The sequence below is a fragment of the Actinomadura sp. NPDC048032 genome (assembly GCF_040653175.1).
GTDB classification, from domain to species: Bacteria; Actinomycetota; Actinomycetes; order Streptosporangiales; family Streptosporangiaceae; genus Spirillospora; species Spirillospora verrucosospora.
This window is the reverse complement of sequence record NZ_JBEZJP010000009.1, coordinates 1-50,268: the sequence shown is the minus strand read 5'-3', so window position 1 is coordinate 50,268 and position 50,268 is coordinate 1. Positions and strand designations below refer to the sequence as shown.

Below are 50,268 nucleotides of genomic sequence, written 5' to 3'. Positions count from 1 at the left end.
GTTGATGATCCACTGGTACTTGCTGTCGTAGTTGAAGTTGTGGACGCCGTAGGACTTCTCGTCGTACAGCCGGAAGACGTACCAGTAGTTTCTCGTGCTCGTCTGGTTCGAGAGCACGTACAGGCAGACGTAGAACTTGGCGCATGAGGGCAGGTAGTCCTTCGACTCCTCGCCGCGCGGCCGGTCCATCCACCTCCAAGGACCCTCGATGCCGTCGACCTTCGGCTCTCCCCCGGGGCCGATGTAGGGGTCGGCGGACGCGCTCGGCGCGACGGCGATCGTCGACAGCAACATCGCCGATGCCGCGACGGCGACCGCGGCGAACCTTCTCTTCGGCATTCGCGCCGCCCGCATGATCATGTGGCCTCCCTGATTCGGGAGGTGGCGGCTGCCCGGTGTGCGCTGTGCGGACGGTCGGCGCCGAACAGTGGACGGATGCTAAAGCCTCTTTTGGGCTTCATCGGCGCGGGCCAACACGATCGCGTCGTGCGTCACAGGGCGCCGCCGAACGCGGCGGGCGGCCTCCGGCCCCCTGCCCAGGCACCTGCTGCCAAGCCGGACGGAGTCACTGCGACGGCAAGGCCCCGGGTGCTCCGCAACGGGGGCTTGATGTGATGTTCCGCTTGGATTGAGCGCTGTTCTTGGATAGTTGCGCATTCGAACACGGGCGTGGCCATCGGGGACAAGGGATCGAGGACGAGTGCTGGTAGCGGGTCGATATCGACTGGACGAGCCGATCGGCAAGGGAGGGATGGGCGAGGTCTGGCGCGCCACCGACCAGAACCTGGATCGGACGGTCGCGGTCAAGCTGCTGCTGACGGCCGCGCCGGACCCGGAGGCACGCGAGCGGTTCCTGTTGGAGGCGCAGACCGCGGCCCGCCTTAGTGATCCGCACGTTGTGGCGGTGTACGACTTCGGTACCCATGAGGGCCGGCTGTTCCTGGTGATGGAGCACGTCCAGGGACACAGCCTCGCCCACGCAGGGCCCCTGCGTGGTGCCATGACGCCGTCGCGGGTCGCCGACATCGCGGCGCAGGCGGCGTCGGGGCTGTCCGCCGCGCATCGGCAGGGCGTCGTGCACCGCGACATCAAGCCGGGAAACCTGCTGCTGGCCGCCGACGGCACCGTGAAGATCGCCGACTTCGGCATCGCGCGGTTCACCGGCGAGGCTTCGGCGTCTCTCACCATGACCGGTCAGGTGATCGGCACCAGTACCTACCTGGCGCCCGAGCGGGGCCTGGGCCGGCCGGCCTGCGCCGCCTCCGATGTGTACTCTCTCGGCTGTGTCCTGTACGAGTTGCTGACCGGTCGGCCGCCGTTCCAAGGTGATAACGCCGCTGCCGTCGTGTTCCAGCACGTGGACGCCGCACCCGTGCCGCCCCGGAACTGGTGTCCGGGACTGCCAGGCCCGTTCGAGGACTATCTGATGCGGCTGCTGAGCAAGCGACCCGAACAGCGTCCCACGGCCGCCGAGGTAGCCGCCTGGTTCGCTGAACAGTCCTGGCGTGCAGACCGCCCCGTACCGGACGCGGCCGTCACCTCCACGGCCCGGCTGCCTGTCGTCGACCTGCCGTCCCCCGTGTCGAGAACCCGTTCGTTGAAGTTCTACGGGATCGCCGCAGGAGCCTCGGCCACTGCGGTCGTGATCGCGGGTGCGATCGGATTGGCGGTCGCCTCTGCTGGGGGCGAACCTGCCCCGGTCCCGACGGCATCCACATCGGCGCCTCCGGCAGGCGGCGCGCCTCCGGGAACGCCCACGGAGAAGAAGTCAGCCGTCGAGCGCCAAGAACCGTCCCCGAAAAGGACAGTGAAACCAGCTAAGAGGGCACCCAAACACAAGAAAGGTAGGCACAAGTGAACCATGCCGTTTGGCTGGAGGTTCACTTGACCGCATCATGACCAGCAGTAGCGCGCCTCCGGCGGCGGCGATGCGCATGCCTATGCCCAGCATCAGGGCGCTCCAGGGCCTGTCCGGATAGCGGGGCGTGAGACGGGACAGGCCCTGGGGTTCTCGGGTGTGGCCTGCTACACGGTGAGCCAGGCTGCCTGGTCCGGGGCCAGTCGGCTGGCTTCGACGGGGCCGCTGGCCAGCAGGATCGAGGTGTGTTCCGGCAGGTGGTACGGCTCGGTCGAGAAGTTGACGACGCAGATGAAGCCGGGTTTGCGGTGGAAGGCGAGAACTCCGGCGGGAGTGTCGTCCAGCCAGGTCAAGGTGGAGTCTCCGAGGGCGGGATGGTCGCGGCGCAGGCAGAGAGCGGCGCGGTAGAGCTCCAGTACGGAGTCCGGGTCGCCGCTCTGGGCTTCCACGGTGCGCGGCGCCCAGTCGGCGGGTTGTGGCAGCCAGGGCGCGGTGGTGGCCTGTGGGCTGAACCCGTACGGTGAGGTCCGTCCGGACCAGGGGATCGGAACTCGGCAGCCGTCGCGGCCGCGCTCGGTGTGGCCCGAGCGTTCCCAGACGGGGTCCTGGAGGACGTGTTCGGGCAGGTCCTCCACCTCGGGCAGGCCCAGTTCCTCGCCCTGGTAGATGTAGGCGCCGCCGGGCAGGGCGAGAGTGAGCAGGGCTGCTGCGCGGGCACGCCGGGTGCCCAGTTCGAGGTCGGCGGGGCCGGCGGGGACGTAGGACTCGTTGGCCACCCACTTCTTCGCGGCCACGCGGCCGTAGCGGCTGGCGTGGCGCATGACGTCGTGGTTGGACATGACCCAGGTGGCCGGGGCGCCGACCGCGCCGAGTGTCGTGAGGGTGTCATCGATGACGGCGCGCAGGTCCTTCGCGTTCCACTCGGTCATGAGGAAGTCGAAGTTGAAGGCGGTGTGCAGGCCGTCCTCACGGACGTAGGCGGCGAGCCGTTCCGGGGTGTCCGTCCATGCCTCGGCGACGAAGCAGCGGTCGCCGGGGTACTCGTCGGCCACCTTGCGCCAGGCTCGGTAGATGTCGTGGACCTCGTCGCGGTCCCAGAAGGGGTGCACGCCGCCTTCGCGGTCGGCCAGGTCCGGCAGCTCGGGGTCCTTGACGAGACCGTGGGCCACGTCGACGCGGAAGCCGTCCACTCCGCGGTCGAACCAGAAGCGCAAGACGGACTCGAACTCGGTGTGGACGTCGGGGTGTCGCCAGTTGAGGTCCGGCTGCTGGGGGGTGAAGAGGTGCAGGTACCACTCGCCGTCGGGCACCCGGGTCCAGGCCGGGCCGCCGAAGCGGGACTCCCAGTCGTTGGGCGGCAGGGCGCCCTCGGGGTCGAGGCCGGGGCGGAAGATGTAGCGCGCGCGTTCGGGGCTGCCGGGGCCTGCGTCCAGCGCGTCCTGGAACCAGGCGTGTCGGTCGGAGGAGTGGTTGGGGACGATGTCCGCGATGATGCGGATCCCGTGCGCGTGCGCCTCCTCGATGAGTCGCTCCGCCTCGGCGACCGTGCCGAACAGCGGGTCGATCTCGCGGTAGTCGGCCACGTCGTAACCGTGGTCGGCCATCGGCGACTTGTACCACGGGTTGATCCAGAGGGCGTCCACGCCGAGGGATTCGAGGTACGGCAGGCGGGAGCGGATGCCGGCGATGTCACCGACGCCGTCGCCGTCGCCGTCGGCGAAGCTGCGGATGTAGACCTGGTAGATGACGGCAGTGCGCCACCAGGGAGTGGTGGCGGTGGTGGCGGGCACGGTGTTGCTGCTCCTTGGTCGTTTCATGTCGGGCTCGGACCTGGTGTCTCAGGCGGGCGCCGGCAGGCTGTGGTGGCCCGCGCTGTCGCTGTGCGGGAGGAGGCCGTAGTAGATCCGGGGCGCGCCGTCGAGCGTCAGCGTCGCGCTGCCGTTGGTGACCGGGATCTGGGTGACCTGTCCGATCGCGTTCACCTGCCGTACGGCGGTCGTGGCGGCGACCGCGAGCGGGGTCTTGGTCGGCCAGGGGTCGGTCCACATCTCGGGGGCCGGGAAGTGCCAGTCGGTGCGTGGGCCGGCGGTGTTCAGCAGGTAGCCGTCGGCGCGGTTCCACAGGATGACCGCGGGGCCGTCGGGTGTGTCGAACCACAGGCCGAAGGTCTGCGGGTCGGCAAAGGTCAGCCAGTCACGGAAGGTGGCCTGGTCGAGCGTGCGGGCCGCGGTCGCGTAGGCCAGGAGTGAGGGCTTCGGGCTGAGGTCGCGGTTCATCAGGCCGTAGTGGTACTCGACGTTGTCCGGGTCGGCGATCTGGGGCATGCCGAGCACGCCGTCGTGGAACTGGTACCAGCACACGCCCCGGATCCCCTCGGCCTTGGCCAGGGCGAGGGTGAGGAGCACGTTTTCCGCGGCGTGCCGGTAGGTGTCGTGCCACCAGCTGTTGGGCTTGGTCGGCGCGTATGCCTCGGTCAGCCAGATCTCCTTCTCGCCGTGCTCGGCCATCAGCGCCTTCAACTGCCGCAGGCCGCCGTAGAAGTTCCAGTAGGTTCCGTCGCCGTCGGTGGTCCAGTCGTCGCCCGGCGGTATGTAGTCCGGGGTGAAGTTGCCGCGTCCCGGGTGGTAGGCGAAGGCGTCGATCAGGTCCCAGCCGCCGGCCGCGATGAAGTTCTCCACCCATGGCTTGTCCATGCCGGCCAATCCGTTGTTCATCAGTTTGACGGTGTCGCCGGTGGCTGCCCGCCGGTCGAAGACCGGCCGCAGTGCCTTGTCCAGGTAGGCCTGCGCGGCGTCGCCCGTGTTGAACGGTCTGTTGAGCTCGTTTCCGATCTCGAAGTACTCGGCCCCGGCGGCGACCGCCACCGCCAGTTTGTCCGCGGCCCAGGTGGCGGCTTCGGTGTCGGTCGCCTCCAGGGACGGCTGGAGTTCGATGTTGTGGCGCATGCCGCGGGCGTCGAAGTCGGCGGGCGGCAGTCCGGGGCCGCCGTCGTAGGCGATCCGGACCAGGCCGATGCCTGCCCTCTGCCACAAGTCCAGGAGGGCGGTGGCGCTCGGCCGTTGCAGCCAGGGGTAGTTGGCGACGCCGAACATGCCGGCCGTGCCCGCCTGGTAGTCGTAGGCCGGCAGTACCGCGAGGTTGGTGCGGGCGAACGCCTGGTCGTCACCGGAGCTGACGACCACTTCGGCCAGGGCGATCCCGCCCGTCGGCGCGGCCAGGGTGAAGGTGTGCTGCCAGGTGCCGGCCGCGTCGACGCTGCCGGTGACGGTCGTGGCGGCCAGCTGCGCGCCGTCGAAGTCGCGCACCCACAGCTTCAGGTCGACTGATGAGGCGGCGCTGCCGCCGTTGGCCACCAGAGCGGTGAGTTCCATCTGTTCACCGGCCGACTCGTACAGGTTGAAGTCGCGGTTCGTGGTGAGTTCGAGGCCGAGTTCACGGCCCCGGCCGATGGTGGCGGTGGCGGACGGCCGGGTCTCGGAGAAGAAGAAGTCGGCCCGGCTGGTCCAGCCGCCGCCCGCGTCGGCCACGCCCGGCGCGTGGACCCAGGTCGCGTTCGTCCAGGCCTGGCGGGACCGGTCGAGCAGGAACAGGCCGTGCAGGGAGGCCGACCAGGTGGAGGTGTGGGCGACGCAGAGGGTGTCCTCGTAGGGGATGCCGCCGCCCGCGTCACGGACCCATTCGGTGATCGGGACGTAGTCGTCGGGCGCGGCCGGTGCCTGGATCGCCCTGCTGAACAGGAAGCCGTCCGGGACCAGCGTGTCCGCTCCGGTGACGCGCCACTCCAGCACGGCGTGGGAGGTGCCGACGCTGAACCAGCCGGTGACGGCGGTAGGTCCAGCGGCGGCGTCGAAGGTGTAGTCCATGCGGATCGCCGGTGTTCCGTCCGGGAGCGCGCTCAGGGTCGGGGTGCCGCCGGTGGACACGTGGATTCCGGTGACGCTGTCCTTGACCTGGAACTTCGACCCGGCGGACCGCGTGACGCCGGCGCCGTCACGGATGGCGAGCCTGCCGCCCGCACTGGCCAGCAGGCTGATGCCGCCGCCGGTCAGGGAGACGTCGCCGGCCGCGGCGTGAGCGGCGATCGGGGTCGACTCGGCGACGAGGACGACGCCGGCGGCGAGAGCCGCGCCGAGAAAGGTGCGGCGGTCGAGCGTGGGTCGGGAGAAGGCTTCGGAGGTCATCGTCTGCTCCTGTCCGGCGTTCGGTGACGCCGACCCTGATAATGCCTATCTGCAGCTCCGTGAACGACACGTTTCCAGGCCGCTACTTTGGTGTCAACCGGTACTTGCCCCGGCGATCCTCGTGAAATACGGTCATCACCCAGAGCTGAAGTTAGGCATTATCAGGTTGGCCACTCACGATGGAGGAGCGATGTCGCCGAGACCTCGCCGTGTCACGCAACGCGAGATCGCGGAGCTGGCGGGCGTCAGCCAGACCACGGTGTCGGTGGTGTTGAACGACCGCGACGGCTCGAACGTGCGGGTCCCCGAGGCCACCCGGGCGCGGGTCAGGCAGGCCATCGAGCAGCTCTCCTACGTCGCAGACCCCGCGGCCCGCCGGCTCGCCGGCCTGGACAACCAGATCATCGGCGTCTTCACGTACGAGGCCGCGTTGTCCCCCGAGAGCATGGACTTCTACGGTCCGCTGCTGAACGGGATCGAGCGGGCGGCCGAGCAGATCGGGTGGGACCTGCTGTTCTTCACCTCCTCCCCGGTGGAGAACGGCACGCGCCGCCTCTTCCACCCCAAGACCCGGTTGCGACTGACCGACGGCTGCGTCCTGCTCGGTCAGCAGATGGTCGCGTCGGAGCTGGAGCGGCTGGTCGCCGAGCAGTTCCCGTTCGTCGCGATCGGCCGCCGGGACGAGACCGCCGCCAAGGTGCCGTACGTGGCCATCGACTACACCACTCCGACCACGGTGCTGATCGATCAGGCGGCGGCCGGCGGGCACCAGCAGGCGCTGTATGTCCACCGTGGCCGGGACACGCCGACCGCGCGGGACCGGCGCGATGCCGTCGAGGGCGCCTCCGCGGCGGGCCGGCTGGCCTTCCTGCTGGTCGGTGAGGAGAGGATCGCCGACCTGCCCCGACTGGCGCGCGCGACCGGCGCGACCTTGATCATCGCGGAGGACGCGTTCCTGGCGGAGGACGTCGCGCACGCGCTGTCCGGTGCCGGGGTCGCCGTACCGGACGAGGTCTCGCTCGCCGCGCTCGGTGAAGTGCGCGGCCATCGCGTGGAGGGCCGGGCGCTGGCCGGCTTCCACGTGCCCAGACCACAGCTGGCGGCCGAGGCCCTCGATCTCCTCCAGCTCCTGATCAACACGGCCCCCCAGAAGTGGGCCGGGCTGGACCGTGAGCGGCTGCTGGTGGCCGAGGTCGAGCCGGGGGACACGATCGTCGCGCGAACGGACACGCCGTCATGACGGGCCGGATCACGACCGAGGTGGCGATCATCGGCGGTGGCCTCGGCTCCGTCGCCGCCGCCCTGGCGCTGCTGCAACGGGGCCGCCGCGTCGTGCTGACCGAGGAGTACGCCTGGCTCGGCGGACAGCTCACCTCGCAGGCCGTGCCGCCCGACGAGCACATCTGGGTGGAGCAGTTCGGCGTCACCGCGCGCTACCGTGCGGTGCGCGAGGACATCCGCCGCTACTACCGTGACCACTATCCGCTGACGGCCGCCGCGCGCGCCGACCCCGCGCTCAATCCGGGCCGTGGCCGGGTGAGCAGGCTGTGTCACGAACCGCGGGTGGCCCATGCGGTGCTCACCGCCCTGCTCGCGCCGTTCAGGTCGGCGGGGCGGCTCACCGTCCTGCAGCCAGCGGTGCCCGTCGAGGCCGAGGTGCGCGACGCGGTGGTCCGTACCGTCACCGTCGCGGACCCGCGGACCCGGGCCGAGACAGTGATCACCGCCGAGTACGTCCTGGACGGAACCGAGACCGGCGACCTGCTGCCGCTGACCGGGACCGAGTACGTCGTCGGCGCCGAGGCACGGTCCGACACCGGTGAGCCGAGCGCCCCCGAGGCCGCCGACCCGGGCAACGTGCAGTCGATCGCGTGGTGCTTCGTCTTCGACCACGTCGCCGGTGACCACACCATCGCCCGGCCGGACGACTACGACCACTGGCGCTCCTTCGAGCTGCCCTTCTGGGGCGCGCCGATGCTGTCCTTCACCGCGCCGAACCCCCGGACCCTCGTGCCGGAGGACCGCACGATGAACGTCAACCCGGCCGCCGACGCCACCGGGGACCCCCGGTTCGACGCCGGAGACCGGGATCTGTGGCAGTTCCGGCGAATCGCCGCCCGCCAGAACTTCGCCGACGGCTTCTACGACAGCGACATCGTGCTGGCCAACTGGCCGCAACTGGACTACGTGGGCGGCTCGATCATCGACACCGACGACCGGCGGCTTCACCTGGACGCGGCGAAGGCACAGTCCCGTGCCTACGTGCACTGGCTGCAGACCGAGGCGCCCCGCCCCGACGGCGGCCGCGGCTGGCCCGGACTGCGGCTGCGCGGCGACCTGGTCGGCACCGCCGACGGGTTCGCGCAGGCCCCGTACATCCGCGAGTCCCGCCGGATCAGGGCCCTCACCACCGTGCGCGAGCAGGACATCTCGGTCAAGGCCCGCGGCGACGCCGGACCAGCCCGGTTCGACGGCTCGGTCGGCGTCGGGATGTACCGGATCGACCTGCACCCCTCCACCGGCGGCGACAACTACATCGACGTCGAATGCGCACCGTTCGAGATACCGCTCGGCGCGCTGGTCCCGGTGGCCACCCAGAACCTGGTTCCGGCCGCCAAGAACATCGGCACCACCCACATCACCAACGGCGCCTACCGGCTGCACCCGGTCGAATGGAACGTCGGTGAATCGGCCGGGGAGCTGGTCGCGTACTGCCTCGAACTCGGCCTGAGCCCACGGCAGATCGCGACCGACGATCACCTCGTCGACCGGCTCCAGGACAGGTTGACCGCGGTCGGGATCGAACTCCACTGGCCGCAGATCGCCGGCTACTAACCCCACCCCGCAGGCGCAGCACGCGCCGAGATTACGGAAGACGCACACCATGAACAGAACGAGAAGGCTCGTCGGCGCTCTCGCGCTGACCAGCGCCCTGACACTGACGGCGGCCTGCGGCTCGCCCACCGATGGGTCCGGGGGTTCCGACGCCAGGAACGTCAAGCTGAGGATGACGGTCTGGACCTCGAACCAGGACCAGCTCAAGCTGTTCGGCTCGATCGCCGACGCCTACCAGGCCGAGCACCCCGAGGTCTCCTCGATCACCTTCGAGAGCCTGCCCTTCGAGGACTACAACACCACCCTCACCACCCAGATCGCCGGCGGCAACGCTCCCGACCTGGCCTGGATGGGCGACCTGTCGAGGGACCTGATGGCATCCGACGCGCTGGTCGGCCTGACCGGCAAGCTGAAGGCGACCCCCGGCTGGCGGTACGACGACCTGGAGGCCAGCGCGACCAAGGAGTTCAGCCGGGACGGCACGCTGTACGCCTACCCGTTCTCCACCTCTCCGTACGCGCTGTACGTCAACACCGACCTGCTGGCGAAGGCCGACCAGAAGATCGACCCGAAGAACCTGACCTGGGACCGGGTCGCCGCCGCCGGCGCGGCCGTCCGCGCGGACACCGGCAAGGCGGGTTTCGTCATCCGGGACTTCGACTACAAGTCGTGGAACATGCTGGCCACCGTGTGGACCGGCTTCGGCGCGTCCGCCTGGAGCCCGGACGGCAAGACCTGCACCTTCACCAGCCCCCAGATGCAGAAGGCGTTCACCTTCCTGCACGACGCCGTGTTCAAGACCCGGGCCATGCCCGGCCCCGGGACGACGGCCGACTTCTTCGCCGGTGACTCCGCCTTCACCGTGGCCCAGGTCTCCCGCTCCTCGCTGCTCACCGGCAAGTTCAAGTACGCGCTGTTCCCGCTGCCGGCCGGCCCGGCCGGCGAGTACTCCGTCATCGGCCAGGCCGGCATGGGGGTTCTCGCCGCGGGCAAGCACAAGACCCAGGCCACCGACTTCCTCGCCTACCTGACGAACCCGACGAACTCCGAGAAGCTGGCGCAGTTCTTCCCGCCGCCGCGCAAGTCGATGCTCACCGGCGAGAAGCTCGCCGCCGGCAACAAGTTCCTGACCGCCACGCAGCTCCAGGAGGCCGTGGTCGACCAGCTGCCGAACGCCGTCACCCTGCCCAACCACACCAACCCGGCCGAGATAGCCCAGAAAGGCAAGACCTCGCTGGACGCGATGTGGAAGGCCGACGCGGACGTCCCCGCCGTACTGAAGTCGGTCTGCTCCGCGATCCAACCGCTCCTGGCCAAGTGACCATGGTCGGCCTCACGAAGACCAGAGCGAGGGCACCGGACGCCTCCCGGACGCCGGCCACGGCCCGGAACACCTCCAAGGCGCCGTTCTGGACGACCCGGCGCCGAGACGTGCTCGCGGGCTACCTCTTCATCACTCCGCAACTCGTCGGGGTCGTGCTGTTCGTGCTGATCCCGGTCGGGCTGGCGATCTGGTACAGCCTGAACGACTGGAACGTTTTCTCCGGCGAGCAGACCTTCGTCGGACTCGACAACTACAAGGCCCTGGCCGACGATCCGCAACTCCCCACGACACTGCGGGCGACCGCCGTCTTCGGCGGCGGGGTCGTGGTCCTGAACATCGGCCTGGGCCTGCTGCTCGCCGTACTGCTGAACCGGCGGTTCCGCGGCGCGACCTTCTTTCGCACCCTGTTCTTCTCCCCGGTCGTCGTCTCCGTGGTCGCCTGGACCCTGGTCTGGGGTTTCCTGCTCCAGGACAACGGCGGTATCAACGGGGTTCTCGGCGTGGCCGGCATCGACGGCCCGAATTGGCTCCAGCGCGGCGAAACCGCGATGGTGTCGGTGATCGTCACCCAGGTGATCCGCAGCGTCGGCGTCAACATGGTGCTCTTCCTGGCCGCCCTGCAGGGCGTGCCGGCGCAACTGTACGAAGCCGCCCGCCTCGACGGCGCGGGAAGCAGGGTGATCTTCACCCGGATCACCCTGCCGCTCATCTCCCCCATGGTGCTGCTGACCGCGATCATCACCATCGTCGGGGCCTTGCAGTCGTTCGCGCAGATCGCCGTACTGACCAGCGGCGGCCCGGAGTTGAGCACGACGGTGCTCGTGTACTACGTCTTCCAGCAGGCCTTCGAGTTCAACCACATCGGTTACGGCTCAACGCTGGCACTGCTGCTGCTGTCCTTCGTCATGCTGCTGACGCTGGTGCAGTGGCAGTTGCGTCGTAAGTGGGTGTTCCATGAGGAGTAAGCCGCCTTCCCCCGTCCTGAGGCGGGTGGCCCTGCTGACCGCGCTCGGTGTCCTGGCCGTCCCGTTCGTGGTGCCGACGGTCTGGATGGTGGCGGCCTCGGTGAAGCCGCTGCCCGAGATCTTCAAATCCCCGCCGTCACTGTGGACCAGCGACCCGACCCTGTCCGCGTACTCCGAGGCGTTCGGTTTCCAGCCGTTCGCCCGGCAGTACCTGAACAGCGTCTACATCGCCGTCCTGGTCACCCTGATCACCCTGCTGGTCTCCAGCCTCGCGGGATACGCGTTCGCCCGGATCCGCTTCCCCGGCGCGAACGCCCTGTTCCTGGTGGTCCTGGTCGGCCTGCTGGTGCCCAGTGAGGTGACGATCGTGCCGCTGTTCCAGATGTTCAAACGCGCCGGGATGATCAACACGCACTGGCCGCTGATCCTGGTCACCGCGCTGGCCGGACCGTGCGTCCTGGCCACCTTCATGATGCGGCAGTTCTTCATCGCCCTTCCGGCCGAACTGGAGGAGGCGGGCCGGCTGGACGGCCTCGGCCGCCTCGCGCTCTGGTGGCGGATCTTCCTGCCGCTGGCCAGACCGGCGTTGTCCGCGGTCGCGATCCTGACCTTCCTCACCTCCTGGAACCTGTACCTGGAACCCACCGTCTACCTCACCTCGCCGGACCTGTTCACACTCCCGCAGGCGCTCACCCGGTTCGCCGACTCCTACGGGGCCGAGATGTGGAACACCCAACTGGCCGCCGCCACCATGACCGTGCTGCCGGTCCTGGCCGTCTTCGTCATCGCCCAGCGCCAGTTCGTCGAGGGCCTGGCCCACTCGGGCCTCAAATAGGGCCGGAACGCCCACCGCTCGCGCAGCGGGCCCGGACACCGCGCCGGGTCCGCCCGCTACCCCCGCGCGGCCGCCACCCGAGCCCGGCGCAGAACACCCCCCTCGCCCGGGAACCTCCTGACAAGCGGGGTGGTCGGGGCGTCGCTGGCCCTCTCGTCGGCAGCGCCATCATCGAGAAATGGCAACTGTGCCACCGGACTGGCCTCGAGAGGGCTTGGTTCCTCAGGTGCTGGCGGGCTCGACGTCGATCACGATCATGCAGCGCACAGGACTGGGCGGGGCGAGGGCGTGGACCAGTCGGCTGAAATCCACGGCGAACGCGAAGCCATACAGGAGAAGGCTTCGCTGATCACCGGGGCGTCATCGACGGTGCGGCCCTCGACCGCGACGGCGTCCTCCAGATGAAACGAACTGTCGGAGCACTCCAGGCAGTGAGGTCGTGAAGAACGAGGGCCTCTGCTTGCCCGGCCGAGGATGCCCAGGTCAGCACCTTCCCGCGACGAACGATTCCCTGCGCCGCACGGTCGCGAAGGGCCGGCGCAAGGCCGCCCTCAGGCTCGATACCCGCCAAGCCGTTCAGCACCCCGAGCAAGTCGCGGCGCACGCCGCGACGCCGGGTACTGCTGCCCCGCGCACCACAAGGCCGGACGCGAGGCCGACACCGCCGAGCTTGCGCACCCGGACGCTGGGCGGCGGGGCGGCGCGGCTCGTCCAACCGCTCGTCCGTGTCCGAGGAGCGCACCGGCGCGCTCACCGAATGCTGACCGGCACCGTCGCCGCCACTGCCGAGGAGCGGCCAAGTCGTCCCAGCCTGGCTTCTTACCCGCAGCAAGGGCGCGGTGGCTGGTGTCGGGTCGGGGTGCCGAGAGCATCTGGCCGGAATGAAACGCTTAGCCGCCTGCTGCAGGTCAGGCATGTGCTGCAGCCGATCAGCTTCTCCGCGAGATGACCATGATGTATTCACAGGGGGCGTTCGTTCGGTTGGCGAAGCCGTGCTCTGCGTCGGCTTGGACGAACAGGGAGTCGCCTGTGTTCAGGGTCTCGCTGATCCCTCCGATCGCGACGGTCAGGGTGCCTTCGAGCACCACGACCTGTTTCTCCGTACCGGGCGGATACGCGGGCAGCAGCCCGGTCGAGACCTGCGCCGGAAGATAGTGGACGATCACCTCGGCTCCTCCCGCGCCCGGGGCCGCCGACACTATGTGCCGCTCGAAGCCGGTCTCCGGGTCACGGAAGACGGGACGGTCCTTCTTGCGCAAGGCGATGGCCACACCTGACACCGCAGCGGTCGGTGCACCGATCAGGTCCGACAGCGACGCGTCGAGCGCGTGGGCGATCCTGGACGCCACGCCGATCGTCGGGCTCTTCTCACCGCGCTCGACCTTGGACAGCATTGCCCGGCTGACCGACGACTGTGCGGACAACTGCTCCAGCGTCAGGCCCGCCTCCTCGCGACGGCGCCGCACGTTACCGCCGAACGCGCCGGCCAGGTCATCACCGTGCTGTGATTCGGCCGCGTCTCTGTCCTGCTCGACCACTGTGCTCCTCAATCGACGAGTACCTCGCCGCCGCAGTGTATGGTTTCTTCCAAAGAAGACATTAGTCTTCTATCGGAGACGCACGTCGTGCGCCCTACATGACAGGGGTTCCATGCGTTTGATCTCGAGTGGCCGGCACCACGCCACCTTCGCATTCGGCGACCTGCAGGTGGTCTCGTTGCGAGACGGGTACATCGACATGCCACCGACACGGCTCCGCGACGAGGAGGGGCGCCCGCTCGACGAACTGCCGGCCGCCGTCCCTCTGGCCGACGACAACCTGCGGCTGTCGGTCAACGCCTTCTTCGTCACCGACGGCACGCGATCGGTTCTCATCGACACCGGTGCGTCCGACGTCTGGCACGACCCCACCATGGGATTGATCTACGACGCGCTCGACGAGGCGGGAATCGATCGTGCGCAGATCACCGACGTGGCCATCACCCACAAGCACGAGGACCACGTGAGCGGCCTGATCGCACCGAACGGTTCGGAGGCGTTCACCGCACTCGAGCGCGTATGGATCGGCGCGGGCGACGCCTCGGTGTTCACGGGGCGGCTCGAGCCGATCCGTGACAGGGTCGTGCCGGTGGCGGAGAAGGCCGCGATCAACGAATGGGCCACTGCGGTCCCGACACCGGGCCACACCCCCGGTCACACCGTCTACGACATCAGGAGCAGCGCCGGCCACCTTCTCGTCTGGGGCGACACCGTTCACGTTCCCACGCTCCAATTCGAGCAGCCGAACGTCTCCTGGGAGCTCGACGGCGACCAGTCCCAGGCCCGCGCCGCGCGAGGGGAGCTCCTCGATCAACTGACCCGACCACACCACTTCGTGGCCGGCGCCCACCTCGACTCCCCCGGCATCGCCCGTGTAACCCGCTCCGGCGACGGTTATGCGCTGGAATACCTCGCACCACCGATCGGCTGATCGAGCCTGTCGGCTCCCGGCCCCACTCGCGATGGCGCTGCTCAGACTCCCCCCGTCTCGGCCCCGACAGTCGCTCCAGCTGCTCGGTGTGCCATTGATGGTCTTCGCGGCGGTGGTCCTGGTCGGCGGCACCTTCTACCTGCTGGTCTACGCGCTCTCCGGGCCATCGGTGCCCGGCCTGATCAACCAAGGAGACGCGGAGGGGCCCGCCCCCGTCCGGGCGCGCCTGAGCACGCCCAAGGTCGCGATCGACTCCCAGGGTGTGTGGGGCGCAATTCCGGAAGCGCGGGGCCGCCCCGCACGATGCCAGCCGCCGAATACACCACGAGGAAATCGCGGTAGCTGATCCGGTGCTGTGGGGCGTAGTCGCGGGTGTTGACGGTGCCGCCGGGCCGAACGGTGGCGGTTGCCGCCTTGCGGGTCATGGCCAGGTAGCGGACGGCTCGTTGGTCATGGGACAGGCGGGGCGGCACGCAGCAGCACGTCCCGCCATGCGCGGATGAGCGCGAAGCCGAAGTCGGTGAAAGGCCGTGCCGTATCAGCGGGCCTTTCCGGGGCGATCAGACGGTGCGACGTAGCAGCGGCAGCGCCTCCAGACGATCCAGGTGACCTGCCAACTGCGCCCAGCCGAAAGCAGGACGTGAGGCCACCCTGGGCGCCCGACCTGTTGGCGGCATGCCCCAACAGGTCGGGCGCCCGACCCGACGGGTGGACCTGAGCGACCATGCAGCGAGCACGCATCCCACCTTCAACCACACAGAGTGACCGGTAGAGCGCTCTTCTAGTGCCCTCGTTCACGGCAGGAGGAGGGTGATCTCCCACCCCCGCCACCACGACCTCGCTGACCCACGGTAGCCAGAGGCATCAGGCCCGCCCGGACTCCTGAAAGCCGCTCCATTGACCAGCTTGCTCGTCGGCCTCTCGCTCACTGGCATCCGCGCCCGCCCGGCCAGCGCCGGAGTGATGACCACCACCGTCAGCGTCCTGGCCCGGCGCCCGGGGCACCGTCTCGGAGCCGTCGATGAAGAGCGGCGGCGTCATGCTCCTGGAAATCAGGCGGGCACATCCTCTGCCGCGGGGCGCCAACAGAGGCGCTGATGTGGGCCTTGGGAGGGCGCGAGACCGGCACTTGGATTCGAGGCAGCCAGCGAGGCGCGCTGGCGCGGCCTTGGGCGACCAGGTGAGCCCCTTCGAGGTCGGCAGGGACCAGCGGACGCGCCCCTCAAACTTGTACCAATGCCCACATCTTCTTCTACAATGCATAGAAGTGCCACCGTTGCCCTTCGGTCCCCGTTAGCTCGTGCGTTGAGAGGCAATCCGGCAGGGCTGCACGATCGTGCGAAGCAACGGGGATCGCCGCCGCCCGGGACTCCAACCATCATCTTCTATCTATGCAGAAGATGGGACCGGTGGCCGACCGCACGGGACTGGCCGCCACCCCGGCACCGCGCAAGCCGGCACGGCCGACCGGAAAGCTCTCGCCATCCCTGGAACCGATTCCGGCTTCGTGATCAGAGACTAACGATGCGTGATAGGGTCGTGATCTGGCTGCCACCCGCTTTCTGCCGGGCGCTCGAATGCACTGTCAAGCAGCTTGGCGAGCCATCAGCGCTTCACGTACAGGTCAGTTGGTAGCGGACGATGCGGCTGGATGAGCCCGGCCCGATCGGAGGACGTCGCCGGTGGTAGGGCACAGCACGATGAGACGTGCCGCCGCCTTGCTCATCATCGTCCTTTGCGGCTGCCTGCACCTGGTCCTGGACACGGCTCTCCAAAGCGCAGGACCCGGCGAGTTCACGGCGCCGACTTCGGCGGGCAGCATTCAGCTGAGCGACTCGGGCGCACTTCGCTCCAGTTCGGAGGAGCGGAAGTCCGCGCAGGAGTCGCCCAAGCATCTGACTGTCCGGGCGAGCAGTCGCGTGGCCAACCCCAAAGAGGTCAAAGCCCCGGACACCCCGACACGCTCGGCATTCACCGTCGGCGCGAGCACGATCGCGTTTCCGCGCCGCGTCGGCGGGCTCGTGCACGCGATCAGCAGACGTACCACCGGGAACATACCCGCCATCCTCCAGGTATTCCGTTGCTGACAGCGCCCTCCGGCGCGTGTTCTTCCTGCCGAAGCACCATTTTGAGGGCGTAAGCCGTCGTGCTTGGTCGTTACGACCATGCCACATGAATTGAACGACGCTCTTATCGCACATCGGTATCGGAACGGGTCGACGCGACCGGACGACCACACCGTCAGATCATCCTTTGTCCAACTCCTACGATGCCCTCGCATTCGCGGGGACACCCTGGAGGTATTTCGCATGCGCACTTTCATCGACCATGCCCGAACGTTCGGCTCCCGGGCCGCGGAGAACGGCGGAGAACTGCATCGGCTCGCCGACGGCCAGTCGCCCCTGGCGCTGTTCATCACCTGCTCCGACTCGCGCGTGATCCCTTCCCTGTTCACCGGAGCCCGTCCAGGTGAGCTGTTCGAGCTGCGCACGGCGGGCAACATCGTTCCGCCGTACCGGCTGGACCGTCCTACCAGCGAAGCGGCGACCATCGAGTTCGCGATCGAGATCCTCGGCGTCGCCGACATCGTGGTGTGCGGCCACTCCCACTGCGGGGCCGTCGGCGCCCTGGTCCGCGGCGACGACCTCAGCGCCGCCCCCGCCGTCCGCACCTGGCTGGCCGAGGCCGCCGGCACCTCGCCGCGTCTGCCCGGTAACGCCTCATCCGAGCGGGCGGCATCCCCTTCCGCCGACTGCGGCGACCTGGCGGCAGCGGTCCAGAGACATGTGCTCGATCAACTGGAGCGGTTGCGCGCCTATCCCGGCGTGGACGAGCGGGCCGCCGACGGCCGGATCGGCCTGCACGCCTGGTACTACGAAGTGCACACCGGATCGGTGCTGGCGCACCGGCCGGACGCCGACACCTTCTCTCCCCTGTAGGTGAGGACCGATGCTCCCAATGACCCTGCGGTCCTCCCGAGTGCTTCGGAACGAGATCACCGCGTCCCTTGTCGTCTTCCTCGTCGCCATGCCGCTGTGCGTGGGAGTCGCGGTCGCCTCCGGCGTCCCGGCCGAGCTGGGCCTGATCACCGGCATAGTCGGCGGCCTGGTGACCGGTCTGCTTCCCGGCAGCAGCCTCCAGGTCAGCGGGCCCGCCGCGGGCCTGACCGTCCTGGTGTACGAGGCCGTCCAGACATACGGCCTGAGCACGCTCGGCGCGATAGTCCTCGCGGCGGGCCTCCTGCAGTTGCTGCTCGGCGCGCTGCGGATGGGGCGGTGGTTCCGCGCGATCTCCGTGGCCGTGGTGGAGGGCATGCTCGCCGGAATCGGCCTGACCATCATCGCCGGGCAGTTGTACGCCATGGCCGATGCCACCGCGCCCGGCTCGGGCCTGGCCAAACTCGCCGGGCTGCCGGGACTGCTCCTCGACAGCACCGGATCAGCCGCGGCGCTGGCCGCGCTCGGCGTCGGCGCGGGCACCGTCGCACTGCTGGCGGGATGGGCGCACTTGCCGGAGCGAGTCCGAAAAGTTCCGGCGCCGCTCGCGGCCGTGGCTCTGGCGACGGGTGCGTCCTTCCTGCTGGATCTGCCCGTGGCTCGGCTGGACGTACAGGGCCTTCTCGGAGCTGTCCAGCCACCCGGCATCGGCGACGTGGCCCGAGTGGCCGAGATCGGCGTCCTCGGAACCGTGCTGGCATTCGCGCTCATCTCTTCCGCGGAAAGCCTGTTCAGCGCCGCCGCGGTCGATCGCATGCACGACGGTCCCCGTACCGACTACGACAAGGAGCTCATGGCCCAGGGCACCGGCAACACCGTGTGCGGGCTCCTGGGAGCCCTGCCGATGACAGCGGTGATCGTACGCAGCGCCACCAACGTGCAGGCAGGAGCGCAGACCAAGGCTTCGCGCGTCCTGCACGGGCTCTGGATTCTCTTGTTCGCCGCGGCCTTCCCTGCGGCGCTGGGAATCATCCCGCTCGCCGCCCTCGCGGGCGTGCTCGTGCACGCCGGCTGGAAACTCATGCCTGTCAAGCAGTTGCGCCCCTTGTGGCACCGTCATCGCGGCGAGGCACTGATCCTCGTCCTCACGGCCACGGCAGTGGTCGTCCTCAACCTGTTCGAGGGAGTGCTGCTCGGCCTGGTGCTGGCTGTGATCAAGACGGCCTGGGAGACCTCGCACATCCAGATCGAGGTGGACGAGAGGGAAGAGGTGACCGGCGCGCACGGGCGTCCGGTGCGTGTCGCCCTGGCCGGCCACGCCACGTTCTTGCGTCTACCGCAGATGTTGGACACCTTGGAGAAGCTCCCCCGAGATCGGCCGGTCCAACTGGATCTCACCGGTCTGCGGCACCTGGACCACGCCTGCCACACGGCGCTGATGAACTGGGTGGAGCGCCACAACCAGGCGAGCCTCGACATGGTCCCGGTCGGAGACGCCCGATCCTGAGGTCCGCACGGAACCCGTGACGGGGGCAGATGCGGGCGTCCTGCCCGCATCTGCCCCCCCGTCACTCCGTCTCACACGGGCATGTGCGGACCAGGTGCCCGTCGAGCAGGATGTGCAGGTCAGCCCAGACGGTCAACGTTCGTCCGGCCAGACCCTGGGACCCAGAACCGCTGCCGTCCCAGCGTCAGCCGTTCGGACGGGGCGCGATCGGTGTGCTCCGATCTGGTCCCGGGAACGGGCTCCAACGGGCAACCGCCTTACCGGACCATCCCGAAAGGGTGACCGCGAGCACCCTGAGCGCAACAACCCCAGCAGATCCGGCTGATCGCTCCGTCTGCTCACTATCGGGAAGCGTTCCGGTGCTCAAGAATCCAGGCTGCGATCTGTACGCGAGAATTGAAACCCAGTTTGACGAGTATGTTCTCGACATGGCCCTCCGCGGTGCGTTGAGCGACGACGAGCCTTGCGGCGATCTCTTTATTGCTCATGCCCTCCGCGACGAGTTGGGCGACTTCCAGCTCACGTCTTGTCAGTACGGAAGGAGTGCTCGGATCCGGCGGCTCGGCTTGCGTCTGCACGGGGCTGTCCGTGTCCAGCGCATAGGCAATCGCCTCGTCGAAGTCAAGACCTGCCCCAAATCGAAAGGCCATGGCGTACTTCTCATGCTGCAGAGAAGAACGCAATTGCTTTTCGCAAGTTTCGTGGGCATCGGCATACGGCCGGAATTTTTCCAGAGACAGCCCCAGGGATCGCCGGAGGGCGTCGGCAACGCCGAGCAGGCAAGCGGAGCGTTCGTACTGCTTCTGGGCGGAGGCAGCCCAAGCCAGCGCCTCAAAACTCCAGACGGGACTGTACCGATAGCCTATTACATAGTCTATGTGGAGACTGTCCTTGAACAATGCGCTGGCCTGTTCGATGGCCCCGGCTCGCCAACAGTCGATACCCACGACCCATCGCCCCATGGATATCTCGCCTGGGGCGTCCGCGGATTCGGCCATCTTCAGGCACTCGGCGGCGAGATCAGCCGAGCCGTCACACCCGAGAAATGCTGCGGAAGTAGCCAGGTAAAAAGACGCGAAGAAGGCTTCGTTCACACTGCCGTTATCGGCAAGCTTTTTCTGGTTCTCGCGATACCAGTCGCGCGCTTCAGTCAACTCGCCTATTGCACGTGGGAGATCCCCGGCCAAGAAGGACGCCCGGCCCAAGAGCAGCTTGAGAAGGGCCTGCGACCGGCCATCGTCAGAATGTGCGATTTGCTCTCGACATTCATCCATCATGGGGAGGGCGACATCGATCTCCCCTTGCATCAGCGCGAAGGTCGCATCCACGGCCAGCGCTTCGAATCTCGCCGGACTCGACCGTTTATTCTTCCGGAGCGCCTGGTCGAGCCAGTGACGGGCCTCGCTGTGAGCTCCATTGAAGACCCAGTACCCGTAGAGCTTGGTGGCGATGTCCAGGCTCGCCTCAGTCCGGTCGGCATCAGCCAAGGAAAAAGACAGTGCGGCACGCAGGTTCGGCAGTTCCTGGCGCATCCTGGCAAACCAATCACCCTGCCGCTGACTGAACCAATTAAGATTTGCCCGTTCGGCGAGTTGCCGGTAGTAGTCGCGGTGGCGGCGGCGATAAGACGTTTGCGCACCGCTTTCATCCAGGCGCTCTTGGCCATAATGATTAAGAGTTTCAAGCAGTCGATACCGCGCTATTTTGTCATCGTCCTCGCGAATGAGAATCGATTTCTCAAGGAGGCTCGTCACAAGACCGAGGACATCTTCATGCGCGATACCGTCCCCTGAGCAGACCTGTTCGGCGGCATCAAGGTCGAATCCGGCGGGAAACACGGACAACCGCGCCCACAGCGTCTGCTCCGCCGAGGAGCACAGGTCGTAGCTCCAGTCGACCGTGGCTTTCAGCGTCTGGTGGCGAGGCAGGGCGGACCGGTATCCCTGGGTCAGGAATCGGAAACGATTGTCAAGCCGGTCGACAATCTGTTCGAGTGACAGGGCCCGGAGTCGAACTGCCGCCAATTCCAGCGCGAGCGGGATGCCCTCGAGCTGGCGACACAGCCTCGCCAGCATGGAGCTGTTCTCGGAGCTGATCACAAACTCCGGCCGAACCGCCCTCGCGCGTTCCATGAACAGCATCACTGACTCGTACTGGGCCACCGTACGCGGAGTCACCTGTTCGACCCGGTCCGGTACCGACAACGGAGCGAGCGCCATCACCACCTCCTCCCTGGCCCTCAGGGGCTCCCGGCTGGTCGCCAGGATCCGCAATCCCCCGGCCCCACCGAGGAGCTTCTCGACCAGGGGCGCACACGCTTCGAGCAGATGTTCGCAGTTGTCCAGCACCAGAAGCAGGCGCTTACCCTGCAGAAAATCCACCAGGGTCTCGGCCGAAGACCGGACTGACCGATCTCGCAGCCCCAGAGCGGCTGCAACGTTGCGCGCCAGCAAGTCACCGTCTTGTAGCGCCGCCAGTTCTACTAGCCAGACACCGTCCGGGAACGCCCGCCGGACCTCGGCTGCCACCCGTATCGCCAGCCGTGTCTTACCGACCCCGCCGACACCGGTCAACATCAACAACCGCGTGTCGGAAAGCAGCCTCTTCGCCTCGACCACCTCCCGCCTGCGGCCGACGATGCCCATCGCGTCGGGCGGGAGGCTACCGACCACCTGCGGCGATGCGTCTTGAGCCATAGTTCATGCTAATCGGGAACCCCGAGACAAAAAGCCTCTCACCAGGAGCTTTACGAATTTTCATGGTTACTCAAGTGTGTATCGGGGCCCTGGCGGCTGGTGTGACGCATGAGACCCGTGTGTCAGCGATGACGCGTCGTACCGCTGCCGCCTCCCTATAGATGACGCCCGGCCCACCCCTCCTCCCTAGGTACCGACGCCGGATGAGGCTTTGATGACGGTTGCCGACCGAGTCCGGGGTCGGGGCCGCGACCACGCATCGCCACGCGACCTAGGCCAGACTTGCTGAACCAGTGCTCAGGTTGTCGGACGAGTGAACGTGTCGTAGGCGAGGAGCTCAGGTGTCGAGCCTGGCAGCGCCATCAGGTCCCAGGTCAAGAGCTTTCCCACGACCGCCTGGGCAACCATCTTCCTGGGAAGGCACTTGCACGCCGCATCCCCGGCTGCTCGAGGAAAGAAAGTCGGTCACGTTCCGCTCCAGGGCCAGCACGTAACGCATCGCCGCCCGCAAAGTGACCGAAGGATCAAGATCCTCGGGATACATCAGCGCCTCTTCCAGGTGGAGTCGAAGCGCGGTCAGCGGTGTGCGCAGGTCGTGGCTCAGGTCGCGGGGCGTTCGCCGGGCGAGGTCGTCTGCACCCAGGCAATCGAGAGGGGCCTTGGTCGTCGCAACGTCACGGATCTCGACCACCGGGCCTCCGGATGCATGGGGCGCGCTTCGCGTCTGGTGCTGGCTCATGGTTCGGCCTTCCGTCAAGCTCATCTGCTTACCGGTCCAGCGTGCCTTCAGGGCAGAGGTCGCGGCGGGGGGTGAAGTACGGGTATCACTACCTAGATCTAGTGCAAGATCGGGTGTCCGACCGGGACGGGGATCGCCTCCCGGCCCGCGGGCGCGGGCAAGCGAGCCCATCCAGCCTGATCCCGCCTTCGCATGACAGCCGCCGCCCTCTGCTACCAGATCTTTGCGCTCACGGCCGGCCGACCGGTTCCTCGACTCGGATCCCGCTGGCCTGTGTGGACGGCCGGATCGGTCGTATAGTCCAGTATTCGCTCCTTCAGCCAGACCAGTTGTGAGGAGAGTGCGGGCATGGCGATCCGCCGGTCCAAGTTCACGGCCGATCTTGCCCTGGTCGACATCGACCAGAGGCCCGAGCGGACGCTGACCTCCCGGCTCGAGGGGTCGCTACGCGACGCGATTCGAAGCCGACGCCTGCGCGAAGGCGTTGCGCTGCCGTCATCCCGACACCTGGCGTCGGAGCTCGGATGCTCGCGGTGGGTGGTGGTACAGGCCTATGAACAGCTGATCGCCGAGGGATATCTACAGGCGACGCAGGGCGGTGCGACGCGGGTGTGCGGACTGTCGTGGCGGGCTGCGCCGCAGGACCCAGTGATCGAGCAGCCGGTCACGCGCTACCGGATCGACCTCACCGCCGGGCAGCCGGACATCTCCGCCTTCCCCGCGAGTGCATGGGCACGAGCGACGCAGACCGTCCTCGCCAGCACGGAGTGGGACAACCTCCACTACATCGACCCGTCAGGCATCGAGGCCTTCAAGATCAGCGTCTGCGAGCTTCTCGGCCGCACTCGGGGGGTGGTGGCCGAACCCGACCACGTCCATGCGACCGCAGGGGCCACCCACGCGATCGGGCTGGTCTGCCGGGCGGCCGCACGCGCCGGCCATACCAGGCTCGCTGTCGAGGATCCCGGCTGGCCGCCCCTGCGCGACTTCGCATCGGCCGCCGGGCTCGAGTTGGTGCCGATCCCGGTCGACGAGGACGGGATCAAGGTCGAGGTGCTCGAACGACACCCCGACGTGCGCATGGTCTTGGTCACCCCCGCGCACCAGTTCCCGACCGGGGTGGTGTTGTCGGCAGAGCGACGGCAGGCGTTGGTGCACTGGGCCGAAGCCGTCGGAGGGCTGGTGCTCGAAGATGCCTACGACGCCGAGTTCCGCTACGACAAGCGGCCGGTAGGCTGCCTGCAGGGCATGGCGCCCTCCCGGGTCGCCTTCGTGGGCTCGTCGACGAAGCTTCTCGCGCCAGGGGTTCGGCTGGGCTGGCTCGTCCTGCCGGGGCGCTGGAACCGGCTCGTCGTTGAGGCACGGGAGGGGATCGACCTCGGTGTCTCCGCGCTGGTCCAACTGATCTTCGCCGAGCTCGTCGACAACGGCCAATTGGAGCGGCACCTCAACCGGTCACGACGCCTCTACCGCGCCAGGCGGGCACGGATGCTCGAGGCACTCGACAGGTACCTGCCGGCACTGGAGACTGCTGGAATCGCCGCCGGGCTGCACCTCCTGGTGCGATTGCCTGAAGGAATCGACGAGAACCGCCTGGTGAGTGAAGCGGGTCGACGGGGCGTGAAGGTTTACGGACTGGGGCGCTACGACCACGGCACGAGCGAGCGGCGCGGCCTGGTTCTCGGTTACGCCCGCGCGACCGCGACGTCAATTGAGGACGGTGTGCGAATTCTTGCCGAGTGCTGCGCCGGCCTCGAATGACTGGTCGGACCCGATCCACGGGCTGTCACTCGGCCCGGAAGACGACGTACACCTTGCGCAACCTCTCGTGCACCTCCCAGATGCCGGTCCAGCCGACAGGGAACAACGCCGTGTGCCCGGCCGTGATCTCCACAGGTTCGCCGTCGTCCTGCCGCACCGTCATCCGTCCGGAGAGGACGTGGATGAACTCCCCCCGCTCGTGGAACTCCCATCGCGAAGTGCCGCGTTCGCACTCCCAGACACCCGCCAGGATCCCCTGCCGCTCGGCGGAGAACATGATCTGGCTGCGGGTCGTGATGGGCCCCGCGAGCGGCTGGGCGATCGGTGGTGCAAGCGGGGACTCCCGCAGATCCTCTGCGTTGAGGCTCGATGCCTCGAAACTGATGGTCACGTGCGTCCTTCCGGTCGGGTCGGTGTCATGCGCCCTGGAGCAGATCCCAGATCTGCTGGTCTCGCTCCACAGTCCACACGGTGGGGCGCTCGACCCCGTCGAGCTCCTCCCACAGGCGCGCGACGTTGAACGGCATGCAGTGCTCGAAGATGGGCCAGCGCCCGTAGTCCTCGACCAAGGCGCCGTGGGCGGCAGCGAAGGCGTCTCGCAGCGAACCCGCTGCCCGGTGCACCCCGCCCACCTCACGCAGCATCACCTGGAGGAAGTGGCGGGTCTGCTCGACCGCTTCGTCGACGGCGTCCCGTCCGCGGCTGACGGCGCCCCGGCCGCCGACGAGCACCGCGGCCTCCAGCGAGGCCACCTCGTCCAACGTGCTCACCCAGTTGCGGTGGAAGGCGTCGCCGGTGTAGAGGGCGGCGCGTGACTCGACGAGGTCGCCCGAGAAGAGCACCCGCTGCCCGGGCAGCCATGCCACGATGTCGCCCTCGGTGTGGCCTCGACCCAGGTAGCAGAGGACTAGGTCGCCGCGCTCTCCGCCAAGCGGGATGGTGAGTCGCTCGGAGAAGGTCAGGTCGGGCCAGGTGAGTCCGGGTACGGTCTCGGGGTCCTTGGCCAGCCGCGGCATCCGGGTGAACTCGCTGGCCCAGTCCTCGCGACCGCGTTCCGCGACGAGATGGCGGGTCCGGTCGTGCGCGACGATGACGTCGGCCTCGAACGCGGCGGCACCGAGGGTGCGGACGGCGTGGTAGTGCGAGAGGACCAGGTAGCGCACCGGCTTGTCGGTGTGGTGCCGCAGCCGCTCGAGCCAGTCGGCGGCGGCGCTGGGCGTGGCTCGGGCGTCGAAGCACACCAGGAAGTCCTCTCCCTCGATGGCGCCGACGTTCGGGTCGCCCTCGGCAGTGAGGGCGTAGACGCCGTCGGCCACGACTTCGAGCGTCTCGGTCTTCGCGGTCGTGTCCGCGCTGGAGGCGAAAGGCTTCTGGGGCATGTCAGGCTTCCTTTCCGTAGAGGCTGCAGGCCGTGTCGGCGAGTTCGGCGACGACGTCGCCGTCGGCTCCAGAGGGCCCACGGTCCAGACGTCGCGAAACGAAGCCGTCGGGACGGACCAGGAGGGCGGCTCCGCCCTGGCAGGCACCGAGGACGCGTTCGCGGGCCACTCGCCCGCGCACGGGCAACCTGGTCGGCCCCAGCCCGCCGCCGAGGTGGTGCACAGTCACCTCCACGTCGTCGTGGTCGCCGGCCGGCTGCGGGACGTCGACGACCATCGGGTGCAGCCCGTACGCCGCCCGCAGCCGTAGCGGGTGGCCTCCGCGCGCGAGGCTGGCGGGCAGGTCCGGCATCAGCTCTCCGGACCTGACGGCCGCACGGGACTCGATCGGGTCCGGGACAGTGAGCGAGGACATCGCGACCGGTTCGGGCCGGTAGAAGTGACCCGCGTCGACCCAGCGTCGGGCCGCCGGCACCCGCGTGGCGAGTGCGAGCGTGAGGTCGCGCCGCCAGCGTCCGCGCCTGGTCGTGGGTGCCATGAACGCGGCCGTGTCGGAGGTGACGGAGAAGTGGTGCCGGGCGACGGCGTGCCGCTCTTCGCCATAGGTCGCCAGCAGGGCCGGCGCGGCCTGCCCGGTGACGACCATGCCGAGTTTCCAGGCGAGGTTGTCGGCGTCGGCCAGACCGGAGTTGAGGCCACGTGCGCCATACGGGGCGTAGAGGTGCGCCGCATCACCTACGAGGAAGCAGCGCCCGACCGAGAACCGTGACGCCATGAGCTGTTTGAAGACGTAGGACGTGGACCAGGTCACCTCGTAGTCGTGGTCCCCGATGACGGCTCGGATTCGGCGGTCGAGCGTCCCGTCTCTGGCCTCGGACTCCAGGTCGGGCGGGTGCCCGACCTGGAAGTCGAGGTGCCACAGCGAGAACGGCTGGGGGTGGATCAGTGCCGTGCGGCCGGCCCCGGCCGGGGGATGGAAGACGAATCGGCGCTCGTCGGGGAACGGCAGGTCCGCCCGCACGTCGACGATCAGGTAGTGGTCGTCGTGGGCGTGGCCCTCGAACCGGACGTCCAGCTGCTTGCGCACGGTGGACCTGGCCCCGTCGCAGCCCGCGACGTAGCCCGCGTCGACGTGCACCGGGTCGCCATGTTCGTCCACGAGCTCCGCCGCCACGTGGGTCTCGTGCTGCACGAGGCCCCGGAAGGTGAGTCCGAGACGCAGGTCGACCAGCGGTTCCTCGTCCACCGCGTCGAGCAGCAGACGCTCGGTCTCGCTCTGCGGGAAGTTGACCGCCATCGCGTAGCCGGCCGGGTCGGGGACGGGGAACGGGTCGTGGCGGAGCTCCTTCGTGCCGACGAAGACCCGGGATCCACTCAGCCTGACACCGGTCCGCCCGATCGCGTCACCGACGCCCACCTTGGCCAGGATCTCGAGCGACTCCCCGTGCATGAGCACGGCCTTGGAGCTGAGCCTGATCTCACGGTCGGCAGGATCGACCACCGTGCTGGCCACGCCGTACCGGGCAAGGAGCAGCGCGAGCGTCATCCCGACCGGCCCCCTGCCGACGACGAGGACGTCGGTCCTCAGCGACGCCGTCACGACCGGAGCACCGCCCGTGCGGAGATCTCCACGAGGAACTCCGGACGGGCCAGGCCGGCGACGACCAGGAGCGTGCTCGTCGGCTTCACCGCCCCGGTGAAGCAACGCACCCGGGCCTCGTTGATGGCGAGCAGGTGGTTCCGGTCGATGCAGTACGTGGTCGTCTCGACCACGTCGTCCACGCTGCCCTGGGCTGCCGCCATGATCGCGGCCAGGTTCGCGAAGACCTGCTCGGCCTGGGCCTCCGGGTCGTCCATCCCGACGATCCGGCCCTCCGGGTCGAACGGGACGAGACCGGAGACGAACAGGTCACGCCCATGCCGGACGGCGTAGGAGTAGGCGAACCGCTCGGTCGGACCCGCCGGCAGCGCGGGCGTCGCTACGGCGATCGGCTCCGGCCCGCTCACCGCTCGCCCCCGGCCAGCTCGGCCCAGATGTTGCGCACGCCCCACCAGCGCGAGATCCCCACCTCGTCGGCGATCTGCGAGGCGGCGAGGTAGCCCGGGAAGCCGGTGATGTTCCCGCCGGGGTGCGCGCTGGAACCGGCCAGGTAGAGCCTCTCGACGCCGGGCACGGCGTGCCCCCTCATACCGGGGAACGGACGGTCGACGCCGCGCTGACCGGGACCGAACCAGCCGTGGAACAGGTCGCCGCGCTGCATGCTGGGGAACCGGCGCTCGGTGTCCAGCGGCGTGCCGGCGAACGCGCCGAGCAGGTTCGCCCCACCCAGGTTGGGCGCGTACCCGCGCCAGAAGTCCAGGACCGTCTCCAACTGTCGTTCCTTGTGGGTGTCCCAGTTGGCGGGGTCACCCCCTAGCGCGTACGGCGTTTTCTGCCACATGTACGCCGCGTGGTGTCCCGGTGGCGCCTGCGACGGGTCGTGCACGGTGGGACAGCCACCGATCAGCATCACCTGGTCGGACACGATGCCCCGGTCGGCGTTGTCGTACAGCCGCAGCACGTCGGCCGGGTCGTCCAGGCCGAGGAACGTCAGCCGTGCCTTGTTGATGTCCGGGTTGGCGGCGGCGGCGGTGTAGTCGGGGGCGTCCTTGAGGGCGACGTTGACCCCGAAGATCTGCCCCACCTTCTGATACTTGAAGTCCTGGGTCTTCTGGGTGAGCTCGGCAGGCGAGTCGTCACCGAGCAACTGGAGGAAGGTCTGGTGCGGGTTGAGGCTGCTGGCCACGAACTGGCGGGCGCGGATGAGCGACCCGTCCTCCAACTCGACACCGACCGCGCGCCCGCCCTCGACGACGATGCGGCGCGGGGTGGTCTGCTCCATGATGTGGCCACCGTGCGCGTAGACGTCGTGCTTGAGCGCCCGCGCCAGCGAGTACGAGCCGCCGACCGCGATCTCGCCCGGGACCTGGGAGGCCAGGAAGGTCGGGACCACGTTGCCCTGGTCGGGGACGTTGACGTCGACCTCGCGGATGACGCAGTAGTACAGGAGCATCGCCTTGACCGCGTCGCTCTCGAAGGTGTCCTCGATGAACTGGCGCGGCGACAGCGGCGCGTACTTCAGGTAGCGCCGGCCCAGCTCGGAGCCCCGGAGGATCCGGTCCCGCTTCTCGGGGCTGACCGCGGGAGAAGACATCTCGGGGCCCACGAGCTCGCGCACCACGTCCTGGTGCTCCGCGGCGATGGTGCGCCAGGTGCGGGCGTCGCGCTCGGAGAACTGGGCGATCGACTCCGCGGTCCGCTCCGGGGAGGCGTACCAGACGATGGCGCGCCCGTCGCGCTGGATGCTCGTGATCGAGGGGTCCGGGGCGACGAACCGCACCCCCCAGTCGGCGAGCTGAAGGTCCTTGAACCAGGGCGATGACGTCACGCCCTTGAGCGACACCGCATGGGTGCCATGGAAGAAGCCCGGAAGGGCGTTGTCCTCGGGGGTCTGCAGGCCGCCACCGGCATGCTGGCCCTTGTCGATCGACAGTGTGCTCAGGCCGGTCCGGGCCAGGTAGGCCTGGGTGATGAGTCCGTTGTGCCCGGCACCGATGATGATGCCGTCGTACTCTTTCTCGTAGCCCACGGGGAGGTTCCTCTCTTCGGGCGTCAGCGGTTGTCGTAGACGGTGCGGTCGCCGACGCGGGTCTGGAGGACCCGGATCGAGCGAAGGTCCTCGGGACGGGTGGCCAGTGGGTCCCTGTCGAGCGCGACCCAGTCGGCCAACTGCCCCGGCACGAGGGCGCCGCGCTCGTGGTCCGCGAAGGCGAGCCACGCGGCCGAGGTGGTGTACATGGCGAGGGCGGTGGCCACGTCGACGCGCTGCTCCGCTCCGGCCACGCCCCTTCCGGCGACCAGCCGGGTGACGGCGTCGTGGATGCCCGCGATCGGGTCTGTCGGGGTCAGCGGCGAGTCGGAGCCACCGGCCACCACCACTCCGGCGTCGAGCCAGGAGCGCAGCGGGGATGCGGCGTCCGCCACCTCACGCCCCCACATCTCGGCGAGACGCGGGGCGATCCAGGTGTGCATCTGCGGCTGGGCGGCCAGCCCCATCCCGAGGGCGGCGGCGGTACGCATGTTGCCGGCGGTGGGTCCGAGGTAGGCATGGATCAGGGAGCAGCGCAGCCCGGCCACCCGGGTGCGCGGGGCAGCGGCCAGTGCGGCCAGTGCCGCGTCGACGGCCAGTCCACCGATCGCGTGGATGCCCAGCGACCAGCCGGCCCGGACACACTCCTGCACGATCAGCGCTAGCCGGTCGGCCGCCACGATGCGGGTGCCGTGGTCACAGGTGCCGGGATAAGGGTCGCGCACCCAGGCGGTGCCCATCGAGACGACGCCGTCGAGGAAGACCTTGATCGCGCCGTACCTCAGCCAGGAGTCACCACTGCCGCTGGGGCCCGCGAGCCCGGCCAGCCAACCGGCCACATCGTCGTCCGACAGGTCCGGCTCCAGGACCGGCATCATCGTCGTACGGACGGTGAGCGCACCACGGTCGCGCGCCGCGGCGTACGCCGCCCGCTCCGGGGCGGTCAGGGCCGGGTCGATCACAGCGGTGACACCGCGACGGTGGTACTCCTGCTGCACGTCCGTGAGCGCCCGCAGCAGCTCGCGTCGCGAGGGTTCGGGCACCAGTCGCGAGACGAGGCGCATCGCGGGCGCCTCCTGGAGTTCACCTGACGGCTCGCCGTCGGGGCGACGGACGATGTGGCCGCCGGCCACGTCCGGACTGCCCGCGTGGAGGCCGGCGGCCTGCAACGCCCGCGAGTTGACCGAGGCGGCGTGCCCCAGGCGGGGCAGGTAGACCGGCACGTCGGGGCAGTACGCGTCGAGTTCCTCACGGTCGGGCATCCGGCGTTCGGCCAGGTCCTCGACGAACCATCCCTCGCTCGAGGTGATCCAGGGCAGGTCCGGATGCCGCGCGGCGTACTTTCTCAGGCGGTCGCCGATCTCGGCGATGCTCCGGCTCCCGGACAGGTCCAGGGCCCCGTGCCGCATCCCGGTCCAGAGCATGTGGTTGTGGCTGTCGGTGAATCCCGGGAGCACCGTGGCCCCGCGCAGATCCAGGAGCTCGGCCCGAGCCGAGGCGAGCCCGCGCACCTGGTCCCACTCCCCCACGGCGGCCACGCGACCGTTCCGGCACAGCAGCGCGGAGCCCTCCGGATGCGCGGTGCTCATCGTCCGTACGGTTGCGCGAACCAGGGTCTCGGAAGGGGTCTCGCTGGGCATACGAGGACGCTAGAGCGGCGACTGGTTCGGAGCACAGACCACTGCCGCACTGTCCGACCAGACCAGTTTCGCCCTCACAGGCTCATCCCACCGTCCACCGGCAGAACGACCCCGGTCAGGTAGTCCGACGGGCCGGTCACCAGGAACTCCAGCACGTCCGCGCACTCCTCGGGGCTGCACAGCCGCCCAAGGGGGATGGTCGACAGCGCCTCCTCCATCCCGACGGCACGGATCTTGGCGAGCACGCGTTCGGTGCCGACCGCCCCAGGGACCATCACGTTGGCGTTGACGCCGTACGGCGCGACCTCGCGTGCGAGCGACCTGGTGTACGCGATCACCGCCGCCTTCGCGGCCGCGTAGTGGGCGTAGCCGCCATCCGCCCGTGGCCGCAGCGCCGCGACCGACGAGACCGTCACGATCTTGCCGCGACCGCGCGCCGCCATCCCCGCGGCGAGCGGCCCGCAGATGTTCACGACGGTGGCCATGTTGGTCTCGTAGGCACCGGAGAACGCCGGCCATCCGGTCCGCGTCGGCGAGTTCTCCCACATCTCGCCGGTGCCGCCCCCGGCGTTGCAGACGCAAACGTCGACGGGCCCCCATGCCTCCGCGACGCGTTCGAGGACGGCCTCGACCTCGTCGGCGACCGTCAGGTCGCAGTCGACCCTCCACACGTCGGCTTCTCCGACGCCGCCGGCAGGTGGGACGGGGTCGTGCGTCCGGTCGATCGAGACCACGCGGGCGCCGCGCGCCGCGAGTCGCTCGACGAAGGCCAGCCCCATCCCCCGTGCACCACCGGTCACGACCGCGATCCGTTCGTCCAGGCTTCTCGCGTCGGCGGCCGGCGCGCTGCTCCCGCCCATCAGTAGGACGCCCGTCCACCCGACACGTCGAGCACGGCTCCCGACGTGAACGTGCAGGCAGGGGAGCACAACCAGGCGATCGCCTCGGCCACCTCCGCCGGCTGCCCCAGTCGCCCGAGCGGTGTCCGTTGCAGCACGTAGTCCATGAGCCCCTCGGCTCGCTTCGTCATCTCGGTCTCGATCACGCCAGGGGTCACACAGTTGACGAGCACACCCATCGGGCCCAACTCCCGCGCCAATGCCTTCGCCAGCCCGATCACACCGGCCTTCGACGCGCTGTAGGCGACGCTGCGCGGGTTGCCTTCCTTACCCGCCACCGAGGCCACGAGGACGATCCGTCCCCACCGCTGGCTCGCCATCCGCCGCGCGGCCGCGCGGGACAGGTTGAGGCTGCCGGCGAGGTTGACCGCGAGGACCTCGGCCGCCTCGTCCGGCGACGTCTGATCGAGGGTGGCGTCCGGGCCCGGGACACCGTGGCTGGCGACCACAACGCCGAGGCCGGGCGGAGACTCCGCTGCGAGCGCGACGAGGTCCTCGACCGCCTCGTGATCCCGGACGTCGACCCGATGCCCGCTCGCGCTGCAGCCGGCCTCGCGGAGTTCCTCGACGACCGCGGTGCAGTCCGCCCGGTCCGCGAGCAGGAGCCGGTGCCCCCGGGCACCGAGCAGCCGCGCGGTCGCAGCCCCGATGCCCCCGGCGGCGCCACTCACGAGGGCCACTCCCCGAGCATCGGCCGCGTCCATCGGTTCACCCGCCATGGTTCCCACTCCCACCTGCCCGCCAACGACTCCAGAGCGATCTTGGATACATATTACATAGAGCAAGGTGAATCGTCCCTGAATCATTGACACTCCGCCCGTGCGACTCCTATCTTCTGGATACATTTCATGGGAAGGACCGTCCATGCTCACCTGGCCCCTCCGCGCTCGGCGCCTCATCCCTCTCGCCTCTATCGCCGCCGCCTCCGTCGCCCTCTCCAGCTGCGGGAGCACAGGCCCCCAGTCGGCCGGTGGGTCCGCCGTCACCTTCGTCTCCAACGGCGGCAACCTCCAGGACGCGCAGGAGGCCGCCTGGCTCAAGCCCTATGCCAAGGAGACGGGCGTCTCGGTCGTCCAGGACGTCGGATCCACCGACTACGCGAAGATCAAGGCGATGGTCGACTCCGGCCGCGTCACCTGGGACCTCCTCGACGTGGCGGGCGATTTCGGAGCCGACGCCAAGACCCAGGCCCTGCTGCAGCCGCTCGACTGCGCGGTCATCACATGCGCCGACGGCGACAAGTACCGTGTGCCGCTGCACACCTGGGCCGCGGTGCTGGCCTTCAACGACAAGTCCCTCAAGGGCAATCCCACGTCCTGGAAGGACTTCTTCGACGTCAAGACTTTTCCGGGCAAGCGGGTGGTCTGGAAGGAGCCGGTGGGCACCGGGTTGCTCGAGGGCGCGCTCCTCGCCGACGGGGTGGCGCCCAAGGACCTGTATCCGCTCGACGTCAACCGGGCGCTCGCCAAGCTCAGAACCATCAAGGACAGCATCATCTGGTCGGCGAGCCCCACCGAGACCATCGAGGCGCTCAGCAGTGGTGAGGCCAGCATGGGCCTCACCTTCGCGAGCCAGGTGTACGCCGCCGTGAAGAACGGCTCGCCACTCCACGTCGTCTGGGACGGCTACGGCCTCGGCGGTGACTACCTCGTCGTCCTCAAGGGCGCTCCCAGCACGGAGCAGGCGATGAAGCTGGCCGCCTACATCACCTCGGTCGAGCACAACGCGGACCTCTCGAAGATCTACCCGGTCGCGCCGGCCACCACCGGTGCGACCCCGGACCCGAAAGCGCCGACCTACGCCTACCTGCCCGCCGGCAAGGGCGGCACGTCCTACCGCTTCGACGACGCGTTCAACGCGAAGCAGTACGAGACCGTGTCCCACCAGTTCGTCGAGTGGCTCCAGAAGTGACCAGACGGTCCGCACGCAGGGTCGGCTGGAACTGGCTGGCCGTCCCTGCGGTCGCCTTCCTCGGGGTCGCCTTCTTCTGGCCGCTGCTCGACATGCTCCACATCAGCCTCACCGCCCCGGGGCCGGAGAACTACAAGTTCTTCGGCAAGTCCCCGGTCTTTCTTCGCTCGTACCTGACGACGTTCCGGATCGCGGTCGTCGTCACGGTCCTGTGCCTGGTGATCGGCTATCCATACGCGTACGTCATGAACCGCGCGAAGGGCCACACCGCCATGGTCCTGACGTTCTTCGTCCTGCTGCCCTTCTGGTCGAGCATCCTTGTCCGCACCTATGCCTGGACCGTGTGGCTGCAGGACACCGGTGTCGTCAACTCGACACTGCGGTCCGCAGGCCTCACCACCGAGCCCGTCCAAATGATGCGCAACGACATCGGCACCGTCATCGGCATGGTGCACGTGCTGCTCCCGATCATGGTGCTGACCCTGTACGCCGGGATGCGGCGCGTCGACGTGACGCTCGTGCCGGCCGCCCACATCCTCGGGGCCCGGCCGTTCGCCGCCTTCCGGAAGGTGTTCCTGCCGCTGACGGTGCCGGCCGTCTTCTCGGGCTGTGTGCTGGTCTTCGTCATCTCGCTCGGGTTCTACCTGACCCCCGCCATCCTGGGCGACCCCGCCGACGTGATGGTCAGCCAGCTCATCGTCGAGCAGACCACGAGGCTGCTGAACTTCGGCGTCGGCAGCGCCCTGGGCATGGTCCTGCTCGGCGCCACGCTCGGCGTGCTGGCCCTCGCCAGCCGGGTGGTGTCGCTCGACCCGACCGGACGGAGCAAGTCATGAGGATCTCGGCCGGAACCGTCGCCCTGCGCACGTGGACCGTCCTGGTCGCCGCGTTCATGGTGATCCCGACCCTGGTCATCGTTCCGATGGCGTTCACCGAGAGCTCCCGGCTCAGCTGGCCGCCCAGGGGCTTCCAGATGGGCTGGTTCCAGATGCTGCTGACCGACCCCGAGTGGCGTGCCGCCACTGCCACCAGCGTCTCGGTCGCCCTGTGGACCGCGCTGACCGCCACCCTGCTGGGCGCGCTGCTCTCGCTCACGCTCGTGCGGGGCTCGTTCGCCGGACAGCGCACCCTGAACGTGCTGATGATGAGCCCGATGATCGTGCCCGTCGTCATCGTGGGCGTGGGCTGCTACTTCGCCTACGTCCGGCTCGGCATCGCCGGCACGACCCTGGGCCTGGTCGCGGCTCACACAGCGCTCGCGCTGCCGCTTTCGGTCGTCTCGATCTCGACGAGCCTCCGCACGATCGACCCCGACCTGGAGCGCGCGGCGGCGGGACTCGGCGCGCGCCCCGTCACGGTCTTCCGGCGGATCACGCTCCCCCAGCTGGCCTCGGGCCTGGCGGCGAGCGCGATCTTCGCCTTCATCACCTCATGGGACGACGTGGTGGTGGCCGGCTTCATCACCAGCCCGACCGTGCGCACGCTGCCCGTCGTCATCTTCAACCAGTTGCGGACCGGCCTCGACCCCACGGTGGCCGCCGCTGCGACCCTCCTGATGCTCGTCACCACGGTGGCGCTTCTCGCGCTGGGCATCGGCTCATTCCTGCGTACGAGGAGACGAACGTGACGTCCATGCAGAGACGCACCAGTCCGGCCGTGGTCTCGACCAGCGGCGGCCACCTGCGGCTGACGGGAGTCGGGACGACCTTCGGGAACGTCACGGCCCTGCGGAACATCGACCTCGACGTCGCACCGGGGACCTTCCTCACCCTGTTGGGCGCGTCGGGCTCCGGGAAGAGCACGACGCTCAACGCGATCACGGGTTTCGTACCGCCCGATCGCGGCAGCGTGACCCTCGACGGACGCGACATCACCTCGGTCCCGCCGCACCGGCGAGAGATCGGTATGGTGTTCCAGAACTACGCGTTGTTCCCGCACATGAACGTCACCGACAACGTGGCGTTCCCGCTGGAGGTGCGCGGCGTCCCCAAGGCCGAGCGACGACGGCGCGCCGCCGAGGTACTCGAGCGGGTGCACCTCGACGGTTACGGATCGCGCCGACCGCACGAGCTGTCCGGCGGCCAGCAGCAGCGCGTCGCGCTCGCGCGGGCCATCGCCTTCGAACCTCGCCTGCTGCTGATGGACGAGCCCATGGGCGCCCTGGACAAGAACCTGCGTGAGGCACTCCAGATCGAGATCGTGCGGCTCCATCGCGAGCTGGGCGTCACCATCGTGTACGTGACCCATGACCAGGAGGAGGCCCTGGCGATGAGCGACAGCATCGCCGTCTACCGGAACGGGGAGATCAGCCAGCTCGGCACCGCGGAGGAGCTCTACGAGTCCCCGGGTTCGCTCTACGTCGCCGAGTTCATGGGCGAGTCCAACGTGTTCCGCGGCTCGGTCTCCGAGCACCGGGACGGACGCGTGATCGTCTCCCCGTACGGCATCACCGGCCTTACTGCGACGTCGCCGGACGGCACCGGTCATCCCCTTCGGCCCGGTGGCCAGGTCGCGCTCATGGTCCGTCCTGAGCGGATGCGGGTCGAGCCCGACCACGGACAGGAATCCGCCCCCGGGCACAACACGATCTCCGGGCTGCTGACCAACGTGATGTACCTGGGCGCGAGCGTCAAGTACTACGTCCAGCTGAGCTCCGGCGAGCACCGCCACGTGCGCTCGGCCGCGGACACGCGCCGGGATCTCGCGGTCGGCGACCGCGTACGGCTGACCTGGCGGGTCGGCGACGACGTCTTGTTCACCGACCTGGAAGAGGGCCGGGTCCATGGCTGAACCCGCCCAGGAGATCCTCGGCTACCCGTCGGTGTGGTCGGTGACGCCGGGAGGGACCGTCGCGTTCCACGTCAGCTGCGCTTCCAGCTACCACGCGGAGATCGTCCGGATCACGCGCGGCGGCCCCCGCACGGACGGCACGCCCGACGTTCTCGACTGCCTTCCGGTCGGGGCCGACCTCGACGGCGAGTACGCCGGCCGGGTGCAGCCGACCCGCCCTGGCTCGGCGATGACGGCGCCCATCGCCGTAACGACCGCGGCCGCCCTGACGCTCCAGTGTTGGGTCTACCCCACGCTGTCGACCGGTCAAGACCAGGGCGTCGTCGCGCTCCCGGGAGGCCCGGCGCTGCTGCTCGACGCCACCGGGGCGGCCACGGTCCGCTGCGGCGACCTGGTCGTGAGCACCGGCGCCCCCCTGCTGCTGCACCACTGGCACCTGCTGACCGCAAGCGTCGACCGCAGCAGTGGCACCGTGGCCGTCGTCTGCCGGCGGCTCAGAACCTACGCGGGCGTCGACGACGTCGCGCGCGCGACCGCCGAGGGGGCCACTGGGCCGGCCTGGCAGATCAAGGGCGACCTGCTGGTCGGCCGCTTGGGGGTCGACACGTCGGGCCGTGCCGTCGGCAGCTTCAACGGGAAGCTGGAGGCTCCCCGGCTGTGGGCCGGCGCCGCAGCGGTCGACGAATTCGATTCCCTGTCGGGCGATCCGGCCTCCGCCGGGGGCCTGACCTTGATCGGTTCGTGGGATCTGGGGCGCGACCCGGACAGTGCGCGCGTCGTCGACGCCTCCGGCCACGAGGCGCACGGACGCCTGGTCAACGCGCCTCTGCGGGCCGTCACCGGTCACCTCTGGGACGGCACTGCGATGTCCCCGGCCGAGGAGCCGAGCCACTACGCCGCGGCGCACTTCCACGACGACGACCTGGCCGACTGCGGCTGGGAGGTGGACTTCTCCTGGCAGGTACCGGCGGACACACCGAGTGGCGTCTACGCCGCCCGGTTGCGGTCGGGGACGGCCGAACGACACGTGCTGTTCTTCGTCCTACCCGCGCCGGGCAGGCCCACGAGCGATACCGTTCTGCTGGTGCCCACCTACACCTATCTCGCCTACTCCAACTACCGCCTCGACCTCAACCGGGCGGTGGAGCTGACCGGCAGACCCGTCGGGGAGCTCCACGAGGTCGACGCGATCCTCACCGAGCGTGGCGATCTCGGTCTGTCGCTCTACAACCGCCACCGCGACGGCAGTGGGACCGCCCACGTGTCGCGACTGCGTCCGGTGCTGTCGATGGAACCGAGCTATCCGTGGTCCCTGAGCGGTGGAGGAGGCTGGTGCCTCAGTGCCGACCTCTACCTGGTGGACTGGCTGACCGTGGCCGGCATCGACGTGGACGTCGTGACCGACGAGGACCTGCACCGCGAAGGCGCCGACCTGCTGAACGGCTACTCCACGGTGCTCACCGGCTCCCACCCCGAGTACGTGACCGAGCAGATGCTCGACGCCCTGTCGGGTTATCTCGACGACGGCGGGTCGCTGATGTACCTCGGCGGCAACGGCTTCTACTGGGTGACGACCGTGCTGTCCGACCGGCCCGATGTGATCGAGCTGCGGCGCGGCCTGGCCGGTACGCGTGCCTGGAGTAGCGAGCCCGGCGAGGAGCACCACACCAACGGTGAGCGTGGTGGCCTGTGGCGTCACCGCGGGCGCGCGCCCCAGCGGCTGGTCGGCGTGGGCTTCACCGCTCAGGGCGGCGACTCGGCGTCCTACCGGTTCGAACCCGACGCCCAGGACCCGCGCGTCGGGTTCGTCGTCGCCGGAGTGGACATCGAGGCTCCGCTGGGCGACTACGGCCAGAACATGTCCGGCGCGGCCGGGGCGGAGATCGACCGGACCGACGTGTCGCTCGGGACCCCGCCCGGCACGTTCGTGCTGGCCACCTCGCGAGGCCGACATAGTGACATGATGCAGCGTGCGATCGAAGAGGTCCCGGCCATGAAGCCCGGTCAAGGCGGGTCCGAGTCCGCCGAGGTCCGCTCCGATGTCGTCTACTTCGAAACGGCGGCAGGGGGCGGAGTCTTCAGCACCGGCTCCGTCAACTGGATCGCCAGTCTCTCCCACCAGGACTACGACAACGGGGTCGCCCGGATCACCCGGAACGTCCTGGACGACTTTCGTCAGCGCGCCGCCGGTGAGGCCTTGTGAGTGGGTCGGCAGAGTTCCCTCCCCGCGAGCCGGGCGAGACGATGGCCACCTACGCCACGCGGGCTCTCCGCACAGCCATCCTCGAGGGCCGTCTCGCCGCCGGCGCACGGATCGGCCAGGAATGGGTCGCCGAGGCGCTCGGCGTCAGCCGCATCCCGGTACGGGACGCGCTGAGGAATCTGGAGAGCGAGGGACTGGTCCGGCTCTCCCCCAACGTCTCGGCCCGCGTAGCCGACATGGACCTCCAGGAGTTCGTCGAGGTCTACCTCATGCGCGAACGCCTCGAGCCGCTCGCGATCGAGCACAGCGCGGTCAACCTGACCGATGCCGACATCGCCGAACTCGAGGAGCACTGCCGCGAGTTCGAGCAGGCCGTGATGCCGGAGCACGGCAGCCGCGATCTGGAGCGCGCCCTGTCGAGCGACCGGGCGTTCCACCTCGCCAGCATCAAGGCTGCCGGCATGCCGCGCCTGCAGCGCCTGGTCCAGGACTTCTGGAACTCCTCGCAGCACTTCCGGCGCGCCTACATGGGGGTGGCGACGCCCATCGACCGTGAGGTCGTGATCGCCGAACACAACTTGTTGATCGACGCCCTGCGCCACCGCGACGGTGAGCGGGCCGGCACCCTGCTGCGCCAGCACATCCGCTACACCCGGGTCGCGCTGATCCGTCACCTCTCCGCCACCGGGCAACCGCAGGAGCCCTCTTCGGACGACTGACCCTCGGCGGAGTGCCGCCCGCCTCCCGACGGGACGTCCAAGGTGGGGTTCCTGTCAAAGAACCCGGCGGGCCTGAGCGTGAACCCGGTGTGGTCCACCGGCATCACCGGCCAGTCCTCGGTGCGCGGGAAGTGCGTCAGTCCGAAGGTGTGCCACACCACGATGTCCTGGCCGTCGATGTCGCGGTCGGCCGCGGCGTACGCCGGGAGCCCGGCACCGCCCGGGTGCCTGTTGACGAAGTCTCCGGCCGCGTACTTCTCGCCGGGCGCCGCGCGGGTCACCCACAGGTGCCGCGTCGCGAAGGCCGCTCGCCGGGCGATGGACGACGACGGGTCGGCGAGGAGCGTCGGTTGGCCTTCGGGGTGCAGGGCGTAGGCCACCGGCTCGCCCACCCGGTTGAGGGAGTTCGGGTTCACCACGTGCCAGGTCCTGCCGGTGGAGGCGTCGGCGAACCGCTGCGCCTCGGACTCCCGCGTCAGCGGAGTGCGGGACCGGGTGAAGGCGTTGCCACGAGGGTTGGCGGGGCCGACCGGCATCCGCACGGCCTCGACCTCCTCGACCCGGTTGGTCGGCCCGTCGACCGCCATGTGGAGACGCGCGCAGAACAGGTGCTGGTGGAACGGCGCGCCCAGGCCCGGTGCGATCTGTGCCGTGTGGCGGCAGTCCGGGTCCCGCACGGCCGACGTGAACACGATGCCGGTCGCCTTGGCCTCGAACGCGATCGTCCCGTCCAGGTAAAGGTAGAAGTAGAAGCCGTAGTCGTAGTTCCCGACGGTGGTGAAGAAGGAGACGACCATCCGCCGGTTCCTGCGCGTCTCGCTCGACAGGGCCCACGGGTCGCTGTGCTTCCACAGCACCCCGTAATCCTCCTCGTGGAGACAGATCGCGTTCTTGATGACGTGCGGCTCGCCCTGCGCGTCCGCCACGACCGCGTCGAGGTAAGTGATCTCCCCGAGGCAGTCGCAGCCCAGCTCGAGTGAGTTCGCGTAGCGGCCCACCAGGTACTCGCCGGTGTCGAAGTAGTTCTGCCAGGACCGGACCGGTGAGGGGTCGCCGTAGGGGACGACCATCTCGCTGATGGACGCGCGGTGCAGCACGGGTCGCAACCGGCCCTCGTCGCGGAACCCGACCTGGTGCAGGATCAGTCCCTCGCGGGCGTCGAACCCGAGCCGCAGGTCCCAGTTCTCCCACTGCAGGTGGCGGCCGGCCAGGGTGAAGCTCGGGCCTTCGGGCTGAGTGATCAGCAAAGGACGCTGTGAACTGCGCGGCGGCTCCTCGCGGAGATGGTAATTCCCGTCGTCGCCGTCGGGGACGTCGACGGCGCCCTCGTCCAGTACCTCGGTGACCCGGCGCGCGACGATGTCGACGAAGGCGACCAGGCCGTCCACCGGATGCGCCCAGGCGTGGTCGTCGGGATGCCGCTGCTGGAACGCCAGCGCACGCAGGATCCGTCGCCCCTCCTCCTCAAGATCGTCGAAGACGCCTGCGGACAGGGCCGCCGCGCGCACCTGGTCGGGTCGCAGGCCCCGGCGGGCCAGTGCCGTCACCCACCGGTCGTCCTCGGCCAGGACCCGCTCCGCGAGCTCGTACTCCTCGTCGAGCACCGGCGACTGTCCCTCCGTTGCCGCGTCGAGGATGCGCTCGCTGAGCACTTCCGCGTCGGTGACCGACACCAGCACATCGCGGTCCTCCACCCGCGTGGTCTCGTGCAGCACAACCCGTGCCCGGCGCTCGGGGCGAACCTCGGCCTCGAGCTCGCCGCGCGTCGGCTCGTCGAGTCCGACGTAGGCCACGCGCACCGAGGCGGTCAGCAGGCCCGTCTCGAGCAGCGTCCGGGTGACCTCACGCAGTTCGTCCTCCGTCAGCGGGTCGAGCGGATGGGGCTGCGCCGCGTCGTGAACGGTCACGATGACCTCCTCCGGTGCGTTGGATACATTTTCGGCATCCGGTCTCACATTCGCGCAGTTCGGAGACTGAATCTCGCATCAATGTATCCAAGTTGCCAAGGCTTGGGCTAGTGTCTCTGGCCATGAGTTCCGAGACGCGACCAGCCGAACCCGCAGCCCCGCCCCCGGCGCCCACGCGTCACGGCGGGCACCTCGTGGCCGAGATCCTCGAGCGCAACGGCGTGACCCACGTGTTCGGCCAGGACTCCCCGGAGTGGCTGTTCGAGGCCCTCGGGGACAGCCCGGTCACGGCGACGGTCATGCGCGACGAACGCAGCGCCGGCTTCGCGGCGGACGCCGTCGCCCGCGCCACCGGGCGACCGACCGTCGCCACCGGCATCCACGGGCCCGGCGCGATGAACCTTCCGATCGCCCTGCTCGAGGCGAAGGCCGCACAGAGCCCGGTCATCGCGCTCGTCAGCGGCGTGGAGACGCACCTCCACGGGACGGGCGCCTTCCAGGAGACCGACCAGGTCGGCATCGTCACACCGTTGGTGAAGTTCGCGGCACGAGCCGCCCGGCCGGAGGACGTCGAGCCGACGCTCCAGCAGGCCATCGACGTCGCCATGACCGCCCCTCGAGGCCCGGTTCTGGTCGAGCTTCCCAACGACGTGATGAAGGCCGACGCGCACCGGGCACAACCGGTCGATGAGCCGGCCGTGGCAGCCTCCCCCGTGGCCGCGGCGTCCACTCTCGACCAGGCGGTCACCCTCATCGAAGCGGCTGCTCGGCCCGTCCTCCTCGTCGGCAACGGTGCGCGCCAGGCCGGCGTCGGTGCCGGTGTCACCGAACTCGCCGAGCGGCTCGGAGCCCCCGTCTGCACGACCGCGATGGGTCGTGGCTGCTTCCCCGAGCGGCACCCGCTGTACGCCGGGGTCGCCGGCTTCATGTCGTACCGCGAGGACGGTTCCGGCTGGGTGGCCAACGAGGCCCTGCGTTCCGCCGACGTGGTCGTGGTTCTCGGCTCGGCCATGGACGGGGCCACCACCGACCTCGGCCGGCTGCCCGGCCCCGCATGCAGGGTGGTCCGGGTCGACGTCGAGGACGTCGGCTCACGATTCGCCGCGCAGGACGTGACTCTGGTGCGTGACCTCGTCGAGAAGACGCTGCCCCAGTTCCTCGAGCGGCTCGCGACGACCCCGCGCGACCCCTGGATGGACCTGCCGGCACGCTGGGACCAGGTGCGGGCCCGCCAGCAGGCCGTGGCCGCGGATCCCGTGGACGTCGGCCTCCACCCGGCCCGGCTGTTCCGTGAGCTCGGCGCCCTGCTCCGGCCCGAGGACCTGGTCGTGTGCGACGCCGCGTACAGCAGCGTCTGGGCGTTGAGCTATCTCGCCCAGGGCGAGCACTTCGACCAGATCGTCTACGGGCGCGCCGCCGGGACGCTGGGCTTCGGCTTCCCCGGCGCGATAGGCCTTGCCAGGGCCCACCCGGGCCGTCGGGTGGTCGCCCTGGTCGGCGATGGCGGGTTCGGTTTCGGCTGGGGCGAGCTCGAGACGGCCCGGCGCCACGACTGCGACGTCACCTGCATCGTGCTGAACAACGGGGCCTTCGCCTACCAGCGGCTCTGGCACGACCTCAACGAGGGCACCTCTCGCGACCTGGACTTCGTGGACGTCCGTCACGACCTGCTGGCCGAGGCCGTGGGGGTGTCCGGGCACCGCGTCGAGGCCGCGGAGGATCTGCGACCTGCCCTCGTCGCCGCACTCTCGACCGATGGACCGACGCTCGTTGACGTCGTCGTCCCGGTCGACACCCTGCCTCCCTTCGACATGATGCGCCACGTGGGGGTCTGATGACGCGCCTGACCTACGACTCCGCCTTGAGCCTCCTTCCGGCCACCGTTCCCCCGTCGGGCAGCGGCGTCACGCACATAGAGGAGACCCCGCTGGCCGACATCGCCGCGGAGTTCGGCACACCGACCTGGGTCGTCTCCGAGCGCCAGCTCGAGCACAATCACGGCGCCCTGCGCGCGGCATACGACGCCATCGACCAGCGGGTCGAGATCGCGTTCTCGATGAAGGCGAACAACAACCGGGCCGTCATCACCACCCTTTGCCGCAGCGGTGCCCTCATCGACGCGAGCTCGGAGTTCGAGGTGACGGCGGCACTCGACGCAGGTATCCCGGCCGCGAACATCATCGTCAACGGCAATGGCAAGTCGGCGACGTACCTCGACCTCGTCGCCCGGATCGGCGTACACCAGGTCAACGTCGACTCCCTCGCCGAGGCCGAGCGACTCTCCGAGGCCGGACGACGCCACGGTCGCGTCGTGCCATGCGTGGTGCGCGCCAAGTTGCGGTACAGCCGCCTGCTGGCCCAGGACCCCGCGTACGAGCGCACGCTGCGGGTGGCGGAGGCCAAGTTCGGGTCGAGCATCCCGACCGGAGCGGCCGAGACCCTCGTCACCCGGATCGCGGAAGACCAATGGCTCGACTATGTCGGGCTCTCCCACCACGCCGGGTTCGCCGGCTACCGCGCCGACTTCGATGCGCAGCGCCAAGTCATGCACGTCCGGGAATGCGCCCGCGAACTCGCCGCGTTCGCGGCGCACCTCAAGGCAGCGCGGGATATCACGACCCGGCGCATCAATCTGGGGGGCGGCCTGCGCCAGGGCAGACGTGTCCTGCTCAGCACCCCGGGCAACGCAACCGATGCCGAGCTGCGCGACCTGCCGGACGTGCGTGAGCACGCGCAGGCCCTGGCCGCAGGGCTCCACGAGGGCGGCTGGCCCGACGTCGTCGTACAACTGGAGTCCGGCGGCTTTCACGTAGGTGACGCGGTCACCCTGCTGACGCGAGTCCAGGACGTCAAGGACGTCGACTGGTTCAGCAGCCGCCGCTTCGTCACCGTCGACTCCGCGGCCACCATGTTCATGACCCGGTCGCTGACCCGGGCCGGTCACGGCATCGTCGTTGTCGGAGCCACGTCGTCGGCCCCGCATCCGACGCCGGTCGAAGTCGTCGGCCCCACGTGCTCGTACGACTCCATCGCCGAGGACATCGAACTTCCCGACGTAACGCCGGGGGATCTCCTGCTGGTCCTCAACCAGGGCGCCTACTGCGAGACGGCCTCGACCCAGTTCAACGCGATCCCCCGACCCGCCACCGTCCTCGTCCGCGGAGCGAACCCGGTGCTCGCCCGTCGTCGCGAGGAGGCCGCGGACGTCTTCTCCCGCGAGCTGCTCCCCGCACTCGAACCCGACACCCACTCCATCACCCCGGGAGACCACCCATGACAGTGCTGCAGGATGAGGTCAGTGCTCGCGCCTTCGCCGTCCGCATCTCCGAGGAGACCCCGCGTGACCGGCGCGGGGTCAACCTGCTGAGCGACGCGCTCGCGGAGCGCGGGATCGTCGCCGAACGTGTGGAGGGCCGCGACGGCCCGTACCGCAAGACCGACTGGGAGGACGACCTGCGCGACTCCGCGGCCGTCTTCCAACAGGCCGCCGACCACGTCCGGACCGCGGTGACCAGTGGCCGACGCTCGGTTGTTCTGTCGACCGACTGCTCCATCGCGATCGGCACCTTTCCCGCCGTCCACGCAGCCCGCCCCGAGGCCAAGGTCGTGTGGTTCGACTCCCACTCCGACTTCGACACCCCGGTCACCACCAGCGGCGGCTTCCTGGGCTGCATGAGCCTCTCCGGTGCCTGCGGCGTGTGGGACACCGGGCACGGGGAGTTCCCGCTCGAGCAGGCCATCCTCGTCGGTGCCCGCTCGCTCGACGACGACTTCGACATCGCGGGCCAGCGCCAAGCGGAGGCGAGCGCGCTCACCATGATCCCGGTCGCCGAGGACACGGCCGAGAGGGTCGTGGCTGCGATCGGCGGTGCTCCCGTCTACGTGCACATCGACCCGGACGTGCTCGACGTGAGCGTCAACCCCGTCTGGTACGGCCGCGACCGGGGCTTCGACTACGAACAGGTCCTCACGGTGCTCCGGGGGATCGCCGACGCCTCGGACGTCATCGGGGTCGAGATGACCGCGCTGCACAGCCCGGACGACCTGGGGTGGCGGCGTCGGGTGACCGAGTTCGAAACCGACTGCGTCTGCACCCTCCTCGGCGTCGACGCCCCGGGCGGTGTGGCATGAACTCCACGTTCGCGACCTTCAACCCCGCTACCGGCGAGCACCTTGCAGACGTGGCCCTCACCTCTGAGAACGACCTGGACAACGCGGTGGACGCCGCGACCGAGTCGCTGAGGCACGGTAGCGCTTGGCGCATCATGACACCCGCCGCGCGGGCCCGGGTGCTCTGGCGGATCGCCGAGCTCGTCGAGGCCCACGCCGCTGAGCTCGCCGAGCTCGAGACCCGTGACCAGGGACAGCCCCTCGGCATCGCTCGACACGTCTCAGTCGCCGCGACCGCCGAGCACTTCCGCTACTTCGCGGGCTGGGTCACCAAGATCACCGGCGAGACCAACCCGGTGTCCATTCCCGGCGTGCTAAACTACACGACGCGCGAACCGGTCGGAGTCTGCGGCCTCATCACCCCGTGGAACTTCCCGCTGATGATCGCGGCGTGGAAACTGGCTCCGGCGCTGGCCTGTGGCAACACCTGCGTCATCAAGGCGGCGGAGCAGACCCCGCTCACCACGATGCGGCTGGTGGACCTGATGGCCGAGGCCGGCGTGCCGACGGGCGTCGTCACCGTCGTGTCCGGAGGCCCGGAGGTGGGCCGGGCGATGGTGAGCCACCCCGGCATCGCCAAGATCTCGTTCACCGGCTCGACCGACGTCGGCCGCGAGATCGTCCGCGCGAGCGCCGACCACTTCAAGCGCGTCTCGCTCGAACTGGGCGGCAAGACACCGGTAGTCGTCTTCGACGACACGCCGGTGACCGAGGCCGTGACCGGAATCGTGCAGGGCGCCTTCTTGAACTCCGGCCAGGTGTGCGCGGCGTACTCCCGTGTCTACGTCCAGCGCAGGATCGTCGACGAGTTCGCCGATGGCCTGGCTGCGGCTGTCTCTGCCATGCGGCTGGGCGACGGCATGTCGCCCGAGACCGACCTCGGGCCTCTGGTGTCCGCTGACCACCTCACCCGGGTAGAGAGATATGTCCGCAGCGGCCTCGAGGACGGGGCGACCCTGGTGGCCGGTGGGGAGCGCCCTGACCATCTCTCCGACGGCCATTTCCTGACCCCTGCGGTCTTCACCGACGTCACCGACACCATGCGGATCGCGCGTGAGGAAGTATTCGGCCCCGTCGTGGCCGTCCTCCCGTTCGACGACGCCGACGAGGTCACCGCTCGCGCGAACGACTCCCGCTACGGCCTGTCCGCCTCGGTGTGGACCCGCGACGTCGGCCGGGCCCACCGGACGGCTGCGGCGCTGGAGGCCGGCACGGTGTGGATCAACATGCCCAACCCGCCCGACGCCGCGGCCCCCTGGGGCGGCTTCAAGTCCTCCGGCTGGGGACGCGAGATGGGGGCCGCGGCCATCGACCTCTACACCGAGACCAGGAGCGTCATGCTGAACACCCAGTGACCACTCCCCCTGGCCTCGTGCGGCGCCAACCAGCTTCGTCCTCCTCGCGTGCTCAACCGCCCACCTCCGCCCCTACCTGACCGGCGCCGTCGGCAGGATCGCCGCCCGAGATGGCGAGTGCTTTGCGTCCGGGCGTCGCGGCGGGACGGGCTTCGTTCTCGAGATCGTGGTAGCCCGTGTAGTTGAACGCCTTGATCACACGGATTCGGACAGGAATGCCCGCACGGTCTCGCTGGAGGAGGTGCGCGGGTCGGTGAGGTCGTCGCGGATGCCGTCGGTCTCCCATCAGTAGTTCATCGCGTCGACGACGAACTTGCCGCGCAGAGCGGCGGGGATGCGTCGAACGTCAGCCGGAGAGCGCGGCAGGACGACTGGAACGACGCGGCTCAGGTCTCGTGGCATCAGTGCCAGGGGTCGGCGGCCGGTTGATCGAGGTTGCCGTGGGCTTCGGCCGAAAGGTCCTGGCCGTCGGCCCAGGTTTTGAGCCGGTTGGCGTAGGCCTGCTGGATCATCGGATAGAAGCCCTGGCCGAACAGCACCCGCAGGGGCGGGGCGTCGGAATCGACGATCTTGAGGAGGGTACGGGCAGCGGCGGCCGGGTCGCCGGCGGGCTGCTTGCCCGCGACCTGGGCGAGGTGCCGGCGGAGGCTCTCGTAGGCCGGGTCGGGCTCGGCCATGTGACCGTTGGCGAGAGGGTCGGGATTCTTACCGGACCTGGTGGCGAACCCGCCGGGCTCGACCACGGTCACCTTGACGCCGAAGCCGGCGACCTCACTCGCGAGAGCTTCGTTCAGGCCCTCCACCGCCCACTTGGAGGCGTGGTAGGCGCCGCCGAGCGGCATCGCGATGAGGCCGGCGGCCGAAGACAACTGAATGATGTGCCCCGAGCCTTGCTCGCGCAGGTAGGGCAACGCGGCCTGAACGACCCACACTGCGCCGAAAAGGTTGGTCTCCATCTGGTCGCGCAGATCCTGCTCGGTCAGCTCCTCGACCGCGCCGACCTGGGCGTATCCGGCGTTGTTGACGATGACGTCCAGGCGGCCGAAGTGCTCCGCGGCCCGCTTCACCCCCGCGAAGACCGCGGCCCTGTCGGTCACGTCCAGCGCGACCGGCAGCACCGCGTCGCCATAAGTGGCGACCAGCCCTTCAAGGCTCCCGGTGTTCCGAGCGGTCGCAGCGACCCTGTCACCGCGGGACAGTGCGGCCTCGACGAAGTTGCGGCCCAGACCACGGGACGAACCGGTGACGAACCATACCTTGCTCATGATGAGGTTCCGTTCCTTCGATGTGCCTGTCGGCCACCAGACACCGACAACCCGATCCCCGTTACGCGGCGACAGGGTGACCTGCGCCACCACGCTTTACCTGCGGTCAGTTTCGCGTTTATGTGCGCGAGCGCACCGAGGGATGCTCAGAGTGGGCGGGTGGCCGTCAGGACGGCCGCCGACCGCTTTTGCGTCGCATTCATGTGGAGCCGCACATTGCGCACCGCACAACGGCGGCTCGCAACGTCTTCGTCCCCTCTCGAACGTGATCACGCTCCGTCCGGACCGGGAACTTGCTTTTCTCGCGACGTCAGTGCGGTGCGGTGGAAGCTGAATGCGGCCGATCCGGCGACGCGGTCGCGTGATCGTGAAGCGGGACGGGCCCGGTCTGGGGCGGCCCGTCCCTCGTTCCTTCACGCTCAGGGTTTGTGGCACTCCGCGCTGATCGGAGCCATGGTCATCTCGACCTCAAGCATGTTGACCTGGTCCGACTCGCCCATCTTCTTCAGGCGCGGCCCCGCCGCCTTCACCGCGTCGCTGCCGGTATAGCGGGAGGCGACGTCGCCCAGATCCTTCAGGGAATCGAACACGCCTTTGTTCGAGAACGGATGCGGCCGCGTGTATTCCAACAGGAAGTGCTTGTAGGCCGAGCACAGGTCGTCCACGTCGGTCGGTCCCGTGTCGGCGCACCCTGCCACCAGCGCCGTCGGCAGGAGAACGGCGGCCGCTGTGAGCACGCGCACGCTCCTCACCGGTCATCCCTCCCCGCGATAGTGACGTCCGCCAGGTCCATGTCCTGTCCCGACTTGATATGCGGCGGGACGTGCCGCGCGTCGTCGTCCATGTGTGCCCCCATTTCCCCACCGGAGAAGCACGACTTTGAACAACGCGGACGGAAGCCGCAACGGCCCCTCCGGCGCCCCGACCCGCCTCTCCGGACCTTCGCAGGTCGCAGGCGGGATCGGGGTGCATCGGTCGAACGGAATCGACCGCCCTGTGCCTCATCTGAGCCACAGCCGGAACCTGAGGAGGAATCGCGCGGGCACGGTCGAGGCCGACAAGGCGCAGGTCCGCAGCCGGGCACCTGCTCGGACACGGTGTGCGCGCTCCTCGCCCGGGTGGGAACGCGGGTGTCGCCCGGTGATGATGGCGCTTCGCACACGCGCACAGAACGGGGATCTAGTGAAGGACGCGAATACCGGACGGATCAAGGATGGCTGGAACCTCGTATACGGCGACTCCCCGGCGCCCGATTCTCCGGTATCCGATTCTCCGGCGCCCGCTTCACCGCACCCGGCCCTCCCGAAGCCTGTTCGGACACCGGACCGCCGTGTCCGCACCGTGCTGGTCGTCGCCGACGAATGGTTCCCGGCACGCGGTGGCCTCAGCGCCCTGAACCGCTACCTCTGCCGGGCCCTGGCCAGCGCGGGTGTCGACGTGTTCTGCCTGGTCTCTGGCCTGACCGAGGACGAACGACGCGATATGGAGGACGCCGGGGTGCGTCCGATCATCGCGCTGCGGGCGCCTGGCATGACCGAGCGCGAGGCGCTGGTCCGCAGGCCGGTGCTGCCGGACGGTGTCGAGCCCGACCTGGTCGTGGGCCACGGCCGGGTGACCGGGCCAGTTGCGAAGGCGCTCGCCGAGGACCTCTTCGGAGGCGCCCCGCGCCTCCATCTCATCCATATGTCTCCCGAGGAGATCGAGTGGCACAAACTCGACGGTGACAGCGAGGCGGGCACCAGGGCCGCGGAGCGGACGGCCATCGAACTCGGACTCGCCGCCGGCGCGGCCGCGGCGGTTCCGGTCGGACCGCGCCTGTACGAATGGATCGTGCGCGACCTGGACGACGGCATCACCCCGGTCGTCCCGCTCGACCCGGGCTTCGACCAGGTCGGCCCGGACGAACGTGCGGTGCCGAAAGGCGAACGGCGACCGCTGATCATGATCATGGGGCGGATGGGCGACGCCCGGCTCAAGGGCGTCGAGCTCGCCGCCAGGGCGGTCGGGCACGCCCGCCGATACGCTCCGGACGCCGACGACTGGGAGCTTCTCGTGCGCGGAACCCCTGCCGAGACCGAGGCCGAGACGCGCAAGAAGGTCGTCGGCTGGATCGGCCACCGTACGGCGCGCGTGATGGTCCGGGCTTTCGATCCAGACATCGACGCGGTCCGGCGGGACCTGCGCCGGGCGAGCCTGCTGCTCATGCCGTCGCTCGTCGAAGGGTACGGGCTGGTCGGTCATGAGGCGATCACCATGGGGACCCCTGCTCTCGTCAGCGAGCACAGCGGCTTGGGC

Annotated in this window: 40 protein-coding genes; 22 read left to right on the top strand and 18 right to left on the bottom strand. The window is 69.1% G+C overall.

The features are described 5' to 3' along the window. Positions 1-360: hypothetical protein (locus AB0C69_RS02875; RefSeq protein WP_360348954.1), on the bottom strand; the 360-nt coding region annotated here is incomplete at its 3' end. Between the two features lie 340 nt (positions 361-700). On the opposite strand from AB0C69_RS02875, the gene AB0C69_RS02870 reads away from it, so the two are divergent. Beyond that, the gene (locus tag AB0C69_RS02870; RefSeq protein WP_360348951.1) at positions 701-1,858 is read left to right on the top strand and encodes a serine/threonine-protein kinase; all 1,158 of its coding nucleotides are present in this window, start codon (positions 701-703) and stop codon (positions 1,856-1,858) included. Between the two features lie 167 nt (positions 1,859-2,025). Here the strand turns inward: AB0C69_RS02870 and AB0C69_RS02865 are convergent, their stop codons facing one another. Both AB0C69_RS02865 and AB0C69_RS02860 read right to left on the bottom strand, forming a co-directional pair. Beyond that, on the bottom strand, positions 2,026-3,675 hold the full coding sequence (locus AB0C69_RS02865; protein ID WP_360348948.1) for a glycoside hydrolase family 13 protein: 1,650 nt from the start codon (positions 3,673-3,675) through the stop codon (positions 2,026-2,028). A 21-nt stretch (positions 3,676-3,696) separates the two neighbouring features. After that, on the bottom strand, positions 3,697-6,039 hold the full coding sequence (locus tag AB0C69_RS02860; protein ID WP_360348945.1) for a hypothetical protein: 2,343 nt from the start codon (positions 6,037-6,039) through the stop codon (positions 3,697-3,699). 190 nt (positions 6,040-6,229) lie between these two features. Here AB0C69_RS02860 and AB0C69_RS02855 point away from each other — a divergent pair, with 190 nt between their 5' ends. The 5 genes from AB0C69_RS02855 (at position 6,230) to AB0C69_RS02835 (ending at position 11,998) form a co-directional block, all read left to right on the top strand. Continuing rightward, entirely contained in the window at positions 6,230-7,279 is a 1,050-nt protein-coding gene (locus tag AB0C69_RS02855) for a LacI family DNA-binding transcriptional regulator (protein ID WP_360348942.1), read from the top strand. After that, entirely contained in the window at positions 7,276-8,874 is a 1,599-nt protein-coding gene (locus AB0C69_RS02850) for an FAD-dependent oxidoreductase (RefSeq protein ID WP_360348939.1), read from the top strand. The genes AB0C69_RS02855 and AB0C69_RS02850 overlap by 4 nt, the downstream gene beginning before the upstream one ends. 49 nt (positions 8,875-8,923) lie before the next feature. Beyond that, positions 8,924-10,195 carry a sugar ABC transporter substrate-binding protein gene (locus tag AB0C69_RS02845; protein ID WP_360348936.1) on the top strand — a complete coding sequence of 424 codons (1,272 nt, stop codon included), beginning with the start codon at positions 8,924-8,926 and terminating at the stop codon, positions 10,193-10,195. Between the two features lie 110 nt (positions 10,196-10,305). Beyond that, the gene (locus tag AB0C69_RS02840; protein ID WP_360348933.1) at positions 10,306-11,163 is read left to right on the top strand and encodes a sugar ABC transporter permease; all 858 of its coding nucleotides are present in this window, start codon (positions 10,306-10,308) and stop codon (positions 11,161-11,163) included. Positions 11,164-11,188: 25 nt separating this feature from the next. Beyond that, on the top strand, positions 11,189-11,998 hold the full coding sequence (locus tag AB0C69_RS02835) for a carbohydrate ABC transporter permease (RefSeq protein WP_360348930.1): 810 nt from the start codon (positions 11,189-11,191) through the stop codon (positions 11,996-11,998). A 929-nt stretch (positions 11,999-12,927) separates the two neighbouring features. Here the strand turns inward: AB0C69_RS02835 and AB0C69_RS02830 are convergent. Next, positions 12,928-13,536, bottom strand: a complete 609-nt coding sequence (locus AB0C69_RS02830) for an XRE family transcriptional regulator (protein ID WP_360348927.1) — start codon at positions 13,534-13,536, stop codon at positions 12,928-12,930. A gap of 112 nt (positions 13,537-13,648) precedes the next feature. On the opposite strand from AB0C69_RS02830, the gene AB0C69_RS02825 reads away from it, so the two are divergent. From AB0C69_RS02825 to AB0C69_RS02810, 4 genes are all read left to right on the top strand, one after another. Further along, positions 13,649-14,467, top strand: a complete 819-nt coding sequence (locus AB0C69_RS02825) for an MBL fold metallo-hydrolase (RefSeq protein WP_360348924.1) — start codon at positions 13,649-13,651, stop codon at positions 14,465-14,467. A 1,718-nt stretch (positions 14,468-16,185) separates the two neighbouring features. Beyond that, the gene (locus AB0C69_RS02820; protein WP_360348921.1) at positions 16,186-16,554 is read left to right on the top strand and encodes a hypothetical protein; all 369 of its coding nucleotides are present in this window, start codon (positions 16,186-16,188) and stop codon (positions 16,552-16,554) included. Between the two features lie 222 nt (positions 16,555-16,776). Beyond that, entirely contained in the window at positions 16,777-17,406 is a 630-nt protein-coding gene (locus AB0C69_RS02815) for a carbonic anhydrase (protein ID WP_360348918.1), read from the top strand. Between the two features lie 40 nt (positions 17,407-17,446). Then, positions 17,447-18,910 (top strand): SulP family inorganic anion transporter, encoded by a 1,464-nt coding sequence (locus AB0C69_RS02810; RefSeq protein WP_360348915.1) that lies wholly within the window; start codon positions 17,447-17,449, stop codon positions 18,908-18,910. Positions 18,911-19,251: 341 nt separating this feature from the next. Here the strand turns inward: AB0C69_RS02810 and AB0C69_RS02805 are convergent, their stop codons facing one another. Both AB0C69_RS02805 and AB0C69_RS02800 read right to left on the bottom strand, forming a co-directional pair. Further along, positions 19,252-21,555: a LuxR C-terminal-related transcriptional regulator gene (locus AB0C69_RS02805; protein ID WP_360348912.1), complete on the bottom strand. Its 2,304-nt coding sequence runs from the start codon at positions 21,553-21,555 to the stop codon at positions 19,252-19,254. A gap of 388 nt (positions 21,556-21,943) precedes the next feature. Further along, positions 21,944-22,297 (bottom strand): histidine kinase dimerization/phospho-acceptor domain-containing protein, encoded by a 354-nt coding sequence (locus tag AB0C69_RS02800; protein WP_360348909.1) that lies wholly within the window; start codon positions 22,295-22,297, stop codon positions 21,944-21,946. A gap of 396 nt (positions 22,298-22,693) precedes the next feature. On the opposite strand from AB0C69_RS02800, the gene AB0C69_RS02795 reads away from it, so the two are divergent. Next, entirely contained in the window at positions 22,694-24,106 is a 1,413-nt protein-coding gene (locus tag AB0C69_RS02795; protein WP_360348906.1) for a PLP-dependent aminotransferase family protein, read from the top strand. Between the two features lie 25 nt (positions 24,107-24,131). Here AB0C69_RS02795 and AB0C69_RS02790 read toward each other — a convergent pair whose 3' ends face one another. From AB0C69_RS02790 to AB0C69_RS02755, 8 genes are all read right to left on the bottom strand, one after another. After that, a complete protein-coding gene (locus tag AB0C69_RS02790; RefSeq protein ID WP_360348903.1) occupies positions 24,132-24,497 on the bottom strand; it encodes a cupin domain-containing protein in 366 nt (121 codons plus the stop codon). Positions 24,498-24,522: 25 nt separating this feature from the next. Then, a complete protein-coding gene (locus AB0C69_RS02785) occupies positions 24,523-25,485 on the bottom strand; it encodes an MBL fold metallo-hydrolase (protein WP_360348900.1) in 963 nt (320 codons plus the stop codon). 1 nt (position 25,486) lies between these two features. Further along, positions 25,487-27,085, bottom strand: a complete 1,599-nt coding sequence (locus AB0C69_RS02780) for an FAD-dependent monooxygenase (RefSeq protein ID WP_360348897.1) — start codon at positions 27,083-27,085, stop codon at positions 25,487-25,489. Then, positions 27,082-27,492 carry a Rid family hydrolase gene (locus tag AB0C69_RS02775; RefSeq protein WP_345174129.1) on the bottom strand — a complete coding sequence of 137 codons (411 nt, stop codon included), beginning with the start codon at positions 27,490-27,492 and terminating at the stop codon, positions 27,082-27,084. Before AB0C69_RS02775 ends, AB0C69_RS02780 begins: the two co-directional genes overlap by 4 nt. After that, entirely contained in the window at positions 27,489-29,114 is a 1,626-nt protein-coding gene (locus tag AB0C69_RS02770) for an NAD(P)/FAD-dependent oxidoreductase (RefSeq protein ID WP_360348894.1), read from the bottom strand. The genes AB0C69_RS02775 and AB0C69_RS02770 overlap by 4 nt, the downstream gene beginning before the upstream one ends. Positions 29,115-29,137: 23 nt before the next feature. Continuing rightward, a complete protein-coding gene (locus AB0C69_RS02765; protein WP_360348891.1) occupies positions 29,138-30,703 on the bottom strand; it encodes an amidohydrolase in 1,566 nt (521 codons plus the stop codon). A 125-nt stretch (positions 30,704-30,828) separates the two neighbouring features. Further along, positions 30,829-31,614 carry an SDR family oxidoreductase gene (locus AB0C69_RS02760; protein ID WP_360348888.1) on the bottom strand — a complete coding sequence of 262 codons (786 nt, stop codon included), beginning with the start codon at positions 31,612-31,614 and terminating at the stop codon, positions 30,829-30,831. After that, positions 31,614-32,372 carry an SDR family NAD(P)-dependent oxidoreductase gene (locus AB0C69_RS02755; protein WP_360348885.1) on the bottom strand — a complete coding sequence of 253 codons (759 nt, stop codon included), beginning with the start codon at positions 32,370-32,372 and terminating at the stop codon, positions 31,614-31,616. The genes AB0C69_RS02760 and AB0C69_RS02755 overlap by 1 nt, the downstream gene beginning before the upstream one ends. Positions 32,373-32,517: 145 nt before the next feature. On the opposite strand from AB0C69_RS02755, the gene AB0C69_RS02750 reads away from it, so the two are divergent. The 6 genes from AB0C69_RS02750 to AB0C69_RS02725 are packed head-to-tail and all read left to right on the top strand — an operon-like array spanning position 32,518 to position 39,276. Then, positions 32,518-33,564 carry an ABC transporter substrate-binding protein gene (locus AB0C69_RS02750; RefSeq protein WP_360348882.1) on the top strand — a complete coding sequence of 349 codons (1,047 nt, stop codon included), beginning with the start codon at positions 32,518-32,520 and terminating at the stop codon, positions 33,562-33,564. Then, positions 33,561-34,400 carry an ABC transporter permease gene (locus AB0C69_RS02745; protein WP_360348879.1) on the top strand — a complete coding sequence of 280 codons (840 nt, stop codon included), beginning with the start codon at positions 33,561-33,563 and terminating at the stop codon, positions 34,398-34,400. Before AB0C69_RS02750 ends, AB0C69_RS02745 begins: the two co-directional genes overlap by 4 nt. Beyond that, positions 34,397-35,191 (top strand): ABC transporter permease, encoded by a 795-nt coding sequence (locus AB0C69_RS02740; RefSeq protein WP_360348876.1) that lies wholly within the window; start codon positions 34,397-34,399, stop codon positions 35,189-35,191. Before AB0C69_RS02745 ends, AB0C69_RS02740 begins: the two co-directional genes overlap by 4 nt. A 5-nt stretch (positions 35,192-35,196) precedes the next feature. Next, positions 35,197-36,354: an ABC transporter ATP-binding protein gene (locus AB0C69_RS02735; protein WP_360348873.1), complete on the top strand. Its 1,158-nt coding sequence runs from the start codon at positions 35,197-35,199 to the stop codon at positions 36,352-36,354. After that, positions 36,347-38,557, top strand: coding sequence for a N,N-dimethylformamidase beta subunit family domain-containing protein (locus AB0C69_RS02730; RefSeq protein ID WP_360348870.1), 2,211 nt, complete (start codon positions 36,347-36,349; stop codon positions 38,555-38,557). Before AB0C69_RS02735 ends, AB0C69_RS02730 begins: the two co-directional genes overlap by 8 nt. A 41-nt stretch (positions 38,558-38,598) precedes the next feature. Continuing rightward, complete coding sequence (locus tag AB0C69_RS02725) at positions 38,599-39,276, top strand: GntR family transcriptional regulator (protein WP_345174143.1); 678 nt, start codon at positions 38,599-38,601, stop codon at positions 39,274-39,276. Here AB0C69_RS02725 and AB0C69_RS02720 read toward each other — a convergent pair. Beyond that, a complete protein-coding gene (locus AB0C69_RS02720; RefSeq protein WP_360348867.1) occupies positions 39,228-41,183 on the bottom strand; it encodes a primary-amine oxidase in 1,956 nt (651 codons plus the stop codon). The genes AB0C69_RS02725 and AB0C69_RS02720 overlap by 49 nt on opposite strands. Positions 41,184-41,305: 122 nt before the next feature. Between AB0C69_RS02720 and AB0C69_RS02715 the strand changes: the two genes are divergently transcribed. The 4 genes from AB0C69_RS02715 to AB0C69_RS02700 are packed head-to-tail and all read left to right on the top strand — an operon-like array spanning position 41,306 to position 46,708. Then, positions 41,306-43,018 carry a thiamine pyrophosphate-binding protein gene (locus AB0C69_RS02715; protein WP_360348864.1) on the top strand — a complete coding sequence of 571 codons (1,713 nt, stop codon included), beginning with the start codon at positions 41,306-41,308 and terminating at the stop codon, positions 43,016-43,018. Further along, the gene (locus AB0C69_RS02710) at positions 43,018-44,460 is read left to right on the top strand and encodes a hypothetical protein (protein ID WP_360348861.1); all 1,443 of its coding nucleotides are present in this window, start codon (positions 43,018-43,020) and stop codon (positions 44,458-44,460) included. Before AB0C69_RS02715 ends, AB0C69_RS02710 begins: the two co-directional genes overlap by 1 nt. Continuing rightward, positions 44,457-45,314: an arginase family protein gene (locus AB0C69_RS02705; RefSeq protein WP_360348858.1), complete on the top strand. Its 858-nt coding sequence runs from the start codon at positions 44,457-44,459 to the stop codon at positions 45,312-45,314. The genes AB0C69_RS02710 and AB0C69_RS02705 overlap by 4 nt, the downstream gene beginning before the upstream one ends. Beyond that, the gene (locus tag AB0C69_RS02700) at positions 45,311-46,708 is read left to right on the top strand and encodes an aldehyde dehydrogenase family protein (RefSeq protein WP_360348855.1); all 1,398 of its coding nucleotides are present in this window, start codon (positions 45,311-45,313) and stop codon (positions 46,706-46,708) included. The genes AB0C69_RS02705 and AB0C69_RS02700 overlap by 4 nt, the downstream gene beginning before the upstream one ends. Positions 46,709-46,760: 52 nt before the next feature. On the opposite strand, the gene AB0C69_RS02695 is transcribed toward AB0C69_RS02700, so the two are convergent. From AB0C69_RS02695 to AB0C69_RS02685, 3 genes are all read right to left on the bottom strand, one after another. Beyond that, complete coding sequence (locus tag AB0C69_RS02695) at positions 46,761-46,907, bottom strand: hypothetical protein (protein ID WP_360348852.1); 147 nt, start codon at positions 46,905-46,907, stop codon at positions 46,761-46,763. Between the two features lie 202 nt (positions 46,908-47,109). After that, positions 47,110-48,063 (bottom strand): SDR family NAD(P)-dependent oxidoreductase, encoded by a 954-nt coding sequence (locus tag AB0C69_RS02690; RefSeq protein WP_360348849.1) that lies wholly within the window; start codon positions 48,061-48,063, stop codon positions 47,110-47,112. 329 nt (positions 48,064-48,392) lie between these two features. Then, positions 48,393-48,710: a hypothetical protein gene (locus AB0C69_RS02685; RefSeq protein ID WP_360348846.1), complete on the bottom strand. Its 318-nt coding sequence runs from the start codon at positions 48,708-48,710 to the stop codon at positions 48,393-48,395. 445 nt (positions 48,711-49,155) lie between these two features. On the opposite strand from AB0C69_RS02685, the gene AB0C69_RS02680 reads away from it, so the two are divergent. After that, positions 49,156-50,268, top strand: a 1,113-nt coding sequence (locus AB0C69_RS02680) for a glycosyltransferase family 4 protein (protein ID WP_360348843.1), incomplete at its 3' end; no start/stop codon positions are given.

Bases quoted from the DNA above. Each gene is read 5' to 3' on its own strand.
- AB0C69_RS02865 (WP_360348948.1), bottom strand. From the start codon at position 3,675: ATGAAACGACCAAGGAGCAGCAACACCGTGCCCGCCACCACCGCCACC.
- AB0C69_RS02860 (WP_360348945.1), bottom strand. From the start codon at position 6,039: ATGACCTCCGAAGCCTTCTCCCGACCCACGCTCGACCGCCGCACCTTT.
- AB0C69_RS02855 (WP_360348942.1), top strand. From the start codon at position 6,230: ATGTCGCCGAGACCTCGCCGTGTCACGCAACGCGAGATCGCGGAGCTG.
- AB0C69_RS02850 (WP_360348939.1), top strand. From the start codon at position 7,276: ATGACGGGCCGGATCACGACCGAGGTGGCGATCATCGGCGGTGGCCTC.
- AB0C69_RS02845 (WP_360348936.1), top strand. From the start codon at position 8,924: ATGAACAGAACGAGAAGGCTCGTCGGCGCTCTCGCGCTGACCAGCGCC.
- AB0C69_RS02825 (WP_360348924.1), top strand. From the start codon at position 13,649: ATGCGTTTGATCTCGAGTGGCCGGCACCACGCCACCTTCGCATTCGGC.
- AB0C69_RS02815 (WP_360348918.1), top strand. From the start codon at position 16,777: ATGCGCACTTTCATCGACCATGCCCGAACGTTCGGCTCCCGGGCCGCG.
- AB0C69_RS02805 (WP_360348912.1), bottom strand. From the start codon at position 21,555: ATGGGCATCGTCGGCCGCAGGCGGGAGGTGGTCGAGGCGAAGAGGCTG.
- AB0C69_RS02795 (WP_360348906.1), top strand. From the start codon at position 22,694: ATGGCGATCCGCCGGTCCAAGTTCACGGCCGATCTTGCCCTGGTCGAC.
- AB0C69_RS02785 (WP_360348900.1), bottom strand. From the start codon at position 25,485: ATGCCCCAGAAGCCTTTCGCCTCCAGCGCGGACACGACCGCGAAGACC.
- AB0C69_RS02765 (WP_360348891.1), bottom strand. From the start codon at position 30,703: ATGAGCACCGCGCATCCGGAGGGCTCCGCGCTGCTGTGCCGGAACGGT.
- AB0C69_RS02760 (WP_360348888.1), bottom strand. From the start codon at position 31,614: ATGGGCGGGAGCAGCGCGCCGGCCGCCGACGCGAGAAGCCTGGACGAA.
- AB0C69_RS02755 (WP_360348885.1), bottom strand. From the start codon at position 32,372: ATGGCGGGTGAACCGATGGACGCGGCCGATGCTCGGGGAGTGGCCCTC.
- AB0C69_RS02750 (WP_360348882.1), top strand. From the start codon at position 32,518: ATGCTCACCTGGCCCCTCCGCGCTCGGCGCCTCATCCCTCTCGCCTCT.
- AB0C69_RS02740 (WP_360348876.1), top strand. From the start codon at position 34,397: ATGAGGATCTCGGCCGGAACCGTCGCCCTGCGCACGTGGACCGTCCTG.
- AB0C69_RS02735 (WP_360348873.1), top strand. From the start codon at position 35,197: ATGCAGAGACGCACCAGTCCGGCCGTGGTCTCGACCAGCGGCGGCCAC.
- AB0C69_RS02730 (WP_360348870.1), top strand. From the start codon at position 36,347: ATGGCTGAACCCGCCCAGGAGATCCTCGGCTACCCGTCGGTGTGGTCG.
- AB0C69_RS02725 (WP_345174143.1), top strand. From the start codon at position 38,599: ATGGCCACCTACGCCACGCGGGCTCTCCGCACAGCCATCCTCGAGGGC.
- AB0C69_RS02715 (WP_360348864.1), top strand. From the start codon at position 41,306: ATGAGTTCCGAGACGCGACCAGCCGAACCCGCAGCCCCGCCCCCGGCG.
- AB0C69_RS02710 (WP_360348861.1), top strand. From the start codon at position 43,018: ATGACGCGCCTGACCTACGACTCCGCCTTGAGCCTCCTTCCGGCCACC.
- AB0C69_RS02705 (WP_360348858.1), top strand. From the start codon at position 44,457: ATGACAGTGCTGCAGGATGAGGTCAGTGCTCGCGCCTTCGCCGTCCGC.
- AB0C69_RS02700 (WP_360348855.1), top strand. From the start codon at position 45,311: ATGAACTCCACGTTCGCGACCTTCAACCCCGCTACCGGCGAGCACCTT.